This is a genomic window from Microbacterium fluvii, assembly GCF_025515205.1.
Taxonomy (GTDB): Bacteria; Actinomycetota; Actinomycetes; order Actinomycetales; family Microbacteriaceae; genus Microbacterium; species Microbacterium fluvii.
The window spans coordinates 514,889-572,559 of record NZ_JAOPFX010000001.1; the positions used below are offsets into that span (position 1 = coordinate 514,889).

Below are 57,671 nucleotides of genomic sequence, written 5' to 3' on the forward strand. Positions count from 1 at the left end.
CTGGGTCTTCGCCGCCGGCACCGACTACCTCAACGCAGAAGTGGCGGCGAGCCCTCTGCAGCACTTCTGGACCCTCGCGGTGGAAGAGCAGTTCTACATCGTCTGGCCGCTCATCCTCGTGCTGATGCTCGCGCTCTTCCGACGCAGGCCGCGTGACGGGGCGGTCGGCGACCACGGGACGCGCGCGCTGCCGGCTGCCCGCATCGGCGTGCTGATCATCCTCGTCCCCTCGCTGCTGTACTCCATCTCCTACACGGCCGCCGACCCGGCGCCGGCGTACTTCGTCACGACCACGAGGCTGTGGGAACTCGCCGTCGGTGCCGCGCTCGCCGTCTTCGCGCCGCAGGTCGCGCGCCTCCCGCACCTGCTGGGCACCTGGCTCGGGTGGGCGGGACTGGCGGCGATCATCGCGGCCACGCTGCTGTTCTCCGGCTCGACCCCGTTCCCCGGCTACGCGGCCCTCGTGCCGACCCTGGGGGCCGCGGCGATCATCGCGGCGGGCATGAATGGCAGGGCGCAGACAGGCGTCGGGCGCCTGCTCACTTTGCGTCCGATGCGCTGGATCGGCGATATCTCGTACTCGCTCTACCTGTGGCACTGGCCGCTCGTCGTCGTGGCGACCTACCTGCTCGGGGGCGTGCTGCAGGCCCGCTACGGGCTGCTGATCGTCGCGTTCTCGGTGCTCCCCGCCTGGCTGAGCTATCGGTTCATCGAGAACCCGTTCCGCGACTGGGGCTGGCTGAGGAAATCGGCGCGGCGCTCGCTGCTGGCCGGGGCGGGTCTGATGAGCGTGACCGCACTCTGCGCCGTCGTGGTGCACGCCGTCCCGGCGGCCATGAACCCGGTCTATGAGGCGCGGGAGGGAGTGAGGATCGGTGCGGAGGCGCTGACCGACGATTTCTCGAACGACGATCTCTCCACCTTCACCGACGCGGGCAAGCCGGTCGACCGCGTCGAGGGCGGATTCACGCCGTCGGCGATCGATGCGCGCAAAGACAACACGGTCGTCTATGCGCTGGACTGCCATCTCGACAGCAGCGAGTCGATCCCGAAGATCGACGGCTGCATCTTCGGCGACCCGCAGAGCGACCTCAGCGTCGTGCTGATCGGCGACTCGCACGCCGCCAACTGGGCGCCCCCCTACATCGCTCTCGCGCAGGAGCACGGCTGGAGGCTGCGGATCAGCACGAAGGCCTCGTGCGGCTTCTCGCGCGTCAGCCAGTCGGACGGCGAGGGCGGCGAGTACACGGCGTGCAACGAATGGGCGAGAAACAGCTTCGACGAGGTTCTCGAAGAGCACCCCGACCTCGTCGTCACGGCGAACAGGGGCACGCGAGCCGTATACCAGGAAGGCCTTTCCAAGAAGGAGGCGCGCAAGGCCTATGCCGAAGCCCTCCACGACGATCTGGCCGCGCTGAACAAAGCGGGAATCCCCACGCTGGTGATGAATGAGACGCCGCACATGGACAGCGACGTCCCCGAGTGCATCTCGGCCAACCTCGGTCATCTGACCGCGTGCGCGACACCGCGGGATGACGCTTTCGGAAGTGATGCGAACGTGCGGCGCGCCGTCAAGGGATTGGCGGATGCCGACATCATCGACATGACCAACTGGGTGTGCCCCGACGCCGACGCGTGCGCGGCTGTCGTGGGCAACGTCATCGTCTGGCGCGACTCCAGCCACTTCACCGAGACCTACGCGCGCACACTCGCCGCCCCGCTGGATGCCGCACTCCAGCGGTCGGACGTCGCACGCGCGGCACTCGGTCCGGCGGCATGAGGCGGCCGTACAGAAAGGGACAGAACCGCCTGGGGTACGATGTTGCGGCGGTTGAGAGCGCCGTGAACCGCGGCCGTCGTGCGGCTGACCGCGGGATGAAGCGAAAGCAGCCTAAGGAGAAACGCAGCCGAAATGCGGGATTACGACTACACCGACCTCAAGGATCTCGCGTCCGACTCCGACCACAAGGCGGCCATGCTCGCCCTGCTGCTCGAGTTCGACAGATTCTGCGAAGAGCACGGGCTCACCTACTACCTGTCCGGCGGAACTCTGCTGGGCGCGGCCAGGCACAAGGGATTCATCCCGTGGGATGACGACGTCGACGTCAACATGCCTCGGGCCGACTGCGAGAAGCTCATGGAGCTCTCCGGTGGACGCATCGGCGACTTCGAGCTCATGCCCCCGAACTCGTCTCCTCGGTACTTCGCGTACCACTGGAAGCTCTACTCCGAGGCGATCCTCGTGGCCAAGCGCACGAAGGGCGGGGTCGGCGGAAAGGTCTACCCGATCTTCCTCGACATCTTCCCGATCGACGGCCTGCCCGACACCGAAGCGGGCAACGTGGAGCACTACGCCGAGATCAAGCGTCGCAAGGACCGCGTGCGCCACGCACGCAACGTGCGCCGCTACCGCGGCCTGAACCCGTACCGCATCGTGCGCAACCGCGTCGCGACGCGCGTCTACCGCGCCCAGGGCGTCGGCCCGCTGTTCGACAAGGTCATCGAACTGGCGACCTCGATCGGCTACGACGACTCCGACTACGTCGGCGTGATGATGACGAACGTGCACACGACCGAGGAGCGTGTCGTCAAGAGCGAATACGCCCCCGTCGTGCGCATGGAGTTCGAGGGGCACCCGCTGTCGTGCCCCGCGGGCTACGACACGTACCTTCGCCAGCTGTACGGACCCGACTACATGGAGTGGCTGCCGGTGCACAAGCGCGTGCCCCGCCACGACTTCGTGACGTTCTTCCCCTACGGCCCCGGCGAGAAGCCGCGCACCACCGAGGATGAGCTGCAGGGCGCCGCCGAGGAGCCCGTCGCCGACGACGACGAGATGCTGGACGAGCTCGCGTGAGCGCTGACGACGAACGGAAGAGGACCGTGAAGATCGCCATGTGCGGGCTCGTCAAGAGCGAGAACCTCGGCGAGATGTTCATCGCCCGCAGCCTCGAGCACCTGATCGTCGACGGGGCAGGCACGGCCGACCCCGCAGTCGAGATCGAATACGTCGAGGTCGACCTGCTCGGCCGCAACGACGAGATCTTCGAGATCCCCGACGCCCGAGAGCGACGACTGCGCAACTACTACCAGTACAGCGAGAAGGGCAGCCGCACCGAGAAGCTGTTCCTCGACCTGCAGCGGCGGGGCCGCAAGGCGCAGAACAAGACGGTGCAGAACCTCATCGCGCGGGCTCGCCACACGGTGTGGACGTACGGGCGCAACTACCGCAAGCGCCTCTCGAGCTACTTCGACATGAAGCTCGAGGGCGTGGACTACATCGTGATCGACGGTGCGGGCCTGCTCGAGTACAGCTACAACGAGTACCACTGGTCGCTTCTGCTGATCAGCGAATACGCCGAGCGGCACGGACTCGAAGTCGTCTACAACGCCATCGGGCGCGCCGGCGCGTTCGACGAGCGCGACTTCGGCAGCACGATCCTCAAGCGCGCGCTCCGCTCGCCCGCCGTGAAGTACATCTCTGCCAGGGACAACGTGGATGCCGTGCAGGCGTGCGCGGGGCCCGGCCACGAGGTCAAGCTGCTCGCGGACTCCGCCTTCTGGATGAAGGAGGCGTACGGACTCGACACGACCGTCGAGCGCACCAAGATCGGCATCGGTCTCATCCGCGGCAACTCGCTGCAGGGCTACGGCGTCGACTTCGGCGCGAAGGAATGGACGGCGCTGTTCGCCGGCATCGCGAACGTGCTCCGAGACCGCGGGTACGAGTTCGAGTTCTTCACGAACGGGCTCCCCGGCGACGTCACGCTCGGCAAGCGGGTGCTCAAGAAGCTCGGGCTGCCCGACTCCTACCTGGTCGAGCGCCCCGTGGACGACCGGGTGCTGGTCGACACGATCAACGGCTACGAGGCCATCATCACCTGCCGCATGCACTCGTCGATCGCGGCGTTCACGATGGGCGTGCCCTCGGTCATCCTCTCGTGGAACGACAAGGTCGAGAAGCTGATGGAGATCATCGGCTACCCCGAGCGCGCCATCAAGCAGAAGGACTTCCGCGCGGAGTTCATCGTCGACGCGATGGAGAAGGCCAAGGCCGAGGGCATCGACCCCGCACTGCTCGGCGCCATGAAGGACAAGGCGAAGGAGAGCGTCGACGACTATCTTCCGCGCATCCTCGCCGCACGACACTGACCACGGTTCGACCCCTCCAGGAGCAACACGATGATTACAGCACTGCTGACGGCGGCAGGCACGGGTTCGCGGATGAAGCAGGACATCCCCAAGCAGTTCATGCACGTCAAGAACAAGCCGCTGATCGTCTACACGCTCGAGGCCTTCCAGGACCACCCCTCGATCGACGCGATCGTCGTGGTGACGCTCCCGTCGTGGATCGACGTGGTCACCGCCTATGCCAAGCAGTACGGCATCACGAAGCTCCAGGCGATCGTGCCCGGCGGGGCGACCGGCCAGGAGTCGATCCACAACGGCCTGGTCAAGATCCGTGAGGACGGCGCGGGCGACGACGACATCGTGATGATCCACGACGGCAACCGGTGCCTGGTCTCGTCGGAGATCATCTCCGACAGCGTCGCCGAGTTCAAGGCGAACGGCAGCGCAGTCGCGGCGATCCCGTGCGTCGAGGCGGTCTTCCGCAGCGACGACAGCGGCGTCTCGTCGACGGTCTCGATTCCGCGCGAGCAGCTGTTCCGCACGCAGACGCCGCACTCCTACACGCTGGGAAAGCTCATGTGGGCGCACGACGAGGCCAAGGTGCGCGGCATCGGCGACACGGCGGCGTCGTGCGTGCTCATGCACGAGCTGGGCGAGACGGTCTACTTCTCGGCGGGGTCCGAGCAGAACCTGAAGATCACCACGATGGACGATCTGTACATCTTCGAGTCCATCCTCGACGCACGCAAGGCCGCGGTCTGACGCGGCGATGACGAGCGAATACTGGGACGACCTCCGCACGGCGTGCGGAAGCATCCCCGAGGCGAGCCGGCTCTTCCACTCGCGCATCCTGGTGACAGGGGCGACCGGGATGATCTGCTCCTCGGTCATCGACCTGCTGCTGTTCATGAACCGCGAGCTGGCGGCCGGGATCACGATCCTCGTCGCCGGGCGCAGTCGCGACGACGCCGTCGAGCGGTTCCGCGCGTTCTCGCCTGCCGACGACGAGCTCGTCTTCGTGCCCTACGACGCGACATCGCGAGACGAGGTCGTGCTGGCGGAGCAGGTCGACTACATCATCCACGGCGCGAGCAACGCGAACCCCGCGATGTACCTGCAGCTGCCGGTCGAGACGATGCTCGCGAACATCCTCGGCCTGTCGGTGATGTTCGACCTCGCCCGCGCCACATCCGCGCGTCGACTGCTCTACATCTCATCGAGTGAGGTCTACGGGCAGAAGGACGGGATGCAGCCCTTCGCCGAGGACGACTACGGCTTCCTCGACATCCTGAACACGCGCGCCGGCTACCCGTCGTCCAAGCGGGCGGGGGAGTCGCTGTGCGTCGCGTACGGCATGGAGTACGGCGTCGATTCGGTGATCGTCCGGCCCGGGCACATCTACGGTCCGTCTATCCGCCCCTCGGACAACCGCGCCTCGGCCGAATTCACCCGCCTGGCCGTGGCCGGCGAAGACGTCGTGCTCAAGAGCAGAGGCGCTCAGCTGCGCTCGTACTGCACCTCGCTCGACTGCGCGTCGGCGATCCTCACCGTGCTGGTGGCGGGCGAGCGAGCGAGCGCCTACAACATCTCGAACCCGCACTCGATCTGCACGATCAGCGACATCGCCGAGGCGATCGCGGCCGCGGCCGGGGTCGAGGTGCGCTACGACCTCGCCGACGACGTGCCGGCGGGTGCGCACAGCCTCATGCAGAACTCGTCGCTGGACTCCGGCAGGCTCGAGGCGCTGGGATGGACTCCGGCATTCGACCTCGAACGCGGTGTCGAGCGGATGCTGGCGGCGCTGAAAGACCCGGAGAGCCCCTTCTCGCTGTAGCCGACGGAGCGCGCCCGCTCAGCCGCCGATCTGGTTGCGCTCGCGCAGGTCGAAGAACGCGCGGCAGATGTAGTAGTCCTCGGCCGTCGTGATCTTGATGTTCGAGCGCGGTCCGTCGACGCGGAACAGCGTGTGACCGTAGCGCTTGAGCAGCGTCGCGGTGTCGATGGAGTCGTCGTCGCCGTCGGCGACCGCGCTGTCGTAGATCTCCAGCGCGGTGCTCAGCCGCATGCTCTGTGGCGCCTGGGCGGTGTAGAGGAAGTCGCGCGGCAGCACGTCGTCGATCTCGTCGCCCGATGAGCTGACGATCGTCTCGTTGCCCTTGGTGCAGGTGATCGCGGGGCCGCGCTCGCGCACCGTGCGGATGTTGTCGGAGATGAGCTGCGCGTCGATCAGGGGGCGCACGCCGTCGTGCACGAGCACCACCGCGTCGCCGGGGCAGTCGGCGGAGACGGCGCGGATCGCGCGGTGGCGGGACTCCTGGCCGGTCGCGCCGCCGTCGACGATCCAGGCGACCTTCGTGAGCTCGTAGCGGGTCACGAGCTGCTCGAACCTCTCCCGCCATGCGGGCAGGATCGCCACCGCGATGCGGTCGATCTCGGGGTGCTCCTGGAAGTGCTGGATCGTGTGCACGATCAGGGGGGTGCCGTGGATCTCGAGGAACTGCTTGGGAAGGTTCTGCGACGACATCCGGGAGCCGATTCCCCCGGCGAAGATCAGCGCTATGTTCATCGTTTCAGCCTCCGTCGCCGGCGACCTGGTCGCTCCGGCCCTCGCGGTCGTTGTCGAGGATGAGCCGGTCGATCACGCGATCGGCTGCACCCGTGTCGATTCTGTCGAAGTTCTCGGCGCGGAAGCGGGCGAGCTTGGACCTCTCGAAGTCGCCCGCGCGGATCGCCTCGACGACCTCGTCGAAAGTCTCGCAGACGCGCCCAGGGGCCGTCTGCTCGTAGTCGCGGTGGAAGCCGCGGGTCGCCGCGTAGATCGTCTTGTCGGGGGCGAAGAACAGCATCGGCCGGTCCAGAAGGGCGAACTCGTAGATGATCGACGAGTAGTCGGTGATCAGGAGGTCGGTGACGTGCAGCAGGCCCAGTCCGTCGTCGAACCGCGTGAAGTCGAAGAACCGGTCGCGGTACTCCTCGGGGATCGGGAGGGGCTCCTTGATGAAATGGTGCATGCGGAACAGCACGACCGTGTCGGCGGGAAGCGCCGCGTAGAGCGCGTCGAAGTCGATCAGCGAGTAGTCGTAGTACGCCGTGTGGTACGAACTGCCGCGGAAGGTCGGCGCGAACAGGATGATGCGCTTCCCGCGCAGGTGCGGATGCTGCGCGAAGAAGTCCGCCGTGAACGCGGCCGTGCGCTGCTCATCGAGGAACCAGTCGATGCGGGGGAGGCCCGTGGGGATGACGGCCTCCTCCTCGATGCCGAAGGCCTCTGCGTAGACCGACCGCAGATGCTCGGAGCCGCTGATCGCATAGGTGTACTGGCGGTGGGGCTGGCGCAGCCCAGGCGAGTCGGTCGCGCCGAAGCGGCTGTAGCCGACCGACTTGAAGCCGCTGCCGGCGTGCCACACCTGGATCACGCGGGTGCGCGGGTCGACGGTGATGGTGTTGAGGAGCCCGAAGTAGTCGTCGAGCAGGATGGTGCCGCTCGTGGCCATGAGGTACACGATGCGGGTCGTCGTGAGCCACCCGGTCGTGGCGGGAAGGCGGAACGAGAAGCGCAGGTCGAACCTGGTGTCGAGCCCGCGCTCGACCATGCGCTCGTGCACGCGCCGCAGGTTCCCCTCCATCGCGGGCTGCTGATCTGAGGCGAACAGGATCCGGCCGGGCTTCGGGCCGACCAGACGCGAGGCGAGGCGGTAGACCGTGCGCACGTACGCCTGCCTGGCGCCCGAGCCGATCAGCATCCGTCGCGCCCGCGCCATAACCGAGCGCCCCTTCGCCGAGGGAGCGGATCGCCGCAGGTGATAGGTGTGGATCAGCAGGTCCAGTCGCGACCGGTCGTCGCTGTTCTCGTCGACTCCGAACGACACCGTCATCGCTGCGCGGTTCTTGTCGTGGAGGAAGACCCGCGACTGCCGGTCGAGCTCCTCGAGCGCACCGCCGTCGTACGAGGCGATCGGACCGGGCGCGCCGTGCGCGTACGCCCGGATGCGCCACGTGCCGTCGGGGACCGCCGCACGGTCGGCGAAGGTCGTGACGTTGATGCGGAGTGCGAAGACGCCGTCGCCCTCGTCGGACGAGGTCACGTCGAAGCGGCGCATGCCGTCGGTGAGCGCGAAGGCCACATCGGCGGGCTCCGCCGCGTCGGCTGCGGTCAGCCGCAGCCGGATCGTCAGATGGATGCGGTCCCAGGCGATCTCGACCACGTCGAGCACCTGGTGCACAGCGGCGGAGGAGGCGTCGAGAGCCTGCGATCCCGGTGATGCCTGAGCGGCCCGCCGCACACTTCTCGGAGGATCAGCGGGCATTCGAGAAGTATATGTCACGCGCTTTCGCGCGACCCGGGGGCGCCGCCGGCCGGGCGGCCCGCGCACTGGATGATCTCGTCGACGATGCGCGCGGCCGAGCCGCCGTCGTCGACGCTGCCTCGTCGGCTCAGGAACTGTCCGATCGCGTCGGCGTGGGCCTCGCGGTCGAAGTGCGCGACGGCGGCCAGCAGCTCCGCGCTCGAGGTGGCGACCGGAAGCGGCAGGTCGGCGGCGCCCGCGCGCTCGGCGCCGAGCGGCGTCGCGAACAGGAAGGCCGGCCTGCCGGTGAGCAGATAGTCGGACATCCAGCCTGAGCGGTCGGTCATCCCCGCGTCGGCGACGGCGAGCAGCTCCTGCAGGTCGGGGTGGCGAGACGCGTTGTGGCAGTACGCCGGAAGGCCGGCCAGCCACATGTCGGCCTCGGCCCTGGCGACGTGGGGCGCGCGGACGAGCACGTCCCACGTTCCGCCGAAGCGCTCGGAGAGAGTCGAGCGCAGGGCCGCGAAGTCGATGCCGCTCAACGGCGCGGCGAGGGCGTCGTCGCTGCGCGCCGGCGCGTACAGCAGGAACCTCTGCCCCGTCTCGGCGACGTGCAGACGGTCGAGCACCTTCTTGCGCAGCGCGGCCGACCTCCCGGGCGACGTGTCGACGAGCAGGTCGTTCCTCGCGTGCCCCAGCCGCAGCCGCCGTGCGGGGGCGCCGGCGAGCAGGTCGTCTTCGGATGTGCTGCCGGTGAGCACGACGTCGGTCTGCGGATCGAGCGCGCTCCCGCCTGGCCACGCCTGCAGCCAGAGCTGATCGGGGCTCTTGACGACCCCGGCCTCGTGCAGGCGGCGGCCGTCGTGCACGACGACCTTCGCGCGGGCGATCGCCCGGAAGCAGTCGGCCGTGCCCTCTCGGACGAAGCGGAACTCGCGGGGGAAGGGCCCCACCGACGGTGCGCGCAGCACCCAGGTGATCGTGTGGGCGGGTGCGCGACGGAGCAGCTCCTCGGCGATGTACTTCGCATCGCCCGTGTACTCGCCGTCGGTCTCGACGAACACGATCGAGGCGTCGTCGACCGTGGCCGTGCGGGCGACCCGCCGCTTGCCGACTCTCGAGATTCGCCGGTCGATCGGGGTGGTGAGCTTCTCCTGCACGACCAGTCGCACCCCGCGGACGCCCAGGTGGATGGCGCGAACGAAGATCTCGACGGCGCGGAAGACGCTGCCCACGAGCAGCGTGAGCAGCTTTCCTTCGAGCAGCTTGTCGATCATCGCTTCCTCCGGGGGATGCTCTCGACGAACTCGACGAGCCGACGCCGGGTGCGCTCACGCAGCTCTGCGCGCCGCCCGAGGTCGGGTTCTGGCAGGTCGTTGCTGACGAGCAGGCGTGCGATCTCGACGAAGTCGAGTTCGTGCTCATCGAAGTATCTGTCGCGCAGGCCGGTGATCTCGGTGAGGAAGGCGAGCTTCTCGCCCCAGATGAGCCCCACCACCGGCACATCGATCGCGTAGGCGGTGATCCCGGCGTGCATGCGCGCGCTCAGGATGATGTCGAAGCCCGCCACGAGGTTCACGAACTGGGCGGACGTCGTCGGCCGGTGCAGCAGCTGGTCGTCGCGCAGGTTCATGGTCTCCACGAGCGACCGGCCGAAGGACTGGTCGACGCTCATGCCGTTGGAGAAGAGGAAGAAATCGGCATCCAGCCGCCGCAGCTCCGCGATGAGATTCCGATAGAAGTTCACGACCGCGTCGGGCGAGATGTCGCCTCCGTACACGGAGAAGTTCTGCGGATTGATCAGGTTGATGCCGATCCGCTGACGCCCCGCGGTGCGCTGCCTCGCCGCAGCGGGGTCGACGATCTCCATCTCGCCCAGCCAGAACACCGGATCGCCGACGCGCTCGGTGACGGTGTCGGCCTTGGTGACGTAGCAGGTGTCGAGCGTCTCGATGTCGTCGCGCGTCGTGATGACCTTCACGTTGTCGTAGTTGAGCACCTTCTTCAGGCGCTGGCAGCGGATGTCGGTCTCGCTGTAGCCCTCGACGCCGACCGCGTTCATCATCACCGGGATGCCGCGCGCGCGGGCGGCCTTCAGGATGAGCTCGTCGATGTAGTTCAGACCCTGCGTCTTGTACTTGATGAACCCGCCGCCGGTGAACACGACCGCATCGAGATCCTTGATGCGCTCCGTGAAGTACCAGCCGAGCTTGGTCTTCCAGTACAGCGCGTTGTAGTGATAGGCGAACCGATCGTTGCGAACGAGCGCCAGCACCGGCCGCTGGAACGCCTTCATGACGGCAGCCGCCCGGAAGTTCAGCCGCCGCACGCCAGAGCGCACACTCGCGTTCTGCGGGTCGACATCGATGTCGACCAGCACCGTGTCGGGGTCATGCGCCCGCAGCAGGTACTTCGAGGCCTCGACCAGCAGGTAGTCGCCGACGTTCTCGTTGGTGAGGAGCCCCACGACGCCTATCGTTGTGCGCACCGTCCGATCCTAAGCGGCGGCGCCGCTGTCGACCGCGGCCAGGAGGCGCTGCGCGATGCTCATGGCGCACGCGTCGCGCTCGGCGGCATCGGCGGGGACCTGCACCCACCGCGCGGCGAAGGCGGCGGCATCCGCTGCGGTCGCCTCGGCTGCGGCGACCGCACGCGCGAGCGCGGCGACGTCGCGCACGATGGGACCGGGCAGGTCGCGCCGGTAGTCGAGGTAGAAGTCGCGCGAGTCGAGGTAGTCGTCGAGGTCGGGAGTGAGGAAATAGCTGGGCACGCCCACGACGGCCGCTTCGTAGAGCACCGAGGAGTAGTCGGTGATGAGGACGTCGGCGACGTGGAGCAGGTCCTGGGTCGAGAAGCCGGGGGCGAGGTCGACGTCGGGGCCGAAATCTGCCGACATCAGCGGGTGGAGCTTGACCACCGTGTGCAGGCCGATCGCGGCGAGCTCGCGGGAGAGCTCCGCGGGGTCGACCGTGACGGTGCCGTCTAGGCGGAAGGTGGGGGCGAAGACCGCGACCCGCGCGTCGCGCAGGTGCGGGTGGGCGGCGTGGATGCGGTCGCGCACGGCGTCGGCCTCGTCCCGGTCGCGCAGGTGGTCGACGCGGGGGAGCGGTGCGACGACGACCTTCTCGATCGCCGTACCGAAGGCCTCGGCATAGGCCGGTCGGCACTCCTCGGCGCTGGTGAGCACGACGTCGTAGCCCTCGTGCATGCGCATCGCCGCGGCCAGGCGCCCGTCGCGCCCCTCGTCCTGGTCGAGGATGCTGAGGCCGAACTTCTTGAACGCGCCCAGCGCGTGCCAGATCTGCACGACCGTGAGCTCGCGGCGGTGCGTCGGAACGCTCGCCACGATCGCGTAGGTGTCGACCACCAGCACCCGCGCGGTCGCGACATGGTAGAGCTGGCGCAGCATGTGGAAGACGTAGCCGATCTTGGGGATGATGCCCGGCGGCATCATCTTCACGAGCATCGTCACGCGCACAGTGGGGTCGAGCCGGCGCACCGCGTCGGCGATGTCGGCGAAGTCGGCCGGCACCGTGGGGTGCTCCCTGCTGATCATCACGACCTTGCGCTGCACGGGAAGGAGCTTGAGCGGCGCGTAGACGACCCGCAGCCCGAACCGGGCGAGGGCGGCGGCGGTCAGCCACAGCCACATCCGCGAGCTCGCCCGCGTGGGCGCGGGGGCGCTGCCGCCGGGGGCGACCGGGGCGACGTCGGCGTGGCGCGCGGGCCGGCGCAGGATCACGTCGCGCACGATGCGCTCGCTCGAGTGCCCGTCGCACGCGCCCATGAACCGCTCGAGGAACTGCTCGGTCGCACCGTCGACCGTCGCTGCCGCGATCGCGGCCGCCAGCTCGTCCGAGCGGCGCACGACGGGGCCGGTGAGGTATTGGGCGAACGGGTAGTAGAAGTCCCGATCGGCGGTGTACTGCTCGAGGTCGGGGCAGAAGAACACGATCGGCCGCCGCAGGAGGGCGAACTCGAAGATGGCCGATGAGTAGTCCGTGACCAGCACATCGGCGGCCATCATCAGCTCGGTGATCTCGCGGTCGTCGGTGACGTCGACGACCTTCGTGACGCCGGGGCGCGCGGAGCGCAGCGACCGCACGAACGGGTGCATCTTGACCAGCACCGTCCACCCGTCGCCCAGGTCGGCTCCCAGCCCATCCCAGTCGACGCTGTCGTAGTCGAACGTCGCGGTGAGCTGCCCGTTTCCGCGGAACGTCGGAGCGAACAGCGCGATCTTCGACGAGTCGGGGATGCCGTAGCGCTCGCGCACGGCTGCCGCCGACGCGGCGACGGTCGATTCATCGAAGAACGCGTCGGTGCGCGCGACGCCCAGCGCCCGCACGCGTTCGATCGGGATGTCGAAGGCCTCTGCGTAGTCGCCGCGGATCGACTCGGCGCTCACGGTGGCGTCGGTGTAGTTGCGATGTGCGATCGTGCCGGGGGCGGGCCCGCCTGGGAGGCCGGCACGGCTGTAGCCGACGCGCTTGAAGGCGCCGGCCGCGTGCCAGACCTGCACGAGCCTGGTGCCGCGGCGGATGCGGGAGGGGTAGATCAGCGGATACAGGTCGTCGAGCACGATCGTGTGCGCCGAGGCCATGAGCCACGGCAGCCGCACCATGTCGGCGAGCGGACGCCGGGCGCGCAGACGCGGCTTGAACACCCCGATCACGTCGGCATCCGGCTCCTGGCGCAGGATCTCGTCGCGCAGGAAGGCGAAGTTGCCGGTGAATCCCGCGCGCGAGTCCGAGAGGAAGAGCACGCGGTCGTCGTGCACCCGGCGGAGCATGCGCGCGAGCGCATACATCGCCGTGTAGGGAAGGAACCGCCAACGCTGCAGCAGTGCGCTGCGCCGAAGGATGCTGCGAAGGCTGGTCTGTGCCACGACTCCCTCTCAGTTGACCCGGGCGGATCCCGAACGGCCGATTCTACCCGGCGCGTTCTGGACACCTCCTGTTCACTCGCTCTGGGCAGACTCGCCGGCATGGATCTTCTCGTGGTCGGCTCAGGTCTGTTCGGTCTCACGATCGCCGAGAGGGCGGCCGATGCCGGGCGCGACGTCGTGATCATCGATCGACGCGATCATCTCGGCGGCAACGCCTACAGCGAGGCCGACCCCGACACCGGCATCGAGGTCCACCGCTACGGCGCGCACCTGTTCCACACCTCGAACCCGACGGTGTGGGAGTACGTCAACCGCTTCACGGCTTTCACCGACTACGTGCACAGGGTCTACACGACCCATGGCGGGGTCGTCTACCCGCTGCCGATCAACCTCGGCACGATCAACCAGTTCTTCTCGTCGGCGCGCACGCCGGACCAGGCGAGAGCGCTCGTGCGGGAGCAGGCGGGCGAGTTCGATCCTCGGACCGCCCGCAGTCTCGAGGAGCGCGGGATCGGGCTCATCGGCCGCCCGCTCTACGAGGCCTTCATCCGCGACTACACCGCCAAGCAGTGGCAGACCGATCCGCGCGAGCTTCCTGCCGAGGTGATCAGCCGACTGCCCGTGCGCTACACCTACGACAACCGCTACTTCAACGACACCTGGGAGGGTCTTCCCGTTGAGGGCTACACGGCGTGGCTCGAGCGGATGGCCGACCACCCGCGCATCGAGGTGCGACTCGAGACGGACTTCTTCGACGAGACCCAGCCCCTCAACCGGCGCGACACGGTGGGGCAGGTGCCCATCGTCTACACCGGGCCGGTGGACCGCTACTTCGACTACGCCGAAGGCGAGCTGGGCTGGCGCACGCTCGACTTCGAGCGGGAGGTGCTGCCGGTGGGCGATTTCCAGGGCACGAGCGTCATGAATTACGCCGACGCCGACGTGCCCTACACGCGCATCCACGAGTTCCGCCACTTCCACCCCGAGCGCGCCGATCGGTATCCGTCAGATCGCACGGTCGTCATGCGGGAGTACTCGCGGTTCGCCGAGCGCGACGACGAGCCCTACTACCCCGTCGGCACGCCGGCCGACCGTGCGCGCCTGCTCGCCTATCGCGACCTGTCGGCGGGGGAGCCAGGGGTGCACTTCGGTGGGCGGCTGGGCACCTACCAGTACCTCGACATGCACATGGCCATCGGCTCCGCGCTGTCGATGTGGCGCAACGACCTCGCCGCCTGACGGGCGGCGAGGTCGTTGCGCCGCCCGTCAGGTCAGCGCATCGGCGAACTCGACGGCCTGGCGCTGCAGCTGCTCCCAGAGCTCCGCGCGGCGCTCGGCGATGCGCGCCGCCAGAGCGTCCTCCCGTTCGATGAACGAGGTCAGCTTCGCGATCATGCCGTCCGCCATGCGGTCGAGCTGTTCCCGCGACATCGACGGGGTGCGGGGCACATCGCAGAGGAACTCGTCGTCGCCGAAGTAGTCGCGCGGCATCCCGCGGCGGGCCGACATGCCGATGAAGGCGGCGGGCTTGTCGTAGGCGAGGAAGGGCAGCCACCCGTGCAGGCGCTTGCCGAAGGCGAAGCGGCAGTCCGTGTAGCGCGCAGCGAAGGACGGGTGCTTGGCGAGTGCCTTGTTGAACCCCTCGTGGAACTCCCTCCCCGTGGGCTCCGCCCGCAGGAGCTTCTCGAACGGACGGCGGTCGATCTCGATCACGGGGAACAGATCGAGCATGAGCCGGTTGGAGTCGCCGGCGGCGTTGATCATCGACCGCACCTCGAGCCCCTGAGCCGCGGCGAAGTCGGCGAACCGGCGCAGCGGATGGTCGGCGATGTTGTCTTCGGTGAACAGGAACGAGTCGAAATTGACGACGACCACATCGCGCGTGGAGTCGGGGGCGTCCAGCAGCCGGTCGGTGAACAGCGATGTGCACGGCGCCCACCGCGGACTCGTGACCGGGCCGACCTTGCGCACGAGCTCCGCCTCCTTGTTCGCGCGCACGACGATCTCGGGAGCGCGGGCGGTGACCCTGCGCACCGCGGCGGTCTCTTCCGGGGTCGGATTCTGCAGGATGCCGGTGGACCACAGGTAGAACTTCTTCGACTCGAACCGGTCCCACTGCTTGGCGAGCTTCGCGTGCAGGTGCTTCGACGAGTTCGTCTGCACGAACATGCCGCCGGGGCCGATGATGACGTTGTCGGTCGGCCGGTCGCCCTTGCGCAGGTACTCCGGTTCGCTCACCTGCCGGAAGTCGAGGTCGATGAGGCCGTCGAACAGCTCCTTGGTGACCTGGTAGAGCAGGGCGTCGCCGGCGTTTCCTCGGATGCCGAGCGTGATCCACAGTGCGCGCTTCACGCGGCGCTCCCGTCTGCGGCATCCGCCGCGTCGTCGTGTGTCGCCGCGTCGACGAGCTCGTCGAGCATGCGTGTGTAGCGTTCGGCGAACCTGGCCAGCGAGAAGCTCTGCTCGAACACACGTCGATTGCGCTCGCCCCACTCGATGCGATCGCGAGAGCCGAGGACGCGGCACGCGTCGTCGATGGTGTCTTCGTCGACGAACAGCACGTTGCCGTCGAGGTCCACCTCGGGGTTTCCGCCGACGGGCGAGAGGATGAGCGCCTTGCCTGCGCGCATCGCCTCGAGGGTCGCCAGATCGAAGATCGACCTGCGGTGCATCATGACGTAGTAGTCGGCGTAGTCGAGCAGCGCCAGCAGCCGGTCATGGGTCATGCGCTCGCCGACCAGCCGCGCCGTGAACGACCAGTCCTTCTGGGCGGCTTCCATGGCGCAGAAGCGGGCCTGGTCGGAGGCGGCGCCGACCGCGATCCACACGACGCGCCTGCCCGACATGGCCGCGTGCCGCTGCAGCAGGGCGGGAACGCGATCCATCCCCTTGTCGTGGTTGAAGTCGCCGACGCTGATGAAGACGTCGGTCTGATCGTCTTTGACGGGCAGGCGCAGGCGCCGCAGCACCGCCTCCGCGACATCCTCGCCGGCTGCCGGTGCGTCGTGGTCGACGGCGGAGACCGTGTTGTACAGCGCCCGGTCGGCGAACGAGATCGACGAGTCCTCTCCGATGCGTGCCGTCGCGCGATAGGTGTCGCGCGCTCCCAGGCTCGGGAAGTAGACCGTGACGGCGTTGTCGAGCACGAGCTGCTCGAGGCTCGTGGCGGCGTTGTTCTCGTGCGGGGTGGGGGTGCGCCCGATCGAGCGCATCTCCTGCAGCGTGCTGCCCTGCTGGTGGTAGACGACGACGTAGGGAGCCCCCAGCAGCAGCGCCCCGTAGGCGCTTCCCAGCTCGTGACAGACGAACAGCAGGCGGCGGCCCTCCGCGCGGGCAGCCAGCACGGCGGGGTCGGTGCGCACCGCCTCGCCCGCGATCACGATGTCGGCGACCTTCGCGCTGAGGCCGGCCAGCTCCACCCGGAGTCGTTCGCGCAGCTCGGCCTTGCCCTCGCCCTGGAAGAGATACTCCAGCCGCGCACCGCGGTAGGAGTCGCCCAGAGCCACCCGCTGCGTGGCCAGGACGCCGCCGGGGCCCCCGGTCTTGCCCGCGGCGGGGTCGTACTCGCGGTAGGCGGCGCCGAACACCGTGAGCTGTGGGCCGGGTTCAGGGGCGCCGGGCGCATCGCCGTCCCGCAGCGACCGCAGGAACGCGCCCTCGCCGTCGACGTTGTGGCGCCTGCCCATGTCGCCCAGCTCATCGAAGTAGTGGCCGTGGTCGGCGCTGCCGTCCACCGTCGAGAAGCCGTACACATCGACCCCGTCCAGGGAGCCGCGGCGCTGGTGGATCATCCACAGGATCTGCGCACCGCTCGTGGGGAGGATCAGCCCCGAGCTCTCCCAGAGCGAGTGCTTCGCAGCGGTGTCGATGTGGGTCACCTTGCCGGGGGAGAACAGCACGTCGCGATGGAGGATGTCGGCGTGGGCGGGCACCTCCAGCAGGTTGCGGAAGACGTCCATCTCCCACACCACGAGATCGAAGTGCTCGATGACGTATCGGTCGGCCACGTCGCGGTGCGCGCCGCGCACCCAGATGTCGGTGCGCGCTCCGTAGTCGGTCTCGTACCCGCGGGGGAAGTTGTTGAATCGGATGACGACGTCGTGGGCGTCGATCTCGGCGCCGCGCGCCTGGCCGAGCGGTCCGGAGCCGTTGCCGACCACCGCGATGGTCCCCTTCGCGATCAGGGCGCCGAACACGTCGTGGTCGCGGCTCGCCTCCAGCGCGTCCGCCACCCGCGCCGTGCGCTCGGCGCCGCGGCCGCCGAGGCCCAGATCACGCGCGAAGCGGGCGACCGGCAGGCACAGCGACAGCGCCGGCAGCGAGCCGGGCTTCTTGGCGAGCCAGGTGCGCAGCATCCGCTCCGCCTCCACTCGGTCGCCGGCCTCCAGCAGCACGGCGCAGAAGACCAGCCAGATGCGGGGGTGCAGCGTGTCCCACGCCACGGAGTTGCGGCTCATCGCACGCGCCCGGCTGACCAGCTGCTCCGTCGCCCCCTGGTCGCGCCACTCCGATCGGGTGAGGGCCAGATCATCGAGCGCGCCGCGCTCGGGCGAGGGGTCCGCCGAGCCGCGGGGGCGGTCGGGGGCGAACAGGCGGCGACGCAGTGTGCGCAGGCGGCGCACCAGCGCGCGCAGCGGCCCGATGCGCTTGAGCGACCGCTTCGCGGTCTCGAGGGGACGGGTGAGTGTGGTCTTCATGGCTCCGTGACGCGCGATGTCGGTGTGCGTGGAGTGATGGTAGGCAGGCCCGTCTGTCCGTCGAATGTCTCGCGGGAGTACGGCCGGTGAACGGCCCCGCCCCAGCCAGGGAGCCGTCATCCCTGCGGGCTAGAGTGACGACCGATTCGGAAACAGGAGCACGCCATGCAGCACCCCCCGGCGAACGGCGCCGTCGTCGCGATCATCCCCGCCCGCGGCGGATCCAAGGGGGTGCCCCGCAAGAACGCCCTGCCGGTGGGCGGGGTGCCGCTGGTCGTGCGGGCGGTGCGGGCGGCGCAGGCCTCCGTACTCGTCGACCGGGTTCTCGTCTCGACCGACGACGCCGAGATCGCGGCGCTGGCACGTGCTGCGGGCGCCGAGGTGGTCGACCGCCCCGCGGAGCTCTCGGGCGACGCAGCCGGTTCGGAGAGCGCGCTGCTGCATGCCCTGACCGAGATCGACCCGGATGGCACGGCCGTGCGCACGGTGGTCTTCCTTCAGGCGACGTCGCCGTTCATCCCGTCCGACGGCATCGACGAGGGCGTGCGGCTGGTCGACGGGGGTGCGTACGACTGCGCCTTCTCGGCCTACGAGACATTCGGCTTCCTGTGGCGGCGTGATGCCGACGCAGCGGCCGAGGCGATCAACCACTCCGCCGGAGTGCGGCCCCGACGCCAGGAGCGTGAGCCGCACTACCTCGAGACCGGTGCCTTCTATGTGCTCGACGCCGCAGGGTTCCGTGCGGCGGGGCATCGCTTCTTCGGCAGGATCGGGATCGTCGAGGTGTCGGAGACCAGCGCCGTCGAGATCGACGACGCCACGCAGTTCGCGATCGCCGGCGCACTGGCGCCGCTTGTGGACCGGCCGGCGCGCATCGAGGCCGAGGCGCTCGTGACCGACTTCGACGGGGTGCACACCGACGACACGGCCACCGTCGACGCCGACGGACGCGAGAGCGTTCGGGTGAGCCGCTCCGACGGCATGGGGGTGGGGATGCTGCGACGCGCCGGCATCCCGATGCTCATCCTGTCGACCGAGGTCAACCCCGTCGTGCGCGCGCGCGCAGAGAAGCTGCGCGTGCCGGTTCTGCACGGAGTGGTCGACAAGGCGGCGGCGCTGACCGAGTGGGCGGCAGCGGGCGGCATCGACCTCGCTCGCACCGCCTATCTCGGAAACGACGTCAACGATCTGGGCGCGATGCGGCTCGTGGGATGGCCGATCGCCGTCGCCGACGCGCATCCCGCCGTGCGCGCCGCCGCCAGGATCGTGCTCGACCGCCGAGGCGGAGCGGGCGCCGTGCGCGAGCTGATCGACCGCATCCTCGCCTGAGAGCGCGAGGGGCAAGCTTCTCCTGGCTGTGCACCTGTCGCCACCTCGACGTCACCTCTCGTCAACCTTCGAGCCGGACCCTGGCACGAAGGAACGAAAGGAACCCGAGATGACCGTCACCATCGGATCGAACGTCATCGGCGGCAAGAACCCCGTCTACGTGATCGCCGAGATCGGCCTCAACCACAACGGCGATGTGGAGCTCGCCAAGCAGCTCATCGATGTCGCTGCGGATGCCGGCGCCAACGCCGTGAAGTTCCAGAAGCGCACCCCCGAGATCTCGACGCCCGAGCACATGCGCGACGTGCCGCGCGAGACCCCGTGGGGCACGATGACCTACCTCGAGTACCGCTACCGCGTCGAGTTCGACCGCGACCAGTACCTCGAGATCGGCGACCACGCCACCCTCCGCGGGCTCGAGTGGTTCGCCTCGCCCTGGGATGTGCCCAGCGTCGCCTTCCTCGAAGACCTCGAGGTGCGCACCCACAAGGTCGCCTCGGCGAGCCTGACCGACCTCGAGCTGCTGCAGGCGCTGCGCGACACGGGCAAGCCGATCATCCTGTCGACGGGCATGTCGACGATCGAGCAGATCGACCGGGCGCTGGACGTGCTCGACCCCGACAAGGTCGTGCTGATGCACGCCACGTCGACCTATCCGATGGAGCCCGAAGAGGCCAACCTCAAGACGATCGGCACGCTGCGCGACCGCTACGCCGGCATCCCGGTGGGCTACTCCGGTCACGAGCGCGGGCTGCAGATCTCGCTGGCTGCCGTGGCGCTGGGCGCGGTCGCCGTCGAGCGGCACATCACTCTGGACCGCACGATGTGGGGCTCCGACCACGCGGCCTCGCTCGAGCCGAACGGCCTCGAGCACCTCGTGCGCGACATCCGCGTCATCGAATCGGCACTCGGCGACGGCGTCAAGCGCGTCTTTCCCGGCGAGCTCGCGCCGATGGCGAAGCTCCGGCGCGTACCGGCATGACCGAGCAGCACGAGGGCGGGCCGCGCGTGGTCGGCATCGCCGACGCCGACTCCTACGTCAAGTGGGCGGCGGCCCTGCTCGGCGCGGTCGGGCGCGCGCAGTCCCGCCTCGTGCTCGTGCGGACGCCGCTGACCGTGAGCGCCGACCAGGAGCGCGCGGCGCTGGCCGGCAGCGGCATCTCGGCAGCCCAGCTCGAACGCCTCGACTTCGCCGACCTGCGGGGCTGGCTCGAGGCGACCGCCCCCGACGTGGTCGTGGTCGCCGGCCGAGGGCCGTTCGTGCGGATGGTCGTGCACGCGGTGCGCACGCTGCATCCTCGGCCGGTGATCGTCTCCGGCATGCCGGGCATGTCGATCCCCGCGCAGCGCGGCGCCGTGCACTACCGCCGCGAGGTGGACCTGTTCGTCGTGCACTCGCGCCGCGAGAAGCGGGCGTTCCGCGATCTGGCCGAGCGGATGGAGGTGCCGCTGCGTCTCGGGCTGGCGACCCTGCCGTTCGCCCAGAGCTCGGTCATGCGCCACGGCGGCGACGATCTCGTCTTCGCGGCGCAGGCGCTCGTGCCGAGGGAGCGCGAGGAGCGACTCGCCCTCGCCGACATCCTGCGGCGGGCCGCGATCGCCCACCCCGACCGGCGGGTCGTCGTCAAGCTCCGTTCGCGCCCGGAGGTAGGCGAGCGAGAGACCCACCACGACGTCGCGCCCTACCCCGAGCTCTTCCGCGAGCTGGGCGAGCTGCCGCGCAATCTCGTCTTCTCGCACGAGCCGATGTCCGAGGCGCTCGCGGGCGCCGAGGGCCTGGTGACCGTGAGCTCGACGGCGGCGATCGAGGCGATCGCGCGCGGGATCCCGGTGATCGCCGTCGACACCTTCGGCATCTCCAAGGCGAACCTGAACATCGTCTTCGCCGCCAGCGGCGTGCTCGGCGGCGCCGACGAAGTCATCGCGCGCAGGTTCCGGCATCCGACCGTCGAGTGGGTGAGGGACAACTACTTCCACGAGCCGGCGCGCTCGACGTGGTGGTCCGAGGTCGAGGGGCTGCTCGCCGCTCGGCGCGAAGGCACCCTCGTGTCGCCGCCGCCGACACGCCTGCGAGGCGGCTGGATCCGCGAGGCGTGGGATCGCAAGAGCGTGCTCGGCGTCTACGACCGCACCGTGTCGGGGTGGATCGCGCTGCGCCTGGGGATCCCGGTGCGGGCGGTCATCCTGTGGGCGCGTGCGCGGCGCGGCAGCACCGGCCGGTTCTCGTGGGCGGAGGCCGATTCCGACATCACGCTGACGCCGGCGCTCTATCAGGAGCCGCTGCGTCAGTCCTGATGGGGCAGGTCGGCCACGGGCGCGCGCCGCTCGTCGACGCGCGCCCGCCAGCCGCCCACGTGCGACGACCGTGCGGCGCAGACGACCAGGAGGAACCACGCGAATCCGCCGAGGATGGTGCTCTCGATGACCCCGTTGGCCAGGAGCGTGATGAGGATCAGCGCCGGCCAGGTGTACACGGTGGAGCGCCGTTCGGCGGCGGTGACCCAGGCGCGGGCCAGGGCGAGGCCGGCGAAGGCGACGAACAGCACGACGCCGATCCATCCCGCCTGCAGCAGCACGTCGAAGTAGGCGTTCAGCGCCGAGGTGTGGTCGGTGCCCAGGCGGAAGTTCACGAGGAAGAACGGAGGATGCCGCGGCGACCACGCGCCGAACCAGCCCCAGCCCTGCACGGGGGAGAGCTCGGAGAAATCCAGCACGGCGTTCCACAGCCGTGACCGGGTGAGGAAGTCGGGCTCGGCGTTCAGCCAGTACACGAGGGGTCGGCGGAACGCGTAGCCGAGGGTCACCAGCACCACGACCGTGGCGCCGATCCCCAGCTGCAGCGCGGGCCTGGATTCGGGCGAGGTCCGCCGCACGAGCCACAGCAGCCCCGTCGCGGTCGCCGCGATGACCGCGAGCACGAGCACGATGGGCGAGGCCGTGAAGATCGCCAGCAGCACGCCGAGCGAGACGGAGAAGATCGCCGTCCCCTGCCGCACCGACCGGGTGCGCCACTCGACCAGGAACGTGATGACGGCGATGACCACGACGAGCCCGAGGCGCGTGCGGGTGCCGAACAGTCCCTGGATCGGGCCCCCGTCGGCGAGGTTACCCGCCACCGAGAGGAAGGGGATCGGGGAGTCGATGAGAATGCCGCTGAATACCTCGATGGCGAGCGAGCCGATCAGATAGACGCGCAGCACGTCGCCGACGGCGCGCACCGTCTGAAGGGTGTCGCGGATGTGCGTGACGACGATCGCGAGAAAGGTCACCGCCGCCATCGTCAGCCAGCCGGCCAGGGTCAGGGTGGCGCTCGGGCTCCACAGGGTCGTCAGCAGCAGCCAGAGCAGGAACGCGGCGAGCGTGAGCGGCATGAAGCGCAGCGGCGAGAGCTCGTCGCGGCGGGCGTAGAGCACACCGGCTCCCACGACGCACAGCCCGACGATGATGGTGGCGTAGGGCGCGTCGCCCATGAGCCGCGCGATCAGGTGGCTGCCGAACAGCGCGCCGATCGTGGTGATCGTGTAGGCCCAGGCGAACGGCGCCGAACGCAGCAGCTCGCCGAGGGCGCGTCGGCGCTGCTGCGGTGCGCCGCTCACGCGGCCTGCTTGGTCGGCTCGCCGCGTTCGATGGCCAGGCTCTGTTCGGCAGGTCCCTCGCCGATGTGCGGCGACTGCTTGATCTTGAACGCGAACAGCACCAGCAGCGCCCAGCCCCACAGCAGCAGCGGCGACGACTCGGCGATGCCCTGCACCAGCAGCAGCGCCCCCAGAAGAGTCGGCAGCAGCGCGATGGGCGAGTAGGGCCGGTCGGCGCGCAGATCCCAGCGGGGGCGGTCGACGGCGAAGAACCACGAGCGCCAGATGAAGGCGAGGTAGGTCAGGATGATCAGCACGAGGCCGATCGCGCCCAGCTGCAGATAGACGTCGAGCCACATGTTGTGGGCCTGCATGACCGACTCGCCGTGATCGACGATCCACTGATCGAAAGCGGGGTCGTTGGTCACCCACGGCGTCGAGAAGCCCCATCCGACGATCGGATGCTGCGCGGCGCGCTCGAGCACCAGACTCCAGATGCCCTCGCGTCCGGTGAGGTCGGCCTCGCGGCCGAGCGCCGTGAAGATCGCGCCGCGCAGCAGCCAGAACGTGACGGCGCCGCCCACTCCGATGACGGCATAGCCGACGTAGTACTTCGTGCGGGCGCCAGGACCCTTCGCCGTGCGCATCAGCAGCACGGTGGCCAGCACCACCGCGACCGCGATCGCGCAGATCACGGCGGTCGCGGAGCCCGCGCGGGAGAAGAGGTAGGCCGACAGCGCGATCCACCCGATGAGCGTCGCCCGGTAGGGCGCGCGCAGGGCGAGGCGGATCGCGAACACGATGATCGCCAGCAGCGCGACGGGGGCGAGCAGATTCGAGTTGCCCATGATGCCCTGGATGCGCCCGCCGTCGAGCAGGTTCGCGCGCGACCAGAACACGATCGGGTCGACCTGCTCGTCGGTGGTGGCGAAGCCGGGCAGCACGGGCTCGCCGACGACGACGGCCACCCACAGCTCGAACACGAGAGAGAGCGCCATCACCCATTTCAGGGCGGATGCGAGACTGCGGGTGACCTCCCGCCAGGTGAGCACGCTCCCCACGAACATCGCCTGCAGTGTGGTGATCCACAGCAGCAGCAGGGTCACGGCGGTCGCGCCGATCCACGCGGTCCACAGGAGCGACAGCGTCGCCCACGCGAGGTAGCCGACGACGAACCAGGGCAGGCGCCGCCACTGCACCGCGGGGCGCAGCACGATCCACAGGATCACCGACAGCACTCCGCCCGAGATCGTGACGACCGCCGCGACCACCTCGCCGAACGCGTGCACCCAGGCGGTGCCGGACACCGTCATGAACAGCAGGAACGTGCACCAGGCCCGCAGCATCAGGTGGCTGGTCTTCTCGCGAAGCGGAGCGGTCGGCGGTGCCGACGCGGGATGCTTCGAACTCACGGCCATGGTGCACTCAGGGTATCGCGCCGCGCCCGTAGGCTGAGGGGCATGCTCACCGGCATCTCGAACACGCCCCGTGACTACGCATGGGGATCGACCTCGCTCATCGCCGACCTCGAGGGGCGCACGGCAGACGGGCGGCCGGAGGCGGAGGTCTGGTTCGGCGACCACGCCGGATCTCCCGCACTGACCGCCGACGGGACGCCGCTGCCGGACTGGCGGGCAGCAGAGGGGGAGCCCGAGCGGCTCCCGTACCTGCTGAAGCTGCTGGCCGCGGCATCCCCGCTGTCGATCCAGGCCCACCCCTCCAAGGCGCAGGCAGAGGTCGGGTTCGCCCGCGAAGAGGCGGCCGGCATCGACCGCGACGCCCCCGAGCGCACCTACCGCGACGACAACCACAAGCCTGAGCTCATCGTCGCGATCGGGGATTCGTTCACGGCGCTCGCCGGGCTGCGCGAGCTCGAGGCGACCAGGCGCCTGCTGGCGGCCCTCGGCGACGCGGGCGCCCCCGTCGCCGAGCGCCTGAGCGGGGCGGATGCGGCGACCGCCCTGCGCGAGACGATCGCGTGGCTGCTCTCGGGCGATGCGCACAGCGAGGTCGACGCGATCATCTCGGCGCTGCCCGCCGCCACCAGCGACGAGTTCGACGTCGAACTCGACGTGTTCTGCGCGGTTGCCGACGCCTATCCGGCCGACCCCGGGGTCGTCGTGGCGCTGCTCATGAACGTCGTGCTGCTCGCGCCAGGCGAGGGCGTGTTCGTGCCCGCGGGGGTGCTGCACGCCTATCTCGAGGGACTGGGCGTGGAGATCATGGCGGCCAGCGACAATGTGCTGCGCGGCGGACTGACCCCCAAGCACATCGACGTCGCCGAGCTGCTCGACGTGCTCGACACCACCCCGGGACCCGCCCCCGTGGTGCTCCCCGTCGATGAGGGCGACGGCATCTCGCGCTACCGCACCCCTGTCGCCGACTTCGTGCTGCGCCGCGTCGAGGCGGCGGGCGGTGAGGTGCGCGTGCCCACGGCGGCACCGGCCATCGCGCTGTGCACCGCCGGCGAGGTCGCCGTGGCGGGCGCGCGCGGCGGCGGTTCCGTCGCGCTGCGGCCGGGGGAGGCCCTCTATGCCACGGCCGACGAAGAGGCCGTCACCGTGACCGGTCGCGGCGAGGTGTTCGTCGCGCAGCCGGCCCACAGCGGACTGTGAGCGGATTGCGACACGCCGACGGCGCGTCGCAAACCTTCGAGTGCGAGGTGAGGGTTTACGATCTGCGACTTGACGAAAACGGAATGACACCGCTGTAATTAGTGCATCACGCGGCATCGCGTGGGGGCACAAGGCAAGGCGGGTGAACGAGATGGCGGCCTCACAGTATCGTGCGGGAGTTCCCGACAACTGGTTCGTCGATCCGGTCAATCTCGGTGTACCGGGGGTGCGGCGTCCCGTTGCGGACGACGACAACCCGCTCGCCTGGCAGACCGACGCGCTGTGCGCGCAGACCGACCCCGAGGCGTTCTTCCCCGAGAAGGGCGGATCGACCCGCGACGCCAAGCGCATCTGCACGACGTGCGACGTGCGCGACCAGTGCCTCGAATACGCGCTGCAGAACGATGAGCGTTTCGGCATCTGGGGCGGACTCAGCGAACGCGAGCGCCGCAAGCTCAAGCGCCGCGCCGGCTGACTGGGCGCGCCACGGCGCGTAACACCGGAGCCGACCGACTCGGCGCTTAGGCTGACCAGGCCATGCCCGCCCGAGTTCACGCGATCCTCGTCGTCCGTCCGGACGCCCGCACCTTCGCCGCCATGCATCTGCGGCGCACGCTCACCGCCCTCGATGCGCAGACGCGTCGCGTCGATGCGCTGACCATCGTCGTCTGCGGCAGAGACGCCGAGGTGCACGAGGTCGCCGCCGCGTCGGGCGCCGAGTCGGTGATCACGGCCCCCGCCGGCACCGGCTTCGCCGCCGCCACCGAGATCGCCTCGCTGCGCCTCGGCGACGCCGACGGAGTCTGGCTGCTCGCACAGGACACCGCGCCGGAGCAGAGCGCCCTCGCCAAGCTCGCCGGCGCCCTGGAGCTCGCTCCGTCGGCGGCCTTCGCGGCCCCCAAGCTCGTGCGATGGAACGGCCCGGACGAGATCGTGTCGCTCGGAGTCAGCATGACGCGGTTCGGCAGGGCCTGCGGGCTGGCCGACGGCGAGCTCGATCAGGGGCAGCACGACGGCGGCGAAGACGTCTTGGCCGCCGACGTGCGGGGACTGCTCGTGCGCGCCGAGGCGTGGCGCACGCTGGGCGGACTCGACACGGGGCTGTCGGGCGCCGACGAAGGACTCGATCTCGGCGTGCGCGCGCGCCTGGCGGGCGGCAGGGTGACGGTCGTGCCCGCCGCACACATCGCCGTGGCCGGCGACGGCGTGGCGGGGCTGCCCGCACCCATCGGCGGCGCTGCCCGTCGCCGCATCGCCTATGCGTCGCGCGCGGCACAGCTGCACCGGCGGCTCGCCTATGCGCCGGTCTGGGCGGTGGCCCTGCACTGGCTGACGATCCTTCCGCTGGCGCTGTGGCGCACCGTCGGACACCTGATCGGCAAGGAACCAGGGCTGGTGTGGCCCGAGTGGCGGGCGGCGGTCGTCGCCCTCGTGCGACTCGCATCCGTCGCCCGCGCACGCGGCCGCATCCGGCGCGCGCGCACGGCATCGTGGGCTCAGCTCTCTCCGCTGCGGATCTCGCAGACGCAGCTGCGGGAGAGACTCGACGACGACCCCGACGCCGATGTCGTCGGGGGAGTGCACCGAGGCGACCTGCGCTTCTTCTCGGGCGGCGGCGCGTGGCTCGTGCTGGCCGCGCTCGGGGTGTCGGCCGCCGCGTTCACGGCGCTGCTGGTGTGGCCAGTGATCGGCGGGGGCGGCCTGCAGCCGCTGCGGGCGACGGTCGCGCAGCTGTGGGCGGATGCGGCCTACGGGCGGCGCGCGCTGGGGCTCGAGACGATCGGCCCGGCCGACCCGTTCGCGGGCGTCGTCGCGGTGCTCGGCAGCCTCTGGCCGTCGGCCCCTTCGCACGTCCTCGTGATCCTGTGGGTGCTCGCCCTGCCGCTGGCGGCCCTCGGCGGATGGTTCGCCGCGACGCGGGTCACCGAGCGGTCGCTCCTGCGCGTCGCCGGCGGCGTCGTGTGGATGCTGGCGCCCACGTTCCTGTCCGCCCTCGTCGACCCGCGGCCGGCGGCGGTGCTCGTGCATCTGCTGCTGCCCTGGCTCTTCTTCGCCGGCTCCGCCGCCCACCGCTCCTGGGTGCCTGCCGGCGCCGCCTCCCTGCTCCTCGCCGCCGTGCTGGCGTGCGCGCCGTCGCTCGGCCCGGCCCTCGCGGTGGTGTGGGTGGGGATGCTGGCGCTCGTCGCCGTCGTTCGCGGCGGCGACGGGGTGGCGAAGGTCATCTGGCTGCTCGTGCCCACGATCGTGCTGTTCGCACCGCTGGCGTGGTACCAGCTGCGCCACGGCGAGCTCATCGGGCTGCTGGCCGACCCCGGGGTCACCTGGAGCGGCGCGCAGGTCGAGGCCACCGCATCCGGTCGGGCGCTGCTGGCCGCCGGCATCCCCAGCGCCGATCTGGCCGGGTGGGTCGGGTTCCTCCCCGAGGGCGTGCCCACCTGGTGGGTGCCGCTGCTGGCCGCGCCGATCGCCGTGCTGGCTCTGGTCGCACCGCTCACGGTGCGCTGGGCGGCCGGGGTGACCCTGCTCGTGGTGGCCGCGCTGGGCCTCGGCACCGCCTTCGCGCAGGCCTCCGTCGCCGTGGCCTCGACCGAGGCGACGGCGGTGGCGCTGTGGCCGGGAACGGGACTGAGCCTGGCATGGGCGGGAGTCGTCGGGGCGGCGCTGGTCACCCTCGACACGGGCCTCGTGCGCCGCGCCGGGCGCACCCGCGCCGCGCTGGCGATCGTGTCGGCGTCGCTGTTGGCGGTGCTCGCGGTTCCGTCGCTCACGGCGATGACGAGGGGGACGAGCGCGCTGACCAGCGGACCGGTCAGCACGCTGCCGGCCTATGTCGCCGCCGAGGGGCGCGACGACCCCGACATCGGCACCATCGTGCTCTCCCCGCTGGCGGGTGGCGATCTCGCCGTCGACGTCGTGTGGGGAGGCAGCGAGACCCTCGGCGGGCAGACGACCGTGCTCGCCACCCGCACCACGCCCTCGTCGCACGACGAGCAGCTGGCCGAGCTCGCGGCCGACCTCGTCACGCCGGCGGCCGACGACGTCATCGACAGCCTCGCCGCCGAGGGCATCGGATTCGTTCTCGTGGCGCCGCTGTCGGGGAGCACGGCGGATGCGGCGGCGACGCTGCGCCTCGAGGCCGTCACCTCGTTGAATCAGCGCGCCCGGCTCGATCCGGTCGGCGAGACGGCACGCGGTTCGCTGTGGCGTGTCGCGGGCGACCTCGGCGAGCGTGCGGCGGTCAGCGAAGAGGTCTCCTCGGTGACGGGCATCGTGGCGCTGGGGCAGCTTCTCGCCGTCGCCGCCGCGCTGCTGCTCTCGGTGCCCACGGGCGCCTCGCGCCGTGCCGCACGGCGCTCTCCGCGCATCGTCGGACCGCAGTGGCAGGAGGAGCGATGAGCACGCGCACGCCCTTCGGGTGGGCGACCACCGGAGCACGGGTGCTGGTGGGAACGCTGGTATCTGCAGGCTTCGTGGTCGCCGTCGTCTCGGCCATCTCGGTGCCGTGGCCGACCATCGCCAGGGAGCCCGCCGCTGTGGAGGTGTCGCCGACGGCGACCGACAGCATCCTGGCCTGCACGGGGGATCTCCTGGCCATCGGACGCGACCTCGCCGACGCCAACAGGGTGACCGCCGCCGCCGGCCAGCAGGTCGCCGTCGCGACCGCCGGCGGAATCGACGCCGTGCGCGACACGCTGGAGGGTCCGGCCGAGGGCTCGGGCCCCGCGGTCGTGAGCGCGCCGGCGGTCGACGGCGTCGCCCCCGACCTCGCTGCCGCTGGATCGGCGTCGGTCGACTCCGATGATCTCAGCGGCCTCGCCGCCTCGGCGTGCCGGCCCGCGCTCATGGAGTCGTGGCTCGTCGGCGGATCGGGGTCGACGGGGGCCGCCGATCTCGTGCTGCTGTCGAACCCCGGTGAAGTCGCGGCGACGGTCGAGCTGACCGTCTACGGTGCCGACGGAGCGGCCACCCCCGCAGGCTCAGGACTCGTGCTGCCCGCAGGGACGCAGCGGGCGATCCCGCTGGCCGGCCTCGTGCTCGGCGAGGAGAGCCCCGTCGTGCGGGTGACCTCGACCGGAGCCCCGGTGCAGGCGTCGCTGCAGGCGAGCATCACCCGCACCCTCGAGCCCGGCGGTGTCGACCAGGTCGGCGCGATCGCCGCGGCGACCGCCGAGGCCGTCATCCCCGCGGTGCCGGTGGGCGGTGGCGACGGCGAAGACGCGGCGACGGTCGTGCGCATCCTCGCGCCCGACACCGCCACCGAGGCCCGCGTCACCGTCGTCGCCGACGGCGACGACGCTCCTGCCGCCGACCCGCAGACCGTGCCGCTGACGGCCGGGGTTCCCACCGAGGTCGAGCTGCGGGGGCTGGCTGCGGGGCGGTACACGGTGACCGTCGAGGCCGACGTGCCCGTGCTCGCCGCCGTGTGGCAGACGACGGGCTTCGGCGAGGGCTCGGACTTCGGCTGGTTCACCGCCGCTCCCGCGTACACGGGGCCGAGCCTTCTGGCCACGCCTCCCGGCGGCCAGCCCACCCTCACGGTCGTCAACCCGCAGGCGGAGCCGGTGGCGGTGCGCGTGCAGCCCTCGGCAGGCGGCGACGCCGTCGAACTGCAGCTCGCGCCAGGGCAGACCCTCTCCACGGCGCTGGCTGCGGGCACGGGCTACGTGCTGGATTCGGGTGGTGCCGAGGTGCACGCAGCGGTGACGGTCGCCTCGCCTGCGGGGATCGCGGGCTTCGCGGTCTGGGCATCGGATGCCGCCGCCCCCGCGATCGCCGTGTACCCCTAGCATCCGCCCTTCTCCTTCCGCGACTTGGCAGCTGTTGTCGCTTCGCCGCCCGATCCAGCGGCAAGAGGTGCCAAGTTGCGGGGGGAGGTCAGAAGTAACGGAAACGCTCGGGGCCGAGGTCCCACGGGTCGCGGTCGAGATACTCGGCCGCGGCGCGGAAGACGGCGCCCTCGACCATCATGCGGTGGTGCAGGTCGTCGCTGCGGTGCAGCGGCCCGAGGCGCTCGATCGGGATGCGGTAGAGCGTGATGCGCTTGTCGTCGACGCTCACCCGCCACCGCGGGATGCCGTCGTCGTCGGAGGCGGCCGGCATGTCGGCGATCTCGAACCGCACGTCTCGCAGCTCCGGCCACGCGGAGCGGAGGAACTCGGCGGCGGTGCCGACCGCGAGGTCGAAGCGCTCGATGCGCGTGTCGAGCGGGGGCAGCGGTGGCCGCACGACAGGGCTGCGATCGGCGCGCCCGTGGCGGCCGTGCCGGTCCGGCCTGCGCGCGGCGCGCACCGGCGGAGCCGACCACTTTCCCCGCCGCCACGCCATGGCACCATCCTAGGTCGCGGCGCGGCCAGGTCGCGGCGCGACCAGGTCGCGGCGCGGCAGCGCGAGGCGAGGGTCGGGGGCGGCTACCGTGGAGGCGATGCGCGAAAGACTCTGCTCCAAGGTCGGCTGTGCCCGTGAGGCCGTCTCGACTCTCACGTACGACTACGGCGACCAGATGGCGGCCCTCGGCCCCCTCGGCGCCGCGTCCGACCCGCACGCGCACGACCTGTGCGCCATCCACACCGACCGGCTCTCGGTGCCCAAGGGCTGGGTCGTCGTGCGTCACGAGACCCTGCGCGTCTGAGCTGACTCGGTCACGGTCACGACGCGCCGTGCGGCTCGCGCCCGCGCACGGCGTGTCGCGACCGTAACCGCGGTGGGGGAGAATGGGGGGATGCCTGCTCCCACCGTCCAGACCGCGCCCGACTTCCAGGTCGCCGACCTCTCGCTCGCTGAAGCCGGGCGCCACCAACTGCGCCTCGCCGAGAACGAGATGCCCGGCCTCATGGCCCTGCGCGAGGAGTTCGGTCCGTCGCAGCCGCTCGCCGGTGCCCGCATCGCGGGATCCCTGCACATGACGGTGCAGACCGCCGTGCTCATCGAGACCCTCACGGCGCTCGGCGCGCAGGTGCGCTGGGCCAGCTGCAACATCTTCTCGACGCAGGACGAGGCGGCCGCCGCGGTCGTGGTGGGCCCGACCGGCACGGTCGAGCAGCCCGCCGGCGTTCCCGTCTTCGCCTGGAAGGGCGAGACCCTCGAGCAGTACTGGGCCTGCACCGACCGCATCTTCGACTGGTCGGCAGAGGGCTTCGACGGCCCCAACCTCATCCTCGACGACGGCGGCGACGCGACCCTCCTCGTGCACAAGGGCGTCGAGTTCGAGAAGGTGGGCGCTGTGCCGGATGCGGTGGCCTCCGACTCCGCCGAGTACCGCATCATCCTCGACACCCTCCGCGCCTCGCTCGCCCGCGACCCGCAGCGCTTCACGCGGCTCGCGCAGGGCCTTCTCGGCGTGACGGAGGAGACCACCACCGGTGTGCACCGGCTCTACGAGCTGGCAGCATCCGGCGATCTGCTCTTTCCCGCGATCAACGTCAACGACTCGGTCACCAAGTCGAAGTTCGACAACACCTACGGAATCCGTCACTCGCTGCCCGACGGCCTCAACCGCGCGACCGACGTGCTGATGGGCGGCAAGGTCGCCTTCGTCTGCGGCTACGGCGATGTGGGCAAGGGCGCATCCGAGGCCCTGCGGGGTCAGGGTGCGCGCGTCATCGTCAGCGAGGTCGACCCGATCTGCGCGCTGCAGGCGGCGATGGACGGCTTCCAGGTCGCGCGCCTCGAAGACGTCGCGTCGCAGGTCGACATCCTCATCACGGGCACCGGGAACAAGGACGTCGTGACGGTCGAGCATCTGCTGGCCCTCAAGCACCTCGCGATCGTCGGCAACGTCGGCCACTTCGACAACGAGATCGACATGGCGGGCCTGGAGGCGCTCGAGGGCGCCGAGGCGGTGGAGATCAAGCCGCAGGTGCACGAGTGGCGCCTGCCCACGGGGCGGAGCGTGCTGGTGCTCAGCCAGGGGCGCCTCATGAACCTCGGCAACGCGACCGGTCACCCCTCGTTCGTGATGAGCGCGTCGTTCACCAACCAGGTGCTCGCCCAGCTCGAGCTGTTCACGAAGACGGCCGAGTACCCGATCGGCGTGTACACGCTGCCCAAGCACCTCGACGAGAAGGTCGCCCGTCTGCACCTGGCCGCCCTCGGCGTGCAGCTGACGACCCTCAGCGACGAGCAGGCGGCCTACATCGGCGTGCCGGTCGATGGGCCGTACAAGCTCGACCACTACCGCTACTGACGAACCCCCGACGTGAGTGCGTCGACGCGCTGAGCCTCCAGCTGCAGCGCGTGCAGCTCGCGGTCGCGCCGCACGGCCGCGACGCCGCGCAGGAACGTCTCCGGGTCGACCGGCGGCACCGGCGAGACGTGCGGAGCCGTCTCGGCGCACAGTGATGCCGCGAGCCGTGCCCGCGCAGAGGGCTCCATCGCGTGGGCGTTGCGCACGAACTGCGACACGCGGCGCGAGAGAGCGTCGGGGAGGCGTGCCACATCGGCCCCGGCGGCCCAGGCGTTCAGCGCCGGCGGGGCGTCGGGGGCCGGGGGAGGCAGGGGTGGGGTGCGGGTGCGCTCGCTGTAGGTGCCGGCCAGAAGGTCGCCGAGCCGCTGCGAGCGCGGAGTGAAGGCGCCCACGAGTGCGGCCACGGCGCCCAGTGTGAACCAGATCTCGAACACGCCGACGAGGGCGCGGATGAAGGCCTGACGAAAGCCGGCGGCACCGCCGTCGGTGCGCACGATGCGCCCGCCGACCGCGAGCCGGCCGATGCTGCGCCCGCGCGTCGTCGTCTCGACGACGGTGGGCAGCGCGACGGTCACCAGCACGATCACCGCGATCGTGAGGATCGGCATGACGTCGCCGCCCTGCACCGAGCCGCCGAGCGAGGTCGCCACGACCACGAAGAGCACCAGCACCGCCACGGCGATCAGGAAGTCGATCACGGCGCCCAGCGCCCGCAGGAAGAACCCCAGCGGCTGCACGTCGAGGGCGACCGCTTCGCCGGTGAGCACCTCGTCCTGGCTGATCTCGATCGCCGCGGGCATGGCTACAGTGAACCATATGGATCTCGACGCCCTCGCGGCCGCCAGAGGGGCGGAGTGGGAGCGTCTGGAGCAGCTCAGCCGCCGCCGCGACCTCGACGGCGCCGAGGCGGACGAGCTCATCACGCGGTATCGGGCGGCATCCGCCGACCTCGCCGACATCAAGACGTCGGCGGGGCGCACGCGTCATGGCGACCACGTCTCGACCATGCTCGCACGGGCGCGGCTGCGTCTGACCGGCACCCCCGAGAACGTGCTGCGCCAGGTGCCGCGCTTCTTCGCGCTGCAGCTGCCGGCGGCGCTCTACCGCCTGAGGTGGACGACGCTGGTCATCGCCGTCTGCTTCGTGGCGGTCACCGCCCTGGTCGCGCTGTGGATCTCGCGCGATGAGGCGCTCGTGGCGGCGCTCGGGGAGCGGGCTCAGCTGGCCGACTACGCCGACAGCCAGTTCACCGACTACTACAACCCTGCCGCGACCTTCGCGGGCACCGTGTGGACCAACAACGCGTGGATCGCCGCGCAGTGCGTGCTGTTCGGCGTGACGGGCGTGTGGCCCGTGATGGTGCTCGTGCAGAACGCGATCGGCGTGGGCACGGCCGCCGCCGTCATGCTCGCCTTCGACCGCGGCGACGTGTTCCTCGCGCACATCCTTCCGCACGGGATGCTGGAGCTCACGTGCGTGTTCGTCGCGGCCGCTTCGGGCCTGCACATCTTCTGGGCGTGGGTGGCCCCAGGGCCCCGCCCTCGTGCCGAGTCGCTCGCCGCAGCAGGGAGGTCTCTGGCGACGGTGGTGGTGGGCCTGGTGATCGCCCTCGGCGTCTCGGGGCTGGTCGAGGGGTTCGTCACCGGCAGCGCACTGCCATGGCCCGTGAAGATGGTCATCGGCGGGGCGGCGCTGGCGGCCCTCCTCGCCGTGATGCTCGTCGTCGGACGACGCGCGGCAGCGCACGGCGAGACGGGCGATCTCACCGAGTACGAGACGGGGACGCCGACGCTGGTCGCAGGTTAGCTTGTTTTGATCCTCTCAAAACAACGCTAGGCTGGAGTCATGACGACGACGGCCACCGACGACCTGCTCCGCGACGCGGGGCTGCGGGTGACCGAGTCGCGGCGGGCCGTCTACGACGCGCTGCGCGCTCTGCCCCACGCGTCGGCTGAGCGGCTGTTCGACCAGGTGCGCGGCGCCGTCCCCTCGACGAGCATGCAGTCGGTGTACAACGCACTGGGCGACTTCGTCGCAGCCGACCTCGTGCGCCGCATCGAGCCCGCCGGCGCGCCCGGCCTGTACGAGCTGCGCATCGGCGACAACCACCATCACCTCGTCTGCACATCGTGCGGCGCGGTGCACGACGTCGACTGCACGGTCGGCGCCGCGCCCTGTCTGACTCCGTCGGACACCCACGGATTCACCATCGCCACCGCGGAGGTCACGTTCTGGGGCCTGTGTCCCGCGTGCGCCGCCCGCGTCTGACCCCCCACCCGAGAGGAACACCATGACCACGAACGATCCCACCGAAGCCCCGATCGGCGAGGATGCTTCGGGCATCGACCAGTCCGTCACGGTCACCGACACCGAAGAGGCGTACGCCGAAGAGGCCGCCGGAGCCTGCCCCGTCATCCACGGGCAGCCGCACCCGACCAGCGGCTCGGCGAACAACGTGTGGTGGCCGAACCAGCTCAACCTGCGGATCCTGAAGAAGAACCCCGCCGTCGGCAATCCGCTCGGCGAGGGCTTCGACTACAAGGCCGCGTTCGAGGCTCTCGACCTCGACGCCGTCAAGACCGACATCAACGAGCTGCTCACGACGTCGCAGGACTGGTGGCCCGCCGACTTCGGCAACTACGGCCCGCTGATGATCCGCATGGCCTGGCACTCCGCCGGCACCTATCGGGTCATGGACGGCCGCGGCGGAGGTGGCGCCGGTCAGCAGCGATTCGCTCCGCTGAACAGCTGGCCCGACAACGTCGGCCTCGACAAGGCGCGGCGCCTCCTGTGGCCCGTGAAGAAGAAGTACGGTCAGGCCATCTCGTGGGCCGACCTCATGATCCTCGCCGGCAATGTCGCGCTCGAGAACATGGGCTTCTCCACCTTCGGCTTCGCCGGCGGCCGCCCCGACGTGTGGGAGCCCGACGACGACGTGTACTGGGGCCCAGAGACGACGTGGCTCGGCGACGAGCGCTACACCGGTGAGCGCGACCTCGAGAAGCCGCTCGCGGCCGTGCAGATGGGCCTCATCTACGTCAACCCGGAGGGTCCGAACGCCAACCCCGACCCGCTGCTGTCCGCCCGCGACATCCGCGAGACGTTCGCGCGCATGGCGATGAACGACGAAGAGACCGTCGCCCTCATCGCCGGCGGACACACCTTCGGCAAGACCCACGGCGCGGCCCCCGACGCGAACCTCGAGGACAACCCCGAGGCCGCAGGCCTCGAGCAGCAGGGCCTGGGCTGGAAGAACAACTTCGCCTCGGGCAAGGGCGACGACCAGATCACCTCGGGCCTCGAGGTCACCTGGACCTACCACCCGACTCGCTGGGACAACGAGTTCTTCCACATCCTCTACGCGTACGAGTGGGAGCTGTTCTCGAGCCCCGCCGGCGCCCACCAGTGGCGGCCGAAGCACGGCCAGGGTGCCGACATGGTCCCGCTCGCGCACTCCGACGGCCGTCGTGAGCCGCGCATGCTCACGAGCGACCTCGCGCTGCGCATGGACCCCGCCTACGACAAGATCTCGCGACGGTTCAAGGACGACCCCGAGGCCTTCGGCGATGCCTTCGCCCGTGCCTGGTTCAAGCTGACCCACCGCGACATGGGCCCGATCGAGCGCTACCTCGGCCCCGAGGTTCCCACCGAGGAGCTCATCTGGCAGGACCGCGTGCCCGCCGTCGACCACGTGCTGATCGACGCCGATGACGCGGCCGCGCTCAAGGCCCGTGTGCTCGAGTCGGGCCTCACGGTCGCCGAGCTCGTCTCGACGGCCTGGGCGGCGGCATCCTCGTTCCGCGGCAGCGACAAGCGCGGCGGCGTCAACGGCGCCCGCATCCGCCTCGCGCCGCAGAAGGACTGGGAGGTCAACAACCCGGCCCAGCTGCACAGGGTGCTGGGCGTGCTCGGCGGCATCAAGGCCGACTTCGACGGCGCCCAGACCGACGGCAAGAAGGTGTCGCTGGCCGACCTCATCGTGCTGGCCGGCAACGCGGCGGTCGAGAAGGCGGCCCGTGACGGCGGCGTCGACGTCGAGGTGGTCTTCCACCCCGGCCGCACCGACGCCTCGCAGGAGCAGACCGACGTCGACTCGTTCGGCTACCTCGAGCCCGCCGCCGACGGTTTCCGCAACTACCAGGGCCCCCTCGCCATGGCATCGGGGCTGCCGGCCGAGCACCTGCTCATCGACAAGGCGAACCTCCTCACCGTGAGCGCGCCCGAGATGACGGCGCTGATCGGCGGTCTGCGCGTGCTCGGCGCCAACTGGGACGGCTCGCAGTACGGCGTGCTCACCGATCGCCCCGGTGTGCTCACGAACGACTTCTTCGTGAACCTGCTCGACCTCGGCACGACCTGGAAGCCGCTCGACCCCGGCTCGCACGCGTTCGCCGGCACGAAGGACGGCTCAGGCGAGAAGGTCGGCGTCGGCACCCGCGTCGACCTGCTGTTCGGATCGAACTCCGAGCTGCGCGCCCTCGCCGAGGTCTACGCCTCCGACGACGCGTCGGAGAAGTTCGTGCGCGACTTCGCGGCGGCGTGGGGCCGGGTCACCGAGCTCGACCGGTACGACCTGCACGGCTGATCGCCGCATCCGCAATCACGAAGCGGCCCGTCCCCTCGGGGGCGGGCCGCTTCTGTCGTCGCGCGGACTACTCGACGCGGGCCTCGGCCTGCGCCGGGGGCAGGGCCTTGGGCTCGAACAGCGCGCGATGCGCGTAGCCGGCAAGAAGCGCCCCGACGATCGGGAAGACGATGAACACCCACAGCTGCGCGAGAAACCCGCCGCCGCCGTAGATCGCGGTCGCGATGGAGCGGGCCGGGTTGACCGAGGTGTTGTCGATCGGGATCGAGGCGAGGTGGATGAGGGTGAGCGTCAGACCGATCGCCACGCCGGCGAACCCGGTGCCGCGCTTGGAGTGCGTGACGCCGAGGATCACGAGCACGAAGATCGCCGTGAACAGGATCTCGGCGACGATCGCCGAGCCCAGGCCGAAGCCGCCGGGCGACAGGTCGCCGAAGCCGTTGCTCGCGAAGCCGGCCGCCTGCTTCTCGCTCAGCCATGAGCCGGGGCCGAAGACGCCGATGAGGAACAGCAGGGTCGTGCCCACGGCGCCGCCGACGATCTGGGCGACGATGTAGCCGGGGACGTTGCGCCACTCGAATCGGCCGGCGGCGGCCAGGCCGATCGTGACGGCCGGGTTGAAGTGGCCGCCCGAGATCGGCCCCCACGTGTAGACGCCGGCGAGGATCGTCAGGCCGAACGCGAGGGCGACGCCGACGAAGCCGACGCCGAGAGAGGTGCCGTTGTCGCCGACGCCGAAGTCGGAGGCGAACAGCGCCGTTCCGACCGCGCCGAACAGCAGCAGGAAGGTGCCGAGGGCTTCGGCGATGAGTTTGGTCGAGGTGGACGGTTCGATGGTCACATCCGACATGGCGGACTCCTTTCATCCGGCCCCGAGCTTAGGGCTTCATCAGGCTTTTCCCAGGGATTGCGACGCATTCCGCCGCCGTCGGGCGGCCGCCGCTCAGAGTCTGCCCGCCGCCTTGAGCGCCAGATAGCGATCGGCGATCCGCGGGGGCAGACGCTCCGGCGTGTCGACGATCGCCTCGGCGCCGGCCCTCGCGATCGCCTCGGCGACCACCTCGGCGTCGGCCTGCGAACGCGCCTGCGCGGCGGCGCGGTACACCTCCTGCGCATCGGGACGCGAGGGGGGATCGGATGCTGCCGCGCTCACCGTGCCGACCAGCACCTGCGTGCGCTGCGCGAGCAGGGGCAGCGATCCGAGGAACCCGCGGGCGGCCTCTGCGGCGTCTTGAGCGGTCAGCACGACCACGAGCGAGGGGCGGGAGGTGAGCGAGCGCAGCTGCGCGAAGGCCGCATCCCAGTCGGTGTCGATGAGCTGCGGCTCGACGGGCGCCATCGCGTCGACGAGCGCCGGCAGCAGCCGCGGCCCGTCGGTGCGGGTCACCCTGGCGCGTGCCCGGCGGTCGAACATCACGAGGTGCACGTGGTCGCCGGCGCGGTTCGCCAGTGCGGCCAGCAGCAGAGCGGCCTCCATCGCGGCGTCCAGCCGCACGCCGTCGCCGACGCGCGCGGCGGCGGTGCGCCCCGTGTCGATGACGATGACGACGTGCCGATCGCGCTCGGGGCGCCACGTGCGCAGCATGGTCGTCGTCGCGCGGGCGGTCGCGCGCCAGTCGATCGAGCGCACATCGTCGCCCCGCACGTATTCGCGCAGACTGTCGAACTCGGTGCCCTGCCCTCGCACCTGCACGCTGGTCGCCCCGTCGAGTTCGCGCAGGCGCGCCAGCCGCGAGGGCAGGTGGCGGCGCGCCGTGAACGGCGGCAGCACCCGCACCGCGGCGGGGGAGTCGATGCGCCGCTGGCGCCCCGCCAGCCCCAGCGGGCCGTCCGAGCGCACCACCACGAACCCGCTGCGCAGCTCGCCACGGCGCCGCGGCAGCAGGGGGACGGTCAGCATCCTGCTCTCGCCGCCAGGGACGTCGAGGGTCAGACGGCCGGCGGGCGCGCCGGCCGTCGGCTGCCAGGCGTCGCGCAGCAGCCCGCGCACGCGCCGCTGCCCGGCGTTGCGCACTCGCAGACGGGTCATGGCCTGTTCTCCCAGCAGCACGCGTCGCATCGGCTCGCGCTCGATGCGCAGCATCCGCGGGTCGGCCGCGACGAGCGCGTCGACGCAGGCGCAGACGACGCACGCCGCGATCCAGCACGCCGCCACCACCCATGCGTCGGCCCCGGCGAGCGAGAGCAGCACGACAGGCAGCACGCCGGCGGCGACCAGCAGCGCGAGACGACCCTTGGCGAACATCTACACGGGCACCCTGGTCTGCTGCACGACCGAGCCGAGCACCGCGTCGACCGACACGCCCTCGAGCTCCGCGTCGGGACGCAGACGGATGCGGTGGCGCCAGGTCGGCAGCAGCATCGTCTGCACGTGGTCGGGTGTGATCGCCGGCGATCCGCCCAGCCAGGCCCACGCCTTGGCCGCCGCCAGCAGCGCCGTCGTGGCACGGGGAGACACGCCCAGCTGCACCGAGGGGCTGCGCCGGGTGGCCTGGGCGAGATCGACGAGGTAGCCGAGCACATCGTCGGTCACCGACACGGCGCGCACGGCGCGCTGGGCGGCGCGCACCTCATCGGGGGTCACCGCCTGTGCCACGCCCGCGGCGGACAGATCGCGCGGGTCGAACCCGTCGGCGTGGCGGCGCAGCACGGCGAACTCCGCATCGCGCGCGGGCAGATCGACCACGAGCTTGAGCAGGAACCGGTCGAGCTGCGCCTCGGGCAGTGTGTAGGTGCCCTCGTATTCGATCGGGTTCTGGGTCGCCGCGACGAGGAACGGGTCGGGCAGCGCCCTGGTGACCCCGTCGGTGGAGACCTGGCGCTCCTCCATCGCCTCCAGCAGTGCGGACTGGGTCTTGGGCGGCGTGCGGTTGATCTCGTCGGCCAGCACGATGTGGGTGAACACGGGACCCTGACGGAACTCGAACTCGCCCGAGCGCGCGTCGTAGACGAGCGACCCCGACACGTCGCCCGGCATCAGGTCGGGGGTGAACTGGATGCGCTTGGTCTGCAGCCCGAGCGCCTGCGAGAAGGTGCGCACGAGCAGCGTCTTGGCGACCCCCGGCACGCCCTCCAGCAGCACATGGCCGCGGGCGAGCAGGGCGATGAGCAGCCCGGTGACGGTGCCGTCCTGGCCGACGACGGCCTTGCCCACCTCGGTGCGCACGCGGTGCATGGCCGTGCGCAGGTCTTCGTCGCTCTCAGCGGTCTCGGTCATCTGGGTTCCCTTCTGGGTGCAGCGCCGCGTGGGCGGCGCCTTCGAGATCGCGCAGCCGCTCGTAGAGGGCGACCAGCTGCGCATCGGTGTCGGGCTGGTGATCGATCAGGATGCTGCGCACCTCGGCCGGATCGCGCGCGATGCGCGCCGCGACGGCGTCGGCCACGTCACCCGGCCGCGCACCGGCGCCGAGCCCGACCAGCCGCGCCAGGCGCACGACGCTCGCATGGCGCAGCTGCGCCGCCGCGTGCCGGGTGTCTCGGGCACGGGCGTAGAGCCGCGCGCGGCCCTCGACGGTCTCGGCGGCGCGCACCGTCACCGGCAGGCGCTCGGCCACGAGCGGACCGAAGCGGCGGCCCCGCCACAGCGCGGCGGCCACGGCGGCGCACAGCAGCAGCACGATCGAGGGGCTCACCCATACAGGGGTCAGTTCGCCCAGCGACGGGTCGGCGTCGGTCAGATCGGTGTCGCCTGGCACGTACCAGACGAGGCGATCGTGGCGGCCCAGCAGATTGATCGCGAGGGCGGCGTTGCCGTCGTCCGCCAGGTGCGCATTGGTGAACAGCTCGGTGGCGTCGACGGCGGCCGTCCGGCGCTCGCCCTCGTCTGCCACCAGCAGTGCGGAGCCCGCTCCTGCCGGGTAGCAGGCCGTGACCCCCTCGCCCGCGGTGAAGACCGCGACCGGCATGATCGACCCCGATCGCACGGCCTCCGGCAGGTCGCACGCGGGTGCGATGGTGGCCTCGGGGGCGATGCCGGCGGGCGACGAGCCGTCGACGAGCAGCCGCAGCGTGCGCGAGCGCGGATCCAGCAGCACGACGTCGTCGGCCGCGGCGGCCATCGCCACGACGGCCGCATCCGACAGCAGCGGCGCATCGGGCAGCGCCAGGGTCGTTCCGGCCGTCGCCAGTGCGCGGAGGGCCTCGTCGCGGTCGCGCGCCACGATGACCTCGACGCCGCGGTCGGCGAGGATGCGCGCGAGCGCCATCGTGCCCTCCGGCGCGGGCGACTCGGGGTCGAGCGCGTCGCGCTGGGTCCACCCGCCGATGCCCGCGAGCACGGCCCCGGCGATGCCGACGACCACGAGCGCCGCCCCCAGCGCGAGCCAGCCCTGCACCGTGCGGGAACGCCGGGCGGGCTGAGCCGTCGAGGCCGGTGCGCTCACGCCGGCGCCGCCAGCGGCTCGGCCCCGGCCGGCCGCGCACGGGCGAGGCGGTCGTCGACGCGGGCGACGAGCGCGTGCAGCTGTGCGGTGCCGGGGCGGCGCAGGTAGCGCACGTCGTCGAAGGCGGATGCTGCGGCCTCCAGCTCGTCGCCTGCCGCGGGGAACGCGCGCGCGGCGGCGCGCGCGAAGGCGTGCACGGTCGCCCCCGGCGGGGTCGTCACGATTCCGCGCTCGTCGAGGGAGCGCGCGAGGGCGCGGAACCGCAGCACGATCGCCTCGTCCCAGCGCGCCGCATCCGCCGCCGCGGCGGCCGCCGCCCGCAGCTGATCGGCGGTGCGCTGCTCGGCGTCTCCGAACAGGTCGGCCGTCGCCGCCCGCGCGCGCACGGTGGCGCGGGGCACGCCCCAGATCACGAACGCGGCCGCGATCACCACGACGACCACGACCGCCGCGACCACGGCCAGCGCCGGCCCCCAGCCGGTGGGCACCTGGGGTGAGAACAGCGCGGCGAAGAACTCGCCGACGGCGCGGGCGACGCGATCGAAGGCGGTCGGCTCGGCCGTCGCGTACACCGGGTCGCGCAGCTCCTGCTCGGCCCACGAGCGCGCCTCGTCGCCGTCGGGCACCAGGGGCGTCGCGAGCGCGACCGACACGGCGATCAGGCCCACGGCGACTCGCGGTCGGTCTGATCGGCCGGCGCGCCCGGTGCGGTCCATCGGGTGGAGTCGGTCGCGGGCGTGGCCGTTGCGGGCGCGGCGGTGGGCGCGGCGCCGGCGAGGTGATAGCCGGGGGGCGCCGCGGGGGCGGCGGGGCGAGGCGGCGCCGGCGGCACGGGCCCCCACGGGGCGGGCGGCGCCGGAGCGCGCCCGGTCGGCTGGCGGCCGATGTGTGCGCGGTAGGGGTCGGCGAGAGGCCTGACTCCGGCGTCGCGGGCCTCGACGTACGCGAGCAGGTCGAGATCGAGGCCCTCCCGCCGCATGCGGCAGTCCACGTACACGAGCGCCGAGGCCGTGGACTGCACCACGACGCTCACCGCCTGCACGAGCAGCGTCACGACCTCGGTGAGCAGGGTCGCCGCGAGCACGGCGATGATCGCGCTGGGACCGGGGTCGCCGGTCGGGGCGATCACGGTGGTCAGCGCCGTCGACAGCAGCGAGAACGGCAGGCCCACGGCGTATCCGATCGCGCCGAACACCATCGAGATGAGCACGACGATGCCCAGGATCGGCCAGAACCGCCCGGCGACGAGCCGCCATGACCTGGCGATCGCCGCGCGGATCGTGGCGTGCTCCATGATGATGGCCGCCGGCACGAGCAGCAGCTTCACGGTCAGCCACAGCATCACCGGAATGACGGCGAGCACCGCGAGCACCCCGAGCAGCACCGCCGCCCACACCACGACGGAGCCGAGGGCGATGAGGGCGAGGGCGATGAGCCCGAAGCCGACGAGCATCGCCGCGGTGATGAGGGCCGCGTAGCCGATGAGTCGCCACGCGACGGGGCGCACGAGCGCCCAGAGCTCGCGAAGTCTCAGCTTCTCGGCCACGACGGCGTGGGCGACCTCGGTCACCACGACGCCCTGCACGATGGTGCCGAGCGCGCCGGCGGCCAGCCCCAGCGCGAGCGAGACGACCCCCGTGACGGCGATCGAGCCGGCCAGGATCGTGTCGTACTCCTCCGAGCCGATCTCGACCGTGCTCAGCCGCGAGAACGACGCCCACGCGACCGCGCCGATGCCGAGCACCATGAGCAGGTACGAGACCGCCTGCACGCCGAGGGCGAATCCGAGGAGCACGCGCGGGTTCTGCCGCAGGGCGACGAAGGAGCGTCCGAGGATCGTGCCGAAGGTCAGCGGATGCAGCGGAACGATGCCGGGGCGGGGCGCGGGCGTCCAGGCGGGCGGGGCGGTCACCGTGGCCTCCTCGCGATCGTCGATCCCTGCGGGTCTCCTATCGTGTCACACCGTGGCGGAGCAGGAGGATTCCGGCCGCTGCGGTCCCCAGGGCGCGCGTCGAGGCCGCTTCGGCTCGCGTCGACTACTCTGTGGGAAGCGCAGGGGTACGCCGCACGATCGCCGTGCCCTGCCGAAGAGAGGGACGAACGCGCGAGATGACATCACGCATCCTGGTGGTCGACGATGACACCGCACTGGCCGAGATGATCGGCATCGTGCTGCGCACCGAGGGCTTCGACACGGTGTTCTGCGCCGACGGCGCCGCCGCCGTGGACATCTGGCGCGCGGAGCGCCCCGACCTCGTTCTGCTGGATCTCATGCTCCCCGGCATGGACGGCATCGAGATCTGCACGCGCATCCGGGCCGAGTCGGGCGTGCCGATCATCATGCTCACCGCCCGCGCCGACACCGCCGATGTCGTTCGGGGCCTCGAGTCGGGGGCCGACGACTACATCGTCAAGCCGTTCAACCCGAAGGAGCTCGTCGCGCGCATCCGCACCAGGCTGCGCCCCACGCCCGAGCCCGAGGTGGAGGCCCTGCGCATCGGCGATCTGACGATCGACGTCGCCGCCCACGAGGTGCGCCGCGACGGCGCGGGCATCGCGCTGACCCCGCTGGAGTTCGAGCTGCTCGTGGCCCTCGCCTCGAAGCCTCAGCAGGTGTTCTCCCGGGAGATGCTGCTGGAGCAGGTCTGGGGCTACCACTACAAGGCCGACACGCGCCTGGTCAACGTGCACGTGCAGCGCCTCCGCGCGAAGGTCGAGCTCGACCCCGACAACCCCCGCATCGTCACGACGGTGCGCGGCGTCGGGTACCGCGCCGGCGCCGTCGTCTGAGGTGGCCGTGGGCGCGGCGCAGGCGACAGCATCCTCGGCCCGCCGCCCGGCGCTGGGCGGCTGGCGGGACTGGCGCGCGTGGCCCGACAGCCTCGCGGGGCTGTGGCGGCGCTCGCTGCGCTTCCGCACGGTGCTCATCACGCTCGCCCTCACGGCGCTCGCGATCATGATCGCCTGCGTCTGGATGGCGCTGGCGATCCAGAACGACCTGTTCCAGTCCCGCCTGCAGCAGGTGCTCGCCGATGCGCGCCGCGCCACGGTCGCCGCGCAGACCACGCTCGATGCGAGCGAGCCGCAGGGCGACAGCGTGCAGCTGCAGAACCTCTGGGGCGCGGTGACCACCGAGCTCGGTCAGCAGTCCACGAGCGACATGATCGCCGCCTTCCGCATCGACCGCACTCCGTCCACGATCGCCCCGCAGGACTTCTCGTCGGTCGCCGTGATCGACGACATGGTCTCCGACGGACTGCGCGATCTCGTGCAGTCCGACCCCGAGAAGCAGTGGTGGCAGTCGGTGGCGGTCCCCGCCGATGCCGGCGAGGGGGAGGCGCCAGGCATCATCGTCGGGCAGCAGCTGCTCGTGCCCGATGTGGGCGCCTACGAGCTCTACTTCGCCTATGACCTGAGCACCGCCTCGCAGACCCTCGGGTTCATCCAGGGGATGCTGTGGGTGGTGGGCATCGTGCTGGTGGTGCTCATCGGGGCCATCTCGTGGTTCGTGCTGCGGTCGGTGACGACCCCCATCGGCGAGGCCGCGCAGACCAGCGCGAAGCTCGCTGCGGGGGAGCTGGGCGTGCGCCTCGACGTGCACGGCGAAGACGAGCTGGCCACCCTCGGGCGCTCGTTCAACGCGATGGCCGACAGCCTCGAGTCCCAGATCAAGGAGCTCGCCGATCTGTCGCTCGTGCAGCAGCGGTTCGTCTCGGATGTCTCGCACGAGCTGCGGACGCCCCTGACGACGATCCGCCTCGCCGCCGACATGATCAACGATCAGCGCGACGAGTTCGACCCGACCACCGCGAGGGCGGCCGAGCTGCTGCATGCGCAGGTGCAGCGGTTCGAGACGCTCCTGGCCGATCTGCTCGAGATCAGCCGCTACGACGCCGGCTCGGTGCAGCTCGAGCTCGAGGCGACGAGCCTCGCCCATCTGGCCGAAGACGTCATCGGCTCGATGCAGCAGGTGGCGGAGCAGCACGGCACCGATGTGCGCCTGGTCGCCCCCGGCGGCTATTCGCCCGTCGACATGGACCCTCGGCGCATCCGTCGCATCGTGCGCAATCTGCTGGGCAATGCCATCGAGCACGGCGAGGGGAGGCCCATCGTGGTCACGGTCGACAGCAATCGCAACGCCGTCGCACTCGGCGTGCGCGACTACGGGCTCGGCATGCGCCGCGAAGACGCGGAACGGGTGTTCGATCGGTTCTGGCGCGCCGATCCGTCGCGCCGCCGCACTCTGGGCGGCACAGGTCTCGGCCTGTCGATCGCGCTGGGCGATGCGCGGCTGCACGGCGGCGAGCTGGCGGTGTGGAGCGAACTGGGACGCGGCTCGAACTTCGTGCTCACGCTGCCCCGCCGCTCGGGCGGCATCCCCGGCACCTCGCCGATCACGGTCGACCCGGGCGCAGACGATCTGCCGGGCGGCGAGGACCTCGGCCTCACCCAGCCCATCGAGCTGCCCGCGGAGCCGGAGGTGGCGCCATGACCTTTCGACGGCTCGTCGCGGCGCTCGTGACCGGAGTGCTCGCCACCTCGCTCGCGGCGTGCGCGGGGCTGCCGATGTCGGGGTCGGTCAATCCGGGCCTCGACGTGGAAGACGAAGCGGCGAACCCCGACTTCGCCTTCCTCCCCGATCGACCTCAGGCAGGCGCCACGCCCGAGCAGATCGTGGACGGGTTCCTGCGCGCGGGCTCCGGCACCAACGACGACTGGGCGACCGCGAAGCTCTTCCTCACGACCGCGTTCCGCGAGGAGTGGGCCCCTGACGCGGGGGTCACCGTCGACGCCCCCGGCCAGCGCGACATCACCGAGACCGGTGATGGCGCCGTCACGGCGACGATCACTCCAGAGGCGGTGATCGACGGCGATGGCCAGTACCAGACGCTCGACACGGGGGAGTCGTCGCTGGGTTTCGAGCTCGAACAGGAAGACGGCCAGTGGCGCATCTCGGCGGCCCCCGACGGCATCGTGCTCGATCGCAACGTCTTCCCCCGCGTCTACCACCGCTATCCGCTGATGTTCTTCGACCCGTCGTGGCAGTATCTCGTGCCCGACGTGCGCTGGTTCCCGACCACGAACGCACCCGCGCGCATCGCCCAGGAGCTCGTCGACGGCGCGCCCAGCGCCTGGCTGGCTGAGTCGGTGAAGACGTCGTTCCCCGACTCGGTGAGTCTTGCCAGCCCCGCCGTCCCCGTCGACGGGGGCATCGCGCAGGTGAGCCTCACGCAGGGCGCTTTGAGCCTGGATGCCGAGTCGCTCGACCGCATGCAGACGCAGCTGACCGCCAGCATGCAGACGGCCAGTGTCGCCGCCGTGCAGATGTCGGTGCCCACCCAGGTGCTCGACGCCGACACGGTCAGCACGCGCTCCACCCGCATCAGCGGGGCGCCGCTCGTGGTGATCGACGGGGTGCTGGGCTTCTCGACGGGTTCGCAGCTGACGCCGATCGAGGGACTGTCCGATGCGATGGAGACCGTCGAGCCCGCCGCCGTGCAGGTGTCCGCCGACCGTGAGACCGCCGCCGTGCTCCTGACGGACGGCCGTGCCGCGCGCGTGGGGGCAGACGGCACCCTCGCGGTCGTCGACGAACGCGCCGGTCTCGTCGCCCCCAGCATCGACCCGCTGGACTATGTGTGGACGGTGCCGCGGGGCGAGCCGACCGCCGTCGTCGCGCACTCCGCCGACGGGATCGCGCTCGAGGTCGGCGAGGCGTGGCCGGGAGCGGTGCAGGTGACGGCGATGCTGGTCTCGCGCGACGGCACCCGGCTCATCGCGGCGTTGCGCGGCGGCGAGTCGTCGTGGGTCGCGGCGGCGGGGATCGTGCGCGACGACACCGGCGCGCCGGTGCGCCTGGGCGAACCCGTCGTGCTCGGCGAGCTGCCGGGCGCGGGGGTCGGCCTCGCGTGGCTCGACGATGCCACCTTGGCCGTGCTCTCGTCGGACGACTCGGGGCCGGTCGTCGTCGAGCAGATCGTCGGCGGCACCCAGTCGTCCTCGGATGCCCCCGCCGGGGCGGTCGCGATCGCCGGTTCGACCTCGGCCGCATCGCTGCGACTGCTCGATGACCAGGGCAACGTCTCGGTCAAGCGGGGAGTCACCTGGACCACCGTCGTCGACGACGTCGAGGTGCTGGCCAGCCAGCAGGGTTCGCCCGAGTAGTCCTCCCCAGGCCGGCCGGGGCGCCTTGCGTGCACGACGAGGTGCTGCGGAGGCCCCGCGGCGCGCGGCCTCGCGGGATCGTGGAACGGTGGCCACGGCATCCGCTCGCTCTCTGTTCGACGTCGCACGCCGGGCGCTGGTCGAAGCGCTCGCGCTGCTGCTGCCGATCTCGTGCGCCGGCTGCGGCGAGCACGACGTCGCGCTGTGCGAGCGGTGCGCCGATGCCCTCGCGCCGGCACCGACGCTGCGCGTGCTCGAGGGCGGGCTGCGGGTCTGGAGCGGCCGGGAGTTCGACGGGGTCATGGCTCGGGTGATCCGCGCCGTCAAGGCCGACGGTCGCACGGGGTGCGCGCGAGAGCTCGCGCCGGCGCTGCGGGCCGCGGCGGTCGCGGCGGGATGGGCGCCGGGGACGCTCGTCGTGCCGGTGCCGACCTCACGGGCCGCCTATCGCCGCCGCGGGTACCGGGTCGTGGATCTCATCGCGCGCCGCGCCGGACTCGAGGTGCGGCCGCTGCTGCGGGCGCGCCGTCGCGCGGCGGATCAACGCGGGCTCGATCGGGAGGCACGGCGGCGCAACGTCGCGGGTGCGTTCGCGGCGTCGGGCGCGACCGGGGTGAGGGTCGTGATCGTCGATGACGTCGTGACGACGGGGGCGACGCTGGCCGAGGCCGCCGCGGCGCTGCGCGCGGCGGGCGCGGAGGTCGTCGGGGCGGCCGTCGTGGCCGGAACGCCGCGGCGCTTCCCCTCATATGGTCCTACCACAATATTCCCGGAAACTCATGGGTGACGGGAGGGTGACCCGGGGGTAGCGTGGAGGGCACAAGGCGACTGAAGGTCCGCCCTTGACCGGGTGGACCGGAACAAGGAGGTCAGGGATGGAAACCAGCATCGTCGGCGTGGGCGTGAGCATCACGGATCGCTTCCGCACTGTGGTGGAGGACAAGACCCCCCGTATCGAAACGCTCGCTCCGCGCGCACAGACCCTCGAGGTCAAGGTGACGCATCGGGCGTACCACAACGGACGACTCGAAGACGACACCGTCGAGCTCACGCTCACCGGCAAGGGTCCCGTCGTTCGGGCCGAGGCCGTCGACGGCGACAAGTTCGCCGCGCTCGATCTCGCGATCGACAAGATGGCCGAGCAGCTGCGCCGAGCCAAGGACAAGCGCGTCGACTCGCGCAACCACCCCCGAGGAGCGAAGTTCGAGAAGCAGAGCGGAGCGCTCGCCGGCATCGACGTGCAGCCCGTCTCGGCCGATGTGCTCCGCGCCGTCGCAACCGGCGAGATCCCCGTCATCGGCGCCGACGAGAGCGACGACGACTACACGCCCGTCGTGATCCGCACCAAGCGGTTCGATGCGGAGTGGATGACCGTCGAAGAGGCCGTCGACCGCATGGAGCTGGTCGGCCACGACTTCTTCCTGTTCGTCGACGCCCGCACCGATCACCCCAGCGTCGTCTACCGCCGCAAGGGCTGGGACTACGGCGTCATCTCGCTGGCGACCCAGGCTCCGCCCAGCGAAGAGCTCGCTTCGTAGGCGTGACATACGAGAAGGCGGATGCTGCGGCATCCGCCTTCTTCGTCTGGTGCTGCGCTCAGTCGAACATGTCGCCGAGGAGGCCGCCCAGGATCACACCGCCGAGGATGCCGGTGAGGGCGCCGTTGTCGCCGCCCCGGCCGCCACCGCCCCAGCCGCCGCCGCCCCAGCCCGGACCCTGGGGCCGTTCCGAGTCGATGTCACGCTGGGCGAGCTGCAGCGCTTCGCTGGCCAGCTGCGCCGCGCGGCGCGCGCCGTGCAGGGCCGGTTCGAGCGAGTCTTCGCCCGGGGGCAGCTGGTCGACGTCGGAGCGGGTGCGCTCGGCCTCGGCCAGACGCGTGCGCGCATCGGCGCCGATCCAGCCGCGGTGCCCGTTCACGACGTTGCGCGCGACCGCGAGCTGGCGATCGGCGTCGTCGAGGGCGTGGCGGATCTGCTCTGGCGTGGGCAGCGGCCGCGCCGCGCGCTCCCGGGCCTTGGCGATCGCGGTGTCGAGAGCCGTGTTCGCCTCTCGGAGGCGCGAGAGCTCGGTGAACGGGTCGGCCTTGACCCCGGGGGCGGGGAGGGCGGCGAGGGCAGCCGAGAGGTCGCGGATGGCGCCGGCGACCTGCTCGGTGGCGGGCGCGTCTTTGGCGGCGATGAGGTCGCCGCGGGAGTCGTCGACGACGGCGGCGAGCGTGGACTCGGCGCGCAGCGCCTCGATCTCGAAGTCCTCGATGCCGTCGAGCACGCTGGCCGCGCGCCGCACGGCCTCGGTCGACGTCTCGAGGGCGAGGTTGGCCTCTTCGACGCGGTTCGCCGAGCGGCGGGCCTCGGAGATCTGGGCGGAGTGCTCGGCGAACGACAGCAGCTGCTCGACCTCGTCGGGGCCTGCGGCGACCTTCTGCACGGCCGAGTCGGCGTAGCGGCCCCGCACACGGGTCACGACGTCGCGCGCGTTCGGGATGCGCTCGCGCAGCCGCACGGCGTCGGCGCGCACCTGCGCGATGATCTGCGGCGCCTGGCGCACGCGCGCGATGTCGGCCGCGAGCGACTCGGTGCGGTCGTCGAGCAGCGACTCCGCCCACTCGCACAGCTGCACGATGCGGGCGTTGCGGGTGCGCAGCTCTTCTGCCGTGTCGGGGATCTCGTCGTGGTTGAGCTGGTGCAGCTGGAACGCCTCGCCCAGGTGGTGGCGCACCGAGGCCAGCGCCTTGCGCAGGTCGTCGGTGGGGCCTGTGCCCAGCTCCGCCTCGGCGAAGACGAGCTCGTCGGCGGTCACCCTGATGCGCTCGTCGGCGGCGACGAGGGCGACCTGCGCGCGGCGCGCCAGATCGGCGTCGTGCGCCTGCTGCTCCTCGGTCTCGCGTTTACGTCTGCCCCAGAAGCCCGCCATGATCCGATCCTACGGTGCGCCTCTCGGCGTCGGCTGTGCGCAGCATCCGCCCTCCGCGAACGGTCAGCGAGCGGATGCCGCCGCCCGCGGCGCCGCGGTCAGCGCTCGTCGCGCGACGAACGGTGGCGGGGCTTGCGGTCGCCGCGGAACTCGCGGTCGTCGCGGCCTGCGCGGTCGCCGTCACGGCGGCGGGCGGGGCCGCCGGTGTCGAGGCGCAGCTCGATGAGCCGGCCCGAGATGCGGGTGTCGGCGAGGCGCTCGAGCGTGCCGCGCGGCAGGTCTGCCGGGAGCTCCACGAGCGAGAAGTCGGGGCGGATCTGGATCGCCCCGAAGTCGTCGCGGCGCAGGCCCCCCTCGTTGGCGAGGGCGCCGACGATCTGGCGGGGCTCGACGCGGTGGCGCTTGCCGACGGCGATGCGGTAGGTGCTCATCCCGTCCCGCGGGCGGCGGGGTGCGCGCTCGCCGCGGTCGCCGGACTCGAAGCGGTTCTTCTTGTCACCGCGGTCGGTGCGCTCCGGCCGCTCGCGGCGCGCCGGTTCGGGGTCGGGCTCGAGCAGCAGCGGCGACTCGCCCTGCGCGACCACGGCGAGGGCGGCGGCGACATCGACCTCCGGCACGTCGTGGTGGCGCACGTAGTGAGCGACGATGTCGCGGAAGCGCTCGATGCGCTCAGCTTCGCCGAGGGCCGCCGTGATGCGGTCGTCGAAGCGCTCCAGGCGCGTGACGTTGACCTCGTCGACGCTCGGAAGCGCCATCTCGGTGAGGGGCTGTCGGGTCGCCTTCTCGATCGCCGCGACGAGCCAGCGCTCGCGGGGTGTCACGAAGCTGATCGCGTCGCCCGAGCGACCGGCGCGGCCCGTGCGGCCGATGCGGTGCACGTACGACTCGGTGTCGGTGGGGATGTCGAAGTTGACGACGTGCGAGATGCGCTCGACGTCCAGGCCGCGTGCGGCGACGTCGGTGGCGACGAGGATGTCGAGCTTGCCCGACTTCAGCTGGTTGACGGTGCGCTCGCGCTGGGCCTGCGCGATGTCGCCGTTGATGGCGGCGGCGGAATAGCCGCGGGCGCGCAGCTTCTCGGCGATCTCCTCGGTCACGCTCTTGGTGCGGCCGAACACGATCATGCCGTCGAAGTTCTCGACCTCGAGGATGCGGGTGAGCGCGTCCATCTTCTGCTGCCACGCCACGATGAGGTAGCGCTGGGCGATCGTGGCGGAGGTCGTGGTCTTGGTCTTGACCGTGATCTCCTGCGGATCGTTCAGGTACTGCTGCGACATGCGGCGGATCGGCGCGGGCATCGTGGCCGAGAAGAGGGCCACCTGCTTGGTGTCGGGGGTCTCGGCGAGGATCGTCTCGACGTCTTCGGCGAAGCCCATCTTGAGCATCTCGTCGGCCTCGTCGAGCACGAGGTAGTCGAGCTCGCTCAGGTCGAGGGTGCCCTTGTCGAGGTGGTCCATGATGCGACCGGGGGTGCCGACGATCACGTGCACGCCTCGGCGCAGCGCCGACAGCTGCACGCCGTAGCCCTGACCGCCGTAGACGGGCAGGATGTGCACGCCTCGGAGATGCGCCGCGTACTTCTCGAACGCCTCGCACACCTGCAGCGCGAGCTCGCGGGTGGGGGCCAGCACGAGCGCCTGCGGGTTCTTGCGCGACACGTCGAGCCGGTCGATGATCGGCAGCGCGAAGGCAGCCGTCTTGCCCGTTCCGGTCTGGGCCATGCCGACCACGTCGCGCCCGGCCAGCAGCGGCGGGATGGTCGCGGCCTGGATCGCCGACGGCGTCTCGTACCCGACGTCGCGCAGGGCCTTGAGCACGGCGTCGCTCAGTCCCAGGTCGGCGAACGTCGGCGTCTCGGTCTCGGCGGGGGCTGCGGCGTCGGTCTGCGCGTCGGTTTCGGTCACAGTTCAGGGTAGTGCGTGCCGCCTGGGAGGCGGCAGGACGCGGTGGCCGCTACCGCGCGGTCAGGGTGCGTCGAGCCCCTCGGTCACCCAGGACGTCAGATCCAGCGGCTGGGTGGGCGGCAGCGCGATAGCGGCGGGATCGATCGGAGGAGTGCTCATCTGGTCGTCCTTTCGAGGGTTCACCTGACGGTGTCGTGGTGGCGATGGTTCGTCTCACGTGATCGCGGTGCGTCGGGTGAGTTCGGGGTGACGCGGCGGCACCAGGGCGTTGACCGCGGCGATCGCGAGGGGCAGTCCGATGCAGAAGGCGCCGAGCACGGCCCACGGCACGTCGGGCAGCTGCTGAGTGCCTTGCGACTGGAGCGCGAAGCCGATCGGCGGAAGGATGCCGGCGGCGGCGCCCGCCAGCATCCCGAGCCCGGCGATGATCAGGCCCTGCCAGAACCCGACGCGCCTGCGCAGTCCTCGCGTGCCGCCCACCGCCGACAGGGTGGCATCGTCGGGGCGGCGCTCGAACCGGGCAAGCCCCAGCGCGACGGCGCTGGCGCCGAGCACGAGCACGGCGACCGCCGCGAGCAGTGGCACCATCCACGCGGCGTCGCTCGGCGGCCCCGTCTCCAGCCGAGCGTCCATGCCGAAGGAGCGGCTGGAGGCAGCCGCCGCCTGGGCCTGCAGCTGGTCGAGGTCATCGGTCGACGGCGCGGTCGGGAACGACGCGATCACCCGCTCGGGCACGACCGAGATGCCGAGTTCTTTCGCCGTCTCCGGCGAGATCGCGATCGCGGTGGGCTGCAGCGGCGCGTCGACGGCGATGGCAGCGAGGTCCCGCTGCCATGCGGGCTCGGCGAGGGGGAACTCGGGATCGGGGATCCAGATGTTGTTGGGGATTCCGTTGTAGAGGTCGGCGCCCTGCCAGGCGGCGAGGTCGATCTCGCCGTCGGTGACGAAGCGATGGTCGGTCACGATCGCGGCGCCCGCGCGGTACGCGGTCAGCTGGGCGGCGCTGAGGGTGACTCCCAGTGCGGTCGACAGGTCGTCGGCCTCGACGACGGAGAGCGGGTTGCCGGGGTCCTGCCCCATCGAGCTCCAGGAGTCCTGCTCCTGGGGATCCCAGAGGAAGCGCTCCGGCATCAGGGCCATCGCGAGTGTCAGATCGTCCGGGACGTCTGCCGCTGACGGGTAGGCCCAGACGTCGTTGCGCTGCCGACTGATCACCGCGGCGTGCTCAGCACCGGCATCCTCGGCGAGGGCGACGGCGGTCGCAGCGCCGGCGGTCGCGTCATCGGGCGCGATGATGCCGTCGGTCGAGCCCGAGCCGGGCCAGATCGCCACCGAGAGGCTGCCCAGCGGTGCCGAGTAGTACCAGTTGCGTGCATTCTCGGCCGAGGTCATGGACGAGGTCGCCACGGCGAAGACCCCGATGAACACGGTGGCGGCGATGGCCGCGAACGCCGGCACCGTGCGTCCGGCGTTCGCGGCGGCATCCCGCGACGCGAGGCGCGCGGCGAGCCCGACCCGGGCCAGCACGAGCGAGCAGACCCACAGCAGCCACTGCCCCGACAGGAGGATGCCCAGCTGGGCCAGCACCGGCCCGACCACGATCCCGTACGCGGGCGCGTAGCGCAGCGGGGAGCCCCACGAGATGTCGGAGGCGTTGACGGCGACCATCGCGAGCGAACTCGCGATGGTCAGCCCTACCCCGGCCAGCAGGACGATCGAGCCCCAGAGGGGGCGCGCCGCGCCGGGCTTGCGCGGCCTGCGGGCGCCGCGCAGGGCGCTCAGCGCATCGGTGCGGGCGACCGTCCGCGCCGGCAGCAGAGCCGACAAGGTGCCGACCATGACCGCGAAGACGAGGATCGCCGCGACGCCAGGCCACGGCACGCGGAACCCCCAGAACACCGTCGCGCTGCCGTTCGCGGTCACGGGCATGATCGCCGCGGCCGCGGCCAGGCCCAGCGCCACACCGGCGATGCCGCCGAGCGCGCCCAGCGTCGTGCCCTGCAGCAGCACCGTGCGCCGGAGGTCACGCCGGTCGGCGCCGACGCTGGCCGCGACGGCGAGCGAGCGCTGCTGCCGCCGCGCGGCGACCGCGAACGCCGCACCGGCGAGCATGATGACGACATAGGCGGCGAACGCGCCTCCCACGGCGAGCGCGAGCACGGTCTGCCAGATCGAGGCCCACTGATTCTGCATCGAGTCGCGCACTTCGGCCCGCACCTCGGTGGGCGGATCGAGGAGCACGTCGCGCGAGAGGGCGACGATGCCGTCGCCGTTCAGCTGCTGCACGTCGGCCCATGAGAGGGCGAGCTCGGGCAGATACCAGCGGTACTCTCCACCGACGAGCGCCCGGGTGTCGGCCGTACTCGGCAGGAAGATCGCGGCCTCGTCATCGGTCAGACGCGCCGCGTCGAGTGTGCCGCTGACGCGGAAGCTGCCGCCGCCGTCTGCCAGTACGAGATCCTCGCCTATCCGGATCCCCACGCGCTCGAGCGCCGCGGGCGTGACCATCGCCTCGTCGCTGTCGGCCGGACGTTCGCCGTCGACGAGATCGAAGACGCCCGAGAAGCGCGGGTCCCACGCTTCCCCGGTCCAGGCTGCGAGCACCCCCGTGCCGGCGGCTGTCTGCACGCGCGCGCTCGCGTTCGTCAGCAGGACCGACTCGGTGCCAGCAGGAAGGGACGCCATCGGGTCAGAGGCGATGGTGCCGTCAGGAATCGTCGTCGATCCTTCGGCCGTCGCCGGGTAGCCGTTCCACTCCGGTTGGCTGGGCGCCTGCCAGAATCCGGCGTCGGCGACGCCCATCGGCGTCACCCATGCCTGCATCGCGCCCAACTCGGTGCGCACACGGTCGTCGGCAGTGGCGATCGCACTCGTCGCGACGACCGCGTACATCGTCATGAATGCGATCGGCAGCGCTACCAGAGTCGCGATGAGCAGGCTCGAAAGCCTGGTGCGTCTCACCTGGCGGCGCGCCAGTCGAGCCGCGACGCTCCAGCGGGCCGCCGATGTTCCGCGGGGACGCCGCATCGTGGACCTCGCCGCCCGGCGGGGTGCGGCGAGCAGACGGGTCACCTGCTGCCTCCCGCGAGCAGCGCCTCCGCGCCGTCTCTGCGCGACTCGTCGACGATGCGACCATCGCGCAGGAACACGATCCGGTCGGCGACGGCGGCGTGGCGGGCTTCGTGGGTGACCAGGATGCCGGCGGCACCGGCATCGACGCGGGCGCGCAGCATCCGCAGCACCATCTCGCCGGTCACCGAGTCCAGCGCCCCCGTCGGCTCGTCGGCGAGGATCAGGCGCCGCCCGCCGACGACGGCCCTGGCGATCGCGACGCGCTGCTGCTGCCCGCCCGAGAGGTCGTCGGGGTAGGCGTCGAGCTTGTCTTCGAGCCCCACCGAGGCGAGGGCGTCCCGGCCGGCGCGGCGCGCCACGCGCGAGCGGAAGCCGTCGAGCTCGAGGGGAAGCGTCACGTTCTCGATCGCCGTCAGCGTGGGGATGAGGTTGAAGTCCTGGAAGACGAACCCGAGCGAGCGCCGCCGCAGCTGCGCGATCTGGGCGGGGGACTGGTCGCTGAGAAACGATCCCTCGATCACGACTTCCCCGGTCGTCGGCTGCTGGAGGCCTCCTGCGACCGACAGCAGTGTCGACTTGCCCGAGCCGGACGCGCCCATGATCGCGACGAGCTCGCCTTCGTGCACCTGCAGATCCACGCCGGAGAGGGCCGAGACCGACGTCGCGCCGTTGCCGTACTGCTGAGTCACGCCGATCAGCTGCAGCACGACCGCAGCGTCGAGTCGCCCGGTCACCGCGCCCGCTCCGCGACCTCGCGCGCGGGGCGGCCGCGCTTGGGGCGTTCGGTCGACAGCTCCAGGACCATGGCGTGCTCGGGGTGCAGCGCCAGGCGCTGCTCGGTGTGGTCGAGCCAGCGCACCTCTGCCTCGGCGGCGAAGATCATCGAGTCGACCACGAGCGACCATGCGAGCTCCTGCGGACCATCGGGGTCGCCGCCGGCGTACTTCGTGCGCTGCAGCGACTGCAGCTGTGCGAGCGACGCGCGCCGCTGGGTCTGGATGACGGCCGCGACGTCGACGCCCGGAAGGGTCGCGGCGACGGCGAGCTTGACAGCCAGCTCGTCGCGCGTCCCCTGACCGCGCTCGACGGGGGAGTCGAGCCAGGCCCGCACCTCGGCGCTCCCGGCAGGTGTGATCTGCCAGTAGACGTGGCCCTGGTCGTCGGTCTCGCCCTTCTCGACGAGTCCGTCGCGCTCGAGCCGTTCGAGCGTGTTGTAGATCTGGCCGACGTTCAGCGGCCAGGTCGACCCCGTCCGCCGGTCGAACTCGCTGCGCAGCTGGTAGCCGTAACAGGGTCCCTGGTCGAGGATCGCCAACAGGCTCTGTCGTACCGACATCGGTCTCTCCGTCCACATGCTTTTCCGGGTATGTAGTTGCCGAGTATATACATACCGGGAAACACCGCGACCATCGCCGCCCCGCCCCATCGCTCAGTCGTCACATATGGCGACCCGTCGCCGCGAGAGGTCGCCGTTTACGACGACCGAAGCCGGCGGCATCCGCTTCGGTCGTCACATATGGCGACCGAAAGCGCCGGGGAAGTCGCCATATACGACGACCGAACGAAAGGGAGAGGCGTCAATAGGCGTCAGGCGGGGTGGGGGGCAGGGCGGGGTGAGGGCGGGCGGATGCTGCGCACCACCCACCCAGCGCACGCCAAGGTCACAGGCGGATAACATAGGTGCGTATGCCCGCAGGGCGCCCGATGGCGTGCGCGGCACCGGCGAACCCGCCGAATCAGCCCGACAGTATGGAGATCCTCCGTGGCCAACCCTCTCGAGAAACTGCTTCGCGCCGGCGAGGGCCGCATCCTCCGCCGCCTCCAGCAGGTCGTGAAGGCCGTCAACGCCCTCGAAGAGGACTACGCCCAGCTCACCGACGAGGAGCTCAGGGGCGAGACCGCCGAGCTCCGAGCGCGCTACGGCGCGGGGGAGACCCTCGACCGGC

46 protein-coding genes (2 of these 46 running past the window's edge) are annotated in these 57,671 nt (G+C 71.1%); 24 read left to right on the plus strand and 22 right to left on the minus strand.

Annotated features, from left to right (window positions below; translation table 11 throughout):
* The 5 genes from OAW74_RS02290 to OAW74_RS02310 form a co-directional block, all read left to right on the plus strand.
* On the plus strand, positions 1-1,780 hold the 3' portion of the coding sequence (locus tag OAW74_RS02290) for an acyltransferase family protein (protein WP_262872715.1). 434 nt of this gene lie to the left of the window's left edge; 1,780 of the gene's 2,214 nt are visible here — the last part of the coding sequence; the start codon falls outside the window, past its left edge; its stop codon occupies positions 1,778-1,780.
* A 132-nt stretch (positions 1,781-1,912) separates the two neighbouring features.
* Positions 1,913-2,857 (plus strand): LicD family protein, encoded by a 945-nt coding sequence (locus tag OAW74_RS02295; protein WP_262872716.1) that lies wholly within the window; start codon positions 1,913-1,915, stop codon positions 2,855-2,857.
* Positions 2,854-4,152 (plus strand): polysaccharide pyruvyl transferase family protein, encoded by a 1,299-nt coding sequence (locus OAW74_RS02300; RefSeq protein WP_262872717.1) that lies wholly within the window; start codon positions 2,854-2,856, stop codon positions 4,150-4,152. Before OAW74_RS02295 ends, OAW74_RS02300 begins: the two co-directional genes overlap by 4 nt.
* 30 nt (positions 4,153-4,182) lie before the next feature.
* A complete protein-coding gene (locus OAW74_RS02305; RefSeq protein WP_262872718.1) occupies positions 4,183-4,893 on the plus strand; it encodes an IspD/TarI family cytidylyltransferase in 711 nt (236 codons plus the stop codon).
* A gap of 7 nt (positions 4,894-4,900) precedes the next feature.
* Positions 4,901-5,965, plus strand: coding sequence for an NAD-dependent epimerase/dehydratase family protein (locus OAW74_RS02310; RefSeq protein ID WP_262872719.1), 1,065 nt, complete (start codon positions 4,901-4,903; stop codon positions 5,963-5,965).
* An 18-nt stretch (positions 5,966-5,983) separates the two neighbouring features.
* Here OAW74_RS02310 and OAW74_RS02315 read toward each other — a convergent pair whose 3' ends face one another.
* The 5 genes from OAW74_RS02315 to OAW74_RS02335 are packed head-to-tail and all read right to left on the minus strand — an operon-like array spanning position 5,984 to position 13,305.
* Positions 5,984-6,697 (minus strand): IspD/TarI family cytidylyltransferase, encoded by a 714-nt coding sequence (locus OAW74_RS02315; RefSeq protein WP_262872720.1) that lies wholly within the window; start codon positions 6,695-6,697, stop codon positions 5,984-5,986.
* A gap of 4 nt (positions 6,698-6,701) precedes the next feature.
* Positions 6,702-8,438, minus strand: a complete 1,737-nt coding sequence (locus tag OAW74_RS02320) for a CDP-glycerol glycerophosphotransferase family protein (RefSeq protein WP_262872721.1) — start codon at positions 8,436-8,438, stop codon at positions 6,702-6,704.
* A gap of 14 nt (positions 8,439-8,452) precedes the next feature.
* The gene (locus OAW74_RS02325) at positions 8,453-9,694 is read right to left on the minus strand and encodes a CDP-glycerol glycerophosphotransferase family protein (RefSeq protein ID WP_262872722.1); all 1,242 of its coding nucleotides are present in this window, start codon (positions 9,692-9,694) and stop codon (positions 8,453-8,455) included.
* Positions 9,691-10,905, minus strand: coding sequence for a polysaccharide pyruvyl transferase family protein (locus tag OAW74_RS02330; protein ID WP_262872723.1), 1,215 nt, complete (start codon positions 10,903-10,905; stop codon positions 9,691-9,693). The genes OAW74_RS02325 and OAW74_RS02330 overlap by 4 nt, the downstream gene beginning before the upstream one ends.
* Positions 10,906-10,914: 9 nt before the next feature.
* Entirely contained in the window at positions 10,915-13,305 is a 2,391-nt protein-coding gene (locus OAW74_RS02335; RefSeq protein WP_262872724.1) for a CDP-glycerol glycerophosphotransferase family protein, read from the minus strand.
* 99 nt (positions 13,306-13,404) lie between these two features.
* Here OAW74_RS02335 and glf point away from each other — a divergent pair, with 99 nt between their 5' ends.
* A complete protein-coding gene (gene glf / locus OAW74_RS02340) occupies positions 13,405-14,544 on the plus strand; it encodes a UDP-galactopyranose mutase (protein WP_262872725.1) in 1,140 nt (379 codons plus the stop codon).
* 27 nt (positions 14,545-14,571) lie between these two features.
* On the opposite strand, the gene OAW74_RS02345 is transcribed toward glf, so the two are convergent.
* Positions 14,572-15,657 carry a polysaccharide pyruvyl transferase family protein gene (locus OAW74_RS02345; protein WP_262872726.1) on the minus strand — a complete coding sequence of 362 codons (1,086 nt, stop codon included), beginning with the start codon at positions 15,655-15,657 and terminating at the stop codon, positions 14,572-14,574.
* Positions 15,654-18,002 (minus strand): glycosyltransferase family 29 protein, encoded by a 2,349-nt coding sequence (locus tag OAW74_RS02350; RefSeq protein ID WP_262872727.1) that lies wholly within the window; start codon positions 18,000-18,002, stop codon positions 15,654-15,656. The genes OAW74_RS02345 and OAW74_RS02350 overlap by 4 nt, the downstream gene beginning before the upstream one ends.
* Before the next feature lie 165 nt (positions 18,003-18,167).
* Here OAW74_RS02350 and OAW74_RS02355 point away from each other — a divergent pair, with 165 nt between their 5' ends.
* From OAW74_RS02355 to OAW74_RS02365, 3 genes are all read left to right on the plus strand, one after another.
* On the plus strand, positions 18,168-19,331 hold the full coding sequence (locus OAW74_RS02355; protein WP_262872728.1) for an acylneuraminate cytidylyltransferase: 1,164 nt from the start codon (positions 18,168-18,170) through the stop codon (positions 19,329-19,331).
* A gap of 109 nt (positions 19,332-19,440) precedes the next feature.
* Positions 19,441-20,313 carry an N-acetylneuraminate synthase family protein gene (locus OAW74_RS02360; RefSeq protein WP_262872729.1) on the plus strand — a complete coding sequence of 291 codons (873 nt, stop codon included), beginning with the start codon at positions 19,441-19,443 and terminating at the stop codon, positions 20,311-20,313.
* Positions 20,310-21,626: a DUF6716 putative glycosyltransferase gene (locus OAW74_RS02365; protein WP_262872730.1), complete on the plus strand. Its 1,317-nt coding sequence runs from the start codon at positions 20,310-20,312 to the stop codon at positions 21,624-21,626. Before OAW74_RS02360 ends, OAW74_RS02365 begins: the two co-directional genes overlap by 4 nt.
* Here the strand turns inward: OAW74_RS02365 and OAW74_RS02370 are convergent.
* Both OAW74_RS02370 and OAW74_RS02375 read right to left on the minus strand, forming a co-directional pair.
* Complete coding sequence (locus OAW74_RS02370; protein WP_262872731.1) at positions 21,617-22,927, minus strand: O-antigen ligase family protein; 1,311 nt, start codon at positions 22,925-22,927, stop codon at positions 21,617-21,619. The two genes, OAW74_RS02365 and OAW74_RS02370, sit on opposite strands and share 10 nt — an antisense overlap.
* Complete coding sequence (locus OAW74_RS02375; protein ID WP_262872732.1) at positions 22,924-24,324, minus strand: O-antigen ligase family protein; 1,401 nt, start codon at positions 24,322-24,324, stop codon at positions 22,924-22,926. The genes OAW74_RS02370 and OAW74_RS02375 overlap by 4 nt, the downstream gene beginning before the upstream one ends.
* 42 nt (positions 24,325-24,366) lie before the next feature.
* Between OAW74_RS02375 and manA the strand changes: the two genes are divergently transcribed.
* The 4 genes from manA (at position 24,367) to OAW74_RS02395 (ending at position 30,308) form a co-directional block, all read left to right on the plus strand.
* A complete protein-coding gene (gene manA / locus OAW74_RS02380) occupies positions 24,367-25,521 on the plus strand; it encodes a mannose-6-phosphate isomerase, class I (RefSeq protein ID WP_262872733.1) in 1,155 nt (384 codons plus the stop codon).
* Positions 25,522-25,672: 151 nt separating this feature from the next.
* On the plus strand, positions 25,673-25,996 hold the full coding sequence (locus OAW74_RS02385) for a WhiB family transcriptional regulator (protein ID WP_262873903.1): 324 nt from the start codon (positions 25,673-25,675) through the stop codon (positions 25,994-25,996).
* A 62-nt stretch (positions 25,997-26,058) separates the two neighbouring features.
* Entirely contained in the window at positions 26,059-28,917 is a 2,859-nt protein-coding gene (locus tag OAW74_RS02390; RefSeq protein WP_262872734.1) for a glycosyltransferase, read from the plus strand.
* Positions 28,914-30,308, plus strand: coding sequence for a DUF5719 family protein (locus OAW74_RS02395; RefSeq protein ID WP_262872735.1), 1,395 nt, complete (start codon positions 28,914-28,916; stop codon positions 30,306-30,308). Before OAW74_RS02390 ends, OAW74_RS02395 begins: the two co-directional genes overlap by 4 nt.
* A gap of 88 nt (positions 30,309-30,396) precedes the next feature.
* On the opposite strand, the gene OAW74_RS02400 is transcribed toward OAW74_RS02395, so the two are convergent.
* Positions 30,397-30,846 carry a metallopeptidase family protein gene (locus tag OAW74_RS02400; RefSeq protein WP_262872736.1) on the minus strand — a complete coding sequence of 150 codons (450 nt, stop codon included), beginning with the start codon at positions 30,844-30,846 and terminating at the stop codon, positions 30,397-30,399.
* A gap of 97 nt (positions 30,847-30,943) precedes the next feature.
* Between OAW74_RS02400 and OAW74_RS02405 the strand changes: the two genes are divergently transcribed.
* Positions 30,944-31,150: a DUF3499 domain-containing protein gene (locus tag OAW74_RS02405; RefSeq protein ID WP_262872737.1), complete on the plus strand. Its 207-nt coding sequence runs from the start codon at positions 30,944-30,946 to the stop codon at positions 31,148-31,150.
* 90 nt (positions 31,151-31,240) lie between these two features.
* Entirely contained in the window at positions 31,241-32,704 is a 1,464-nt protein-coding gene (gene ahcY, locus OAW74_RS02410; RefSeq protein WP_262872738.1) for an adenosylhomocysteinase, read from the plus strand.
* Here ahcY and OAW74_RS02415 read toward each other — a convergent pair.
* Positions 32,698-33,504 (minus strand): RDD family protein, encoded by an 807-nt coding sequence (locus OAW74_RS02415; RefSeq protein WP_262872739.1) that lies wholly within the window; start codon positions 33,502-33,504, stop codon positions 32,698-32,700. The genes ahcY and OAW74_RS02415 overlap by 7 nt on opposite strands.
* Positions 33,505-33,520: 16 nt before the next feature.
* Here OAW74_RS02415 and OAW74_RS02420 point away from each other — a divergent pair, with 16 nt between their 5' ends.
* From OAW74_RS02420 to katG, 3 genes are read left to right on the plus strand one after another with little or no spacing between them, the layout of a single operon-like run.
* Positions 33,521-34,510 carry a stage II sporulation protein M gene (locus tag OAW74_RS02420; protein ID WP_262872740.1) on the plus strand — a complete coding sequence of 330 codons (990 nt, stop codon included), beginning with the start codon at positions 33,521-33,523 and terminating at the stop codon, positions 34,508-34,510.
* Positions 34,511-34,549: 39 nt separating this feature from the next.
* Entirely contained in the window at positions 34,550-34,972 is a 423-nt protein-coding gene (locus OAW74_RS02425; RefSeq protein ID WP_262872741.1) for a Fur family transcriptional regulator, read from the plus strand.
* A gap of 22 nt (positions 34,973-34,994) precedes the next feature.
* The gene (gene katG, locus OAW74_RS02430) at positions 34,995-37,289 is read left to right on the plus strand and encodes a catalase/peroxidase HPI (protein ID WP_262872742.1); all 2,295 of its coding nucleotides are present in this window, start codon (positions 34,995-34,997) and stop codon (positions 37,287-37,289) included.
* Between the two features lie 67 nt (positions 37,290-37,356).
* On the opposite strand, the gene aqpZ is transcribed toward katG, so the two are convergent.
* From aqpZ to OAW74_RS02460, 6 genes are all read right to left on the minus strand, one after another.
* Positions 37,357-38,139, minus strand: a complete 783-nt coding sequence (aqpZ, locus tag OAW74_RS02435; protein ID WP_262872743.1) for an aquaporin Z — start codon at positions 38,137-38,139, stop codon at positions 37,357-37,359.
* Positions 38,140-38,232: 93 nt separating this feature from the next.
* A complete protein-coding gene (locus OAW74_RS02440; protein WP_262872744.1) occupies positions 38,233-39,534 on the minus strand; it encodes a DUF58 domain-containing protein in 1,302 nt (433 codons plus the stop codon).
* Complete coding sequence (locus tag OAW74_RS02445; RefSeq protein ID WP_262872745.1) at positions 39,535-40,506, minus strand: AAA family ATPase; 972 nt, start codon at positions 40,504-40,506, stop codon at positions 39,535-39,537.
* Positions 40,490-41,671, minus strand: coding sequence for a DUF4350 domain-containing protein (locus tag OAW74_RS02450; protein WP_262872746.1), 1,182 nt, complete (start codon positions 41,669-41,671; stop codon positions 40,490-40,492). The genes OAW74_RS02445 and OAW74_RS02450 overlap by 17 nt, the downstream gene beginning before the upstream one ends.
* Positions 41,668-42,339, minus strand: a complete 672-nt coding sequence (locus tag OAW74_RS02455; RefSeq protein WP_262872747.1) for a DUF4129 domain-containing protein — start codon at positions 42,337-42,339, stop codon at positions 41,668-41,670. Before OAW74_RS02455 ends, OAW74_RS02450 begins: the two co-directional genes overlap by 4 nt.
* Positions 42,330-43,583: a glycerophosphoryl diester phosphodiesterase membrane domain-containing protein gene (locus OAW74_RS02460; RefSeq protein WP_262872748.1), complete on the minus strand. Its 1,254-nt coding sequence runs from the start codon at positions 43,581-43,583 to the stop codon at positions 42,330-42,332. The genes OAW74_RS02455 and OAW74_RS02460 overlap by 10 nt, the downstream gene beginning before the upstream one ends.
* 197 nt (positions 43,584-43,780) lie before the next feature.
* Between OAW74_RS02460 and mtrA the strand changes: the two genes are divergently transcribed.
* From mtrA to hpf, 5 genes are all read left to right on the plus strand, one after another.
* Positions 43,781-44,461 (plus strand): MtrAB system response regulator MtrA, encoded by a 681-nt coding sequence (gene mtrA / locus OAW74_RS02465; RefSeq protein WP_262872749.1) that lies wholly within the window; start codon positions 43,781-43,783, stop codon positions 44,459-44,461.
* Positions 44,462-44,468: 7 nt separating this feature from the next.
* Complete coding sequence (mtrB, locus tag OAW74_RS02470) at positions 44,469-46,163, plus strand: MtrAB system histidine kinase MtrB (protein ID WP_262872750.1); 1,695 nt, start codon at positions 44,469-44,471, stop codon at positions 46,161-46,163.
* Positions 46,160-47,836 (plus strand): LpqB family beta-propeller domain-containing protein, encoded by a 1,677-nt coding sequence (locus tag OAW74_RS02475; RefSeq protein WP_262872751.1) that lies wholly within the window; start codon positions 46,160-46,162, stop codon positions 47,834-47,836. Before mtrB ends, OAW74_RS02475 begins: the two co-directional genes overlap by 4 nt.
* Before the next feature lie 88 nt (positions 47,837-47,924).
* Positions 47,925-48,623: a phosphoribosyltransferase family protein gene (locus tag OAW74_RS02480; RefSeq protein WP_262872752.1), complete on the plus strand. Its 699-nt coding sequence runs from the start codon at positions 47,925-47,927 to the stop codon at positions 48,621-48,623.
* 88 nt (positions 48,624-48,711) lie between these two features.
* Positions 48,712-49,374: a ribosome hibernation-promoting factor, HPF/YfiA family gene (gene hpf, locus OAW74_RS02485; RefSeq protein ID WP_262872753.1), complete on the plus strand. Its 663-nt coding sequence runs from the start codon at positions 48,712-48,714 to the stop codon at positions 49,372-49,374.
* 58 nt (positions 49,375-49,432) lie between these two features.
* Here hpf and OAW74_RS02490 read toward each other — a convergent pair whose 3' ends face one another.
* From OAW74_RS02490 to OAW74_RS02510, 5 genes are all read right to left on the minus strand, one after another.
* Complete coding sequence (locus tag OAW74_RS02490) at positions 49,433-50,749, minus strand: hypothetical protein (RefSeq protein ID WP_262872754.1); 1,317 nt, start codon at positions 50,747-50,749, stop codon at positions 49,433-49,435.
* A 98-nt stretch (positions 50,750-50,847) separates the two neighbouring features.
* Entirely contained in the window at positions 50,848-52,653 is a 1,806-nt protein-coding gene (locus OAW74_RS02495) for a DEAD/DEAH box helicase (protein ID WP_262872755.1), read from the minus strand.
* A 213-nt stretch (positions 52,654-52,866) separates the two neighbouring features.
* Positions 52,867-55,551 (minus strand): FtsX-like permease family protein, encoded by a 2,685-nt coding sequence (locus OAW74_RS02500; protein ID WP_262872756.1) that lies wholly within the window; start codon positions 55,549-55,551, stop codon positions 52,867-52,869.
* 170 nt (positions 55,552-55,721) lie between these two features.
* Positions 55,722-56,459, minus strand: a complete 738-nt coding sequence (locus OAW74_RS02505; protein ID WP_262872757.1) for an ABC transporter ATP-binding protein — start codon at positions 56,457-56,459, stop codon at positions 55,722-55,724.
* On the minus strand, positions 56,456-57,061 hold the full coding sequence (locus OAW74_RS02510) for a PadR family transcriptional regulator (protein ID WP_262872758.1): 606 nt from the start codon (positions 57,059-57,061) through the stop codon (positions 56,456-56,458). Before OAW74_RS02510 ends, OAW74_RS02505 begins: the two co-directional genes overlap by 4 nt.
* Positions 57,062-57,487: 426 nt before the next feature.
* Between OAW74_RS02510 and secA the strand changes: the two genes are divergently transcribed.
* Positions 57,488-57,671, plus strand: partial view of a preprotein translocase subunit SecA gene (gene secA, locus OAW74_RS02515; RefSeq protein WP_262872759.1) — the 5' portion only. The gene runs 2,630 nt beyond the window's last position; 184 of the gene's 2,814 nt are visible here — the first part of the coding sequence; the start codon lies at positions 57,488-57,490; its stop codon lies beyond the right edge, outside the window.

Excerpts from the sequence above, each read along its gene's own strand:
- OAW74_RS02320 (WP_262872721.1), bottom strand. The coding sequence starts at position 8,438 with ATGCCCGCTGATCCTCCGAGAAGTGTGCGGCGGGCCGCTCAGGCATCA.
- OAW74_RS02350 (WP_262872727.1), bottom strand. The coding sequence starts at position 18,002 with ATGAAGACCACACTCACCCGTCCCCTCGAGACCGCGAAGCGGTCGCTC.
- OAW74_RS02445 (WP_262872745.1), bottom strand. The coding sequence starts at position 40,506 with ATGACCGAGACCGCTGAGAGCGACGAAGACCTGCGCACGGCCATGCAC.
- OAW74_RS02400 (WP_262872736.1), bottom strand. The coding sequence starts at position 30,846 with ATGGCGTGGCGGCGGGGAAAGTGGTCGGCTCCGCCGGTGCGCGCCGCG.
- OAW74_RS02355 (WP_262872728.1), top strand. The coding sequence starts at position 18,168 with ATGCAGCACCCCCCGGCGAACGGCGCCGTCGTCGCGATCATCCCCGCC.
- OAW74_RS02510 (WP_262872758.1), bottom strand. The coding sequence starts at position 57,061 with ATGTCGGTACGACAGAGCCTGTTGGCGATCCTCGACCAGGGACCCTGT.
- OAW74_RS02390 (WP_262872734.1), top strand. The coding sequence starts at position 26,059 with ATGCCCGCCCGAGTTCACGCGATCCTCGTCGTCCGTCCGGACGCCCGC.
- OAW74_RS02475 (WP_262872751.1), top strand. The coding sequence starts at position 46,160 with ATGACCTTTCGACGGCTCGTCGCGGCGCTCGTGACCGGAGTGCTCGCC.
- manA (WP_262872733.1), top strand. The coding sequence starts at position 24,367 with ATGCTCACCGGCATCTCGAACACGCCCCGTGACTACGCATGGGGATCG.
- OAW74_RS02415 (WP_262872739.1), bottom strand. The coding sequence starts at position 33,504 with ATGCCCGCGGCGATCGAGATCAGCCAGGACGAGGTGCTCACCGGCGAA.
- hpf (WP_262872753.1), top strand. The coding sequence starts at position 48,712 with ATGGAAACCAGCATCGTCGGCGTGGGCGTGAGCATCACGGATCGCTTC.
- OAW74_RS02395 (WP_262872735.1), top strand. The coding sequence starts at position 28,914 with ATGAGCACGCGCACGCCCTTCGGGTGGGCGACCACCGGAGCACGGGTG.
- aqpZ (WP_262872743.1), bottom strand. The coding sequence starts at position 38,139 with ATGTCGGATGTGACCATCGAACCGTCCACCTCGACCAAACTCATCGCC.
- OAW74_RS02375 (WP_262872732.1), bottom strand. The coding sequence starts at position 24,324 with ATGGCCGTGAGTTCGAAGCATCCCGCGTCGGCACCGCCGACCGCTCCG.
- glf (WP_262872725.1), top strand. The coding sequence starts at position 13,405 with ATGGATCTTCTCGTGGTCGGCTCAGGTCTGTTCGGTCTCACGATCGCC.
- ahcY (WP_262872738.1), top strand. The coding sequence starts at position 31,241 with ATGCCTGCTCCCACCGTCCAGACCGCGCCCGACTTCCAGGTCGCCGAC.
- OAW74_RS02405 (WP_262872737.1), top strand. The coding sequence starts at position 30,944 with ATGCGCGAAAGACTCTGCTCCAAGGTCGGCTGTGCCCGTGAGGCCGTC.
- OAW74_RS02315 (WP_262872720.1), bottom strand. The coding sequence starts at position 6,697 with ATGAACATAGCGCTGATCTTCGCCGGGGGAATCGGCTCCCGGATGTCG.
- OAW74_RS02305 (WP_262872718.1), top strand. The coding sequence starts at position 4,183 with ATGATTACAGCACTGCTGACGGCGGCAGGCACGGGTTCGCGGATGAAG.
- OAW74_RS02440 (WP_262872744.1), bottom strand. The coding sequence starts at position 39,534 with ATGTTCGCCAAGGGTCGTCTCGCGCTGCTGGTCGCCGCCGGCGTGCTG.
- katG (WP_262872742.1), top strand. The coding sequence starts at position 34,995 with ATGACCACGAACGATCCCACCGAAGCCCCGATCGGCGAGGATGCTTCG.
- OAW74_RS02295 (WP_262872716.1), top strand. The coding sequence starts at position 1,913 with ATGCGGGATTACGACTACACCGACCTCAAGGATCTCGCGTCCGACTCC.
- OAW74_RS02365 (WP_262872730.1), top strand. The coding sequence starts at position 20,310 with ATGACCGAGCAGCACGAGGGCGGGCCGCGCGTGGTCGGCATCGCCGAC.
- OAW74_RS02325 (WP_262872722.1), bottom strand. The coding sequence starts at position 9,694 with ATGATCGACAAGCTGCTCGAAGGAAAGCTGCTCACGCTGCTCGTGGGC.
- OAW74_RS02500 (WP_262872756.1), bottom strand. The coding sequence starts at position 55,551 with ATGACGATGTACGCGGTCGTCGCGACGAGTGCGATCGCCACTGCCGAC.
- OAW74_RS02420 (WP_262872740.1), top strand. The coding sequence starts at position 33,521 with ATGGATCTCGACGCCCTCGCGGCCGCCAGAGGGGCGGAGTGGGAGCGT.
- OAW74_RS02425 (WP_262872741.1), top strand. The coding sequence starts at position 34,550 with ATGACGACGACGGCCACCGACGACCTGCTCCGCGACGCGGGGCTGCGG.
- OAW74_RS02385 (WP_262873903.1), top strand. The coding sequence starts at position 25,673 with ATGGCGGCCTCACAGTATCGTGCGGGAGTTCCCGACAACTGGTTCGTC.
- mtrA (WP_262872749.1), top strand. The coding sequence starts at position 43,781 with ATGACATCACGCATCCTGGTGGTCGACGATGACACCGCACTGGCCGAG.
- OAW74_RS02310 (WP_262872719.1), top strand. The coding sequence starts at position 4,901 with ATGACGAGCGAATACTGGGACGACCTCCGCACGGCGTGCGGAAGCATC.
- OAW74_RS02490 (WP_262872754.1), bottom strand. The coding sequence starts at position 50,749 with ATGGCGGGCTTCTGGGGCAGACGTAAACGCGAGACCGAGGAGCAGCAG.
- OAW74_RS02360 (WP_262872729.1), top strand. The coding sequence starts at position 19,441 with ATGACCGTCACCATCGGATCGAACGTCATCGGCGGCAAGAACCCCGTC.